We start from the raw sequence: 56563 nt of genomic DNA, 5'->3' as shown, positions 1-56563 counted from the left end.
CCTTCGAGCGCCTCATCGCTCATGAGCTTTCCCACCAGTGGTTTGGCAATTCCGTAGGACTGGGCGAGTGGAAGGATATCTGGCTCAACGAGGGTTTTGCCTGCTACAGCGAGTGGCTATGGGCTGAGCATAAGGGCGAGACCACCGCGCACGAGGCGGCGCGTTCCCATTACCACGTCTTGGGACGCAAGGCGCAGAATCTCACCGTTTCCGATCCGGGTGCGCGCGATATGTTCGATGACCGCGTATATAAGCGCGGGGCCTTGACCGTGCACGCCATCCACCGCTTGCTTGGCGACGCCTTCTTTACCGCCCTCCGCAGCTACCTCACCGAGCACCAACACTCGGTGGTAGAGCCCTCCATGCTGCTGGATGCCTTCCGCGCCGCCGCTCCTGACGCCGCGCTTTTCGACGCCACCGTAGACGTCTGGCTCAACCAGAAGGCCCTTCCTCCCTTCCCGAGTTAGTGGCTTTGGCCCCGTTTTGTGGGGTTTTGACTGCGTTTGTTTGGGGAATGTCTACTCTATTGACCAATCCCTTCTTTCCTGTTGACGGGGTGTTTTATCTGGGTAGGATAGAACATGTAAACGAAAAGGAAGGGAGGGATCATGCAGACCACCAAGCATGCGGAGATAGACTCCGCCATCGCACAGGTTGCCACTGGGCTCACCCAGCTCCGCAGCCTCATGCAGGATCCCTCCGATCTGTCTTTCGAGCTTCTTCATCCGCATTTCGAACACTTGGAGCGGGCGCTAGGCAATAAGTCCACCATCGACGCCGCCTTCGCTTTCATCGCGGAGCGGGATGACGCCGGCCGCCGCGTTGGTTCCTCCAAGGCCAAGGACTACCTGACCACGCGCCTAGGCCTTACCGATGCCGAGGCCGCCGCCCGCCTCCGCAATGGACGCAACCTCTTCGCACCCATCCCCGATCCGGAGCCGGCTCCCCCTGCGGACCCCGATGCCGACGAAGCCGCACGCGCCCAAGCCGAAGAGGAAGCTCGCCGCCGCGCCGACCGCGAGCGCCGCGAGGAAGAGAAGCGCCGCAAGAAGCTCTTTGAGGAAGAGCCTATCCCCGAGCGCATCCTTAACCTCATCGAGAATGAGCTACGTAGCCTCAGCAAGTACGCCATCCCCGGCCCAAGCGAACTGCGCAACCAGGCCCTCGAGCAGGCCAAGCGTCGTTCCTTCGATTCCCTGCGCGAGTGGCTACGCAAGGCCATCCGCAAAGCGAATAAGCACGCTCTCAACCCAGCCGGCGAGCCCGACCCACACGCCGCTACCCGCAAACGCCGCTTTAGCATCTCCCGCCAAGATGCTGACGGCGGAGTGCACATCTCCGGCTATCTCGATGCCTCCGCAGCTGCCATCCTCGCCAGCGCCTTCGCGCCCGCAAAGAATAAGGGCAGCGCGGACCTCAGTCCCGAGGACGATACCCGCACCTATGCCCAGCGCATGGCGGACCAACTAACCGCTGCCCTGTCGAGCTACCTTTCCGCCACCCAAAAGAACTCCGACGGACTCGGTTCCTTCTTCGTCGCCACCACCTTGGAGGAACTGGAGGCAATGGGCGGCGATACCCGCTTCGCCACCAGCACCGGCATCGAGCTCACCCCGCTCGACATTCTCCGCCTCGGCGGCGCGCGGCACGATTTCTTCTGTGCCGTGGACGACAAGGGCTTCCCCCTCGAGCTTGGCCGCACCAAGCGCACCGCGTCCCTCTGGCAAAAGCTCGCCCTAGCGGCCTCCGAACTCGTCTGCACGCACCCAGAGTGTCACCGTCCGTGGCAGGACTGCGATGTCCACCATCTCCAAGCCTGGTCTCACGGTGGCGCCACCGACCTCAAGAACCTCACTCTGTTGTGCCGCCGGCACCACGTGGACAATAACGATTACCGCGATGGCCGCAACGGAATGGGACACGCCGAACGAGACCCCGACACGGGCCGGGTAGGATACCGAGCCGCCCACGCCAACGGCTTATCGCCCACCGTGGAGGTCAACGACCACCCCGCCGCGGAACAAGCCCCGGCCCGCAGGCTCACGGATCCGCCCTCGCCACCTCCTTCACCACCGGGTGCGGCCTGACCGGGGCCCGCGGCCTGCCACAGCCGCGCGCCCGACTGCCCTACACTGGATAACCATGCAAACGATGCTCGTCACTGGCGGCGCCGGTTTTATCGGCGCCAATTTCGTGCGCCTAATATGCCAGGCGCGCCCCGATACCCGCGTTACGGTGCTCGATAAAATCACCTACGCCGGAAACCGCGCCAACCTCGCCGGCCTCGATATTGACCTCGTGGAAGGGGATATCGCCGATCCCGCCACCGTAGAACCGCTTGTCGCAGCTGCCGATGCAGTGGTTCATTTTGCCGCCGAGTCCCATAACGATAATTCTTTGCGCGACCCCTCGCCCTTCATCCACACGAACCTCGTAGGCACCTTCACCCTTCTGGAGGCCTGCCGGAAGCACGATACCCGCCTCCACCATGTCTCCACTGACGAGGTTTTCGGCGACCTGGAAATTGGGGCAGGCACCAATTTTACCGAGGATACTGCCTACGCTCCCTCCAGCCCTTACTCGGCCACCAAGGCGGGGTCTGACCACCTCGTGCGGGCATGGGTGCGTTCCTTCGGACTGCGCGCGACCATCTCGAACTGCTCCAATAATTACGGGCCTTACCAGCACATTGAGAAGTTCATCCCCCGCCAGATCACCAATATCCTCTCCGGACACACCCCCAAGCTCTACGGCACCGGCGAGCAGGTACGCGATTGGATCCACGTCGATGACCACAACGAAGCGGTGCTCGCCATCCTCGAGCGGGGCCGCATCGGCGAGACCTACAATATCGGCGCGGACCAGGAAGATATTAATAATAAGCAGGTCATTGAGCTGATCTGCGAAATCATGGGCCACACCCGGAATGGACGCGCACTCTATGAGCACGTGGCGGACCGCCCCGGCCACGACCAGCGTTATGCCATGGACGCCGCCAAGCTGCGTCGCGAGCTGGGATGGACCCCGCGGTTCACGGATATCCGCGCCGGTCTCGAAGACACCATCGCGTGGTATCGCGAGAACGAAGGCTGGTGGAAGCCCGAGAAAGAAAACGTGGAAGCCCGCTACAAGCAGCAAGGACAGTAGATATGCGTATTACCGAAACCGCCATCCCGGGGCTGCTCATCATCGACCTCGACGTGCACGGCGATAACCGCGGCTGGTTCAAGGAGAATTGGCAACGCGAAAAATTCACCGGTCTCGCGCCCGAGCTCGCGAGCTTCCAGCCGGTGCAGAACAATATCTCTTTCAACCACGCCGGTGCTACGCGCGGCCTGCACGCTGAGCCGTGGGACAAGCTCGTCTCGGTGGCGCAGGGCAGGATTTTCGGCGCATGGTGCGACTTGCGCGAGGGGTCGGAAAGCTTTGGCGAGGTCGTCACCCACGAGGTGGGGCCGGAGACTGCGGTGTTTGTCCCGCGGGGCGTCGCCAATGGCTTTCAGGCGCTGGAGGAAACCTCCTATTGCTACTTGGTGAATGAGCACTGGTCGGCCGAGGCTCGTTACGCCGCGGTGAACCTCAACATCGTCGACTGGCCGCTGGAGCCCACCGAGATTTCGGAGAAGGACACGCAGCACCCCGCTCTTGAAGACGTGAGCCCGATGCCCGCCCGGCGCATCCTCGTCACGGGCGCGAACGGGCAGCTGGGGCGGGCGCTGAAGCGCCTGCTTACCGACGCCGAATTCTGCTCCCACGCCGACTTCGACATCACCGACCCACCAGAACGGAATTGGAAGCAGTACTCCGCCATCATCAATTGCGCGGCGTATAACGACGTCAACGGCGCCGAAAACGACCGCGCCGCCGCCTGGGCCGTCAATGCGGAAGCGCCCGCACGGCTGGCGCGCATCGCCGCAGAAAACCAGATCACGCTGGTGCATGTGTCGAGCGACTATATCTTCGATGGGGCGAACGAGGTCCACACCGAGGAGGAGCTACCGTCGCCGCTCAGTGCATACGGGGCGTCGAAAGCCGCGGGCGATACCGCCGCGCAGACCGCGCCGCAGCACTACGTCATCCGCACTTCCTGGGTCTTTGGCGATGGCGAGAATTTCATGTCCACCATGCGCCGGCTGGCCACTCAGGGCGTGGAGCCGAAGGTCATCCATGACCAGCGCGGGCGACCCACGTTTGCCGAGGATCTTGCCAAGGGCATCGTCCACCTGCTCAATTCCGACGCGGACTACGGCGTGTATAACCTCTCTAACTCGGGCGATACCGTGGGCCGCGATGAGATTGCCATGGCCGTGTTCATCGGGCTCGGCCACGACCCGGCCGAGGTCACTCCGGTAAGCACCGAGCAGTACCGCGAGATCGCGGGCCCCGAGGCGCCGCGCCCTAAGGAGTCGACGCTTGCGCTAGATAAAATCGAGGCTACGGGCTTCAAGCCGCAGAATTGGCGCGCGGCCCTTGCCCTGTACCTGGCGCTGTACCCGGAGGATTAAATGAAAGGCATCATCCTGGCCGGCGGGTCCGGCACGCGGCTCTACCCGATTACCAAGGGCATCTCGAAGCAGCTCATGCCCATTTATGACAAGCCGATGATTTATTACCCGCTAACCACGCTCATTCAAGCGGGTATTCGGGAGATCCTCATCATTACCACCCCAGAGGATGCGGGGGCCTTCCAGCGGCTCTTTGGCGATGGATCGCAGCTTGGGCTGATGATCGATTACGCGGTCCAACCGCGGCCGGAGGGGCTCGCGCAGGCCTTCTTGATTGGCGAGGAGTTTATTGGAGACGACAGCGTCGCGCTGGTGCTCGGCGATAATATCTTCCACGGCTTCGGCGGCGAGCTCGCCCACTGCCAAGATCCGGAAGGCGGCATCATCTTCGCCTACGAGGTCTCGGATCCGCAGCGCTACGGTGTCGTGGAATTCGACACCGCAGGCCGTGCGCTCAGCATCGAGGAAAAGCCGGAAGTGCCGCGGTCGAACCACGCGGTGGTGGGCTTGTACTTTTATGACAACTCCGTCGTGGAGATAGCCAAGGGCATCGAACCCAGCGGCCGCGGTGAACTGGAGATCACGGCGGTAAACGAGGAGTACCTGCGCCGCGGCGAGCTCAATGTCCAGCGCCTGCACCGCGGCAGCGTGTGGCTCGATACGGGAACGGTGGACTCGATGAGCGAGGCCTCCGCCTACGTCGAGGTGATGCAAAAACGCACCGGCATCGTTATCGGCTCACCAGAAGTGGCCGCCTTCGACGCCGGCTTCATCGACCGCGCCCAGCTAGAAAAACTCGCCGAGCCGTTACTCAAGTCCGGCTACGGCGAGTACCTGAGGGCGTACTAGAGGCTAGTAGCCGCGCTCGATGTATTCGTCGATGCGCGCAGCCTCCACGCCCACCGTGGTGGCATCGCCATGCCCTGGCAGGACCTTGGTGTCCTCCGGCAGGGTGAAGACGACGTTCTTCAGCGACTCGATGATCACATCGAAGTCGGAGTACTTGCGGCCGGTGGCGCCGGGGCCGCCGTTGAAGAGCGTATCGCCCGACAGCAGCGTCTCGCCCACGTGCAGCACCACGCAGCCCGGCGAGTGGCCCGGGGTGTGGTAGACCGTGATCTTCTCGCCGCCAATATCGAACTGACCGCGGTCCGCCAATGGCGTGTATGGAGCATCGCCATTGGACTCCTGCCACAGCATGTCATCGTCCGGGTGCAGGTAGACCTCGGTATCGAAGCGCTTGGCGGCCTCGGGGGCGAGCTCGCAGTGGTCATTGTGCGCGTGGGTGAGCAAGATGCCTTCCACGCGACGATCGCCAACGAGCTCTGCTACCGCATCCAGATCGTGGGAGGGGTCCACCACGTACACGCTGGAGTCATCGCCCACGACGTAGACGTTATTGTCCACGTCCCACTCGCCGCCATCGAGGCGGAACTTGCCAGAAGTAACCGTGCTATCGATACGCATTAGAACTCCACCACCGAACGCAGAACCTTGCCGGACTTCATGGTGGTAAAGGCCTGCTCGACGTCGTCAAGCGCAATGCGCTCGGTGACAAACTTGTCCAGCGGGAAGTTGCCGGCCTTGGACAGCGCTACGTAAGCGGGGAAATCGCGCTCTGGGAGGCAATCGCCGTACCACGCGGGCTTGATGGAGCCGCCGCGGCCGTAGAGGTCGATGGCCGGAATGTCCACGTGGTCGGTGAGGTTCGGCACGCCCACCATGACCATGCGGCCGGCATGGTCGCGGGAGTAGAAGGCCTGGCGCCAGGTGGGCTGGATGCCCACAGCGTCGATAGAGACGTCGGTGCCGAAGCCGCCGGTGAGCTCGCGGACGGCGTCAATGACTTCTTGTTCCGAGAGATCCTTGGAGCAGATGGTGTCGGTCGCGCCGAACTCGCGGGCGGTCTCCAGCTTGGACTCGTCGATATCCACGGCAATGATCTTCGCCGCGCTCGCCAGCTTGGCGCCCGCAATGGCCGCCATGCCGACGCCGCCGCAGCCAAAGACAGCGACGGACTCGCCGAGCTGGATATCGCCGGTATTCACGGCCGCGCCGAGGCCCGCCATGATGCCGCAGCCCAGCAGGCCAGCGGCAGCCGGGTCGGTGTCTTCCACCTTGGTGCACTGGCCCTCGTGGACCAGGGTCTTCTCCGCGAAGGAACCGATGCCCAACGCAGGGGTGAGCTCGGTGCCATCCTCGAGGGTCATCTTCTTGGAGGCGTTGTGGGTATTAAAGCAGTACTTTGGCTCGCCCTTCTTGCAGGCGCGGCACTCGCCGCACACGGCGCGCCAGTTCAAAATGACGAAGTCGCCTTCCTCCACGTGGGTGACCGCAGAACCTACGGTTTCTACCACGCCTGCGGCCTCGTGGCCGAGCAGGAAGGGGAAGGCGTCTTCAATATCGCCATCGCGGTAGGCAAGGTCGGTGTGGCACACACCGCAGGCCTGGACGCGCACGATGACGTCATTAGGGCCGGGGTCGGGGACAACGATATTGACGGTTTCGACTTCCGCGCCCTTGGAGCGGGCAATAACAGCTTTTACAGTCATGCGCCCGAGCGTACCTATATTTTCAAAACCGGCGCATTATTGAAAACTCTTTTTAAGAGCGGGCAATGACGTTGGCCGCATGCTCGTGGCCGCGCTGGTTCATGTGGATGGGCAAGTTGCCGTCACCGCCAGTAAAGTCCACCAGACCAGCCCACATGCGCTGGTTCGCATCGGCACACATGCCGTTATTGCGGGTGGAAGGTTTCATATCCAAGAACTGCACGCCGGTGCGTGCCGCTAGGTCCACCTGCATCCACTGCGCCTTATTCTCAAAGTCCTGGATGCCCGGCAGGAAGGTGGAATCGGCCGGGCGCGGGCCGAAGTGGAATAGACAGTAATAAGGGCCGGTGCCGATGGTGGGGTATCCCACGATCTGGACGCGGGCGTTCGGGGCCGCGCGCTTAATGCGCTCGATCTGCGGGGCGGTGCGGTCCGCGAACTGCTTGCGAATCTGCGGCAGGTTCATATCGCGGTGGTTGTAAGTGTCATTAAAGCCAGTGGTGATAACCACGCGGTTGGTAGCCGGAGTCAGCGCGCCGCTGCGGATGGCCGCATCCACCTGCTGGGAAACCTGCGGACCGCGAGACATGGACACGGCACCGGAGCAAGAGAAGTCCCTCACCGGAAGGCGCAGCTTGGCGCCTGCACGCTTGGCGTAATTATTGGAGGTAGGGCAATCCATGCCCACACCCTTAGAGGGATCGAAACGGTGAGCAAAGTAGGAGCCGGCATCTGGATCCGCAAGGACGGAATCGCCGAAGGCTACTAGGTTGCGCTCCGCGGCGGTGGCCTGCGGCGCGACAGCCACGCCTACGACGGCCAGCGCGGAAGCAACCACGGAGAGGACTTTGAGCTGCAGAGATTTCATGAGATCCTTTTCTAGAAACACCAGTAACTTCAGGTAACTGTAGTCACTTCTGTAACATATTTCGAGTTGGCGGCAACACCGCCCGCCTCTCTCACGATATCGTCCATGGTTATCTTTTCGTTATCTTCGCTAATTTGGAGCTTTCCCGATCGTGAATTTTTCTGATTTCACATTCCACGCTGCAGCCCTCGGCCGGTTCGTGCCGGCGCTTCTTAACGCCGGACTCATCAGCCACCAAGGCGGCGCGAAGGCCCAGCTCAACCTGCTGCCGAACCTGGCCCGCTACCGCTTCACCACCGCGCGCGAGATCGAACAGGGCTACCTCGCCTGCCCGGAGCGCTTGGCGCTTATCGACGACGACGGCACCCTCACCTACCGCCAGCTGCGCACCCACACGCAGGGCTTCGCCCGCTACCTCCGCTCGCTGGACCTGCCCGAGATTCGCCTCGGCGTCATGGCGCGCAACGGCCGCGGCATCATCATTCCGCTCGGCGCCAAGGGCTATGTGGGCGCTTCTATTTACCTGCTCAACGTGGGCTCCTCCCCGGAGCAGCTGGCAGGCTGCATCGAGGAGAATGGCATCAATGTGCTCGTCGTGGATGATGAGTTCATCGACCGCGTGGACACCGATATCCCGGTCATCATCGCGCACGATACGGGCGCAAGCGATCTGCCGAAGCTGGACAAGATTGTAAAGAACCCACCGGCCGTGGAGCTGCCGCGCTTCCCCAAGCACGGCTCAATCGTGCTCATGTCCTCCGGCACCACCGGCATTCCGAAGGGCATTGTGCGGCCGGAGCCCACCCTGCCCGTGGTGCTGGCCTCTATCGTGGATACGATTCCGTGGCGCGCCGACCAGCGCCTGCAGCTCACCGCCTCCATTTTTCACACCTGGGGTTGGGCCTGCATCAATATCGCGCTGGGCCTGCGCAATACCATCGTCACCCGCCGCGTATTCGACGCGGAGCAGGTGCTTGACGACGTCCAGCGCTACCGCCTCGATGGCATGATTTCCTCCCCCATCTTCTTTAAGCGCTTGGTGGAGCGGGACCCAGCCGGTGAGTTCGATACCTCGAGCCTGAAATTCATCGCCTCGGCCGGCAATGCACTGACCCCGGAGGTGGTCAAGGAGACCAATGAGCGCTTCGGCGCCATCCTATGCAACGTGTACGGATCCACCGAGCTCGCGCTCGCGACGACCGCCACCATGGACCAGGTGGCCGCCAACCCCACCATCGCCGGACGCGTGGCCTCCGGCACGAAGCTGCGCATCCTCGATAAGGAAGGCCACCCGGTGCCGCGCGGCGAGGTGGGAGAGATCTACCTGAACAACTCCACCGCCATGACCGGATATACCAATCCCAACCTGCGCCTCAATAAGGTGGACGGGCTCATCTCCATCGGTGACTTGGGCTATATCGATGAGCATGACTTCCTACACGTGGTCGGCCGCGCCGATGACATGATCATCGTCGGCGGCGAAAACGTCCACCCGCAGTCCGTCACCGAGGTCCTCGAGGCCATGCCCGGCATCCACGAGGTTCATGCTGGCGGCGTAGAGGATAGCGAGACCTTCCAACGCATCGCCGTGTGGGCGGTGCCTACTGCCGACGCCGCCGGAAAGGCCCTCACCGCCGACGCCATCCGCGACTGGGTCCGCACCAAGCTCGCCGATCACTCCGTGCCGCGCGACGTGCACTTCCTGGCCAAGCTCCCGCGCAACGCCACTGGCAAGGTGGTCCCACGCCTGCTCAATAACCACGGCGAGGCTTAGCGCGCTACACCCACAACCCGCTGTCCCCGAAACCGCGAAAGGCCGCAGGCTATACACCTGCGGCCACTGTGGAGCCGCCTGCGAGAATCGAACTCGCGACCTTTTCATTACGAGTGAAATGCTCTACCGACTGAGCTAAGGCGGCGCGCTGCTCGGCATACGCCAGTGCAGCAAGAGAAAGTCTAACCTAGGGGTGCCACGGAATAGAAATCGGGCCCCACCTACAGGCACGCACGGCGCAGGCGGCCCACCAGCCCGTCAAAGGCAATCTGCGTGCCGACGTTTTGGGTCAGCTGCTCGCGGCACAACGTGATAGCCGCCTGGCAGTCCAGCAAGCCTTCCTCGCTCACGCGCTGCGCGATCTCACCAGAAAGACCGGCGAAGTCCGGGTGGGTCAAATCCACCTGCGCGCCCACCTTCTGCATGAGCGCATCGCGGTAGACGCCGGAGAGATCAACAAGCACGAGGTCCAGGTTATCGATCACGCGGCGCTTCGCCCGCTTTTTGTGCTGGTCCTGCAGATCCTTGATGGCGGAGCGGGCGTCGCGCTGCGCCTTAGCCGCGCCTTTGCCCTTCGCACCCACGCCGAGGGTCTGTTCCAGTTTCGCCAGCTCGGCCTCTTCCTGGTCTTTATGCGACTCCTTCGCCTCCGAGTCCACCATCTTCAGCAGCGAGGTCACCGCCTGGAAGCCCTGGGAGCCGTGGAAGACCTCCTCTGCCAGGTTGATGGCCACCGCGCGGCGTTTTTGCACCGCGGGATCGTTGACTAGGCGCCGCGCCCGGCCGACGTGACGGAGGGAGGTAAGGGCGGCCAAGTGGGCGTCGTGATCCGAGGCGCCCTCGCTGACCAACTGGGCGGTAATGCTCTCCACCGACGGGGAGGGAATGTACAGGTGCCGGCAGCGCGAGCGAAGGGTCTGAGAGAAGTCCTCGGGGGCGTCGGAAGGCGCGCACATGATAATTACGGTGCGCGCCGGCGGCTCCTCTACCGTCTTGAGTAGGGCATTCGCGCCGTTATTGTTGAGGCGGTCGGCGTTGTTGAAGATCACCACGCGCCAAGGGGCCACCGTGGGCAGGCTCGCGGCACGGCCGATGACCTCGCGCACCGTATCCACGGGAATGATGACCTCCTGCGGATCCACGAGGACCAGATCGGTGTGTTGTTTGGTCTCCAGCACCGCACGACAGGCCTCGCACCGGCCGCAGCCCGGTTCCTCTGCGTCCGTGCACATGAGCGCGGCCGCAAAATCGATGGCGGCCAAGGAACGGCCGGAGCCCGGCGGGCCGGTAAATAGCCAGGAATGGCTCATCGCCCGCGGGTCTGCCCCCGGCATCCCCCGAGCTGCCCGGGCGGCGCCCAGGATAGTGCGGGCCACACCTGGGGTATCTGCCAATCTTTGCGCAACGCTTCCGGTATTCACTCGCCCTAGCCTACTGGTCTTACTAAAGTATGAAGGCATGAACAGACTACTGCGCGGCGCACGATGGCTCATGGGTACCCAATGGCCGGTCTACGCCGCCTTAGTCCTTGGCGCGAACCTCATCGGCGCCATCGCCATCATGACCTTTGTCCTTTATTTCCTGCCGATGCCGGAGATTAAGGACTTTGCCGCCGAGCTGCCCAGCCTGATGGGCGTCGCCGCGGTGTACCTCATCTTTGCCGTGGTCATCGGCATCGCCGTCACCCTGCTGCTTTTCCGCCCAGTGCTGGACTGGCAGCGCAACCCGGACGAGCACGATCCGAATATGGTGCGCAACCTGGTGCTGCGCATTCCCGTCTACCAATCCGCGGTGGCGGCCGCGGTGTGGCTCATCGGCATCATCCTGGCCGTGGTAATTTCCGGCCGGGAATCCGGCAGCCTCGGGCTCGTCGTGGGCGTGTCCGCCACCCTGGCCGGCCTCGTGGTGGTCATCTTGACTTACCTGCAGGCCGAGCGCCTCGTGCGCCCTGTGGCCGCCCAGGCGGTGGCGCGCCGCTTCGAGGACGCCACCCTGGAGCCGCCCATCAAGTACCGCCTCATTTCGACCTGGCTGATGACCTCCGGCGTGCCGTTGGTCGGCATCTTGCTCGTGCTCATCGCCCAGCGCACCGGGCTCTTCTCCGGCACCGCAGGAGACCTGGTTCCCGCCATCACGGCCCTGGCACTTACCGCTCTGGCCACCGGGTTTATCGGTACTAGCTTCGCGGTGATGAGCGTGGTGGACCCGATCGTGGAGCTGCAGGACGCCATTAACCGGGTGCGCCGTGGCGAGAACGATGCCGAGGTCGATATCTATGACGGGTCCGAGCTGGGCGTACTGCAGGCCGGTTTCAACGAGATGATGCGCGGCTTGCGCGAGCGCCAGCGCGTGCGCGATATCTTCGGCCGCTACGTCGGCGTCGAGGTGGCGCAGCGCGCCCTAGAGGAGCGCCCCGAGTTGGGCGGCGAGGACCGCAAGGTCGCTGTGCTCTTCATTGACGTCATCGGTTCTACTACTTTCGCCGTCAACCACTCCCCCGAGGAGGTAGTGGAGGAGCTCAATAAGTTCTTCGAGCACGTCGTCGAGGTGGTGCACCGCAATAAAGGCATCATTAACAAGTTCCAGGGCGATGCCGCGCTGGCTGTCTTTGGCGCGCCGCTCAATGTTTATGATTCCGCCTCCATGGCGCTGCAGGCCGCCCGCGAGCTGCGCGGCGAGTTGCGCGGGCTGGAGCTGCAGGCGGGCATTGGCGTGGCGGCGGGGCACGTTGTGGCCGGGCATATCGGCGGCGCGGATCGCTTCGAATACACCGTCATTGGTGACGCCGTGAACGAGGCTGCGCGCCTGACCGAGCTGGCCAAGGACACCCCGGGCCAGGTTCTTACCAACGCCGCCACGCTCAAGACCGCTAACGAGGCCGAGCAGGCCCGCTGGACTATGATGAAATCCATTGAGCTGCGCGGCCGTCACCGCATGACCCAGCTGGCTCGCCCTATCCGCGCTACCCTGGCAGAACGTTCCGAGGTATAACGAGGTTTTTAAGTGAGCTCAGCTCCCCGGCCCCGCATGATCGTGCCCGATGTGGCGCGCGGCATGGCCCTTCTAGGCATCGCCATGGCCAATATGACCACGGCATGGATCATCACCACCGACCGGCCGGGCAGCTATTTCGGCGGCATCATTGATGGCAGCGCGTGGGATAAGGCGGCCGTGGTCTTCGGCGCCTTCTTTGTCCACAACCGCGGCCTGCCCATGTTTTCTACCCTGCTCGGCTTTGGCGTGGGGCTCATTGCGATGAGTCTGTGGCGGCGCGGGTTTCCGGTGCGGGCGGCGCGCTGGGTCATCGCCAAGCGCTATGCCTTCTTGGCGCTCATGGGCGCAGTGCACCTGGTGCTGCTGTTTTGGGGCGACATTATGTTCTTCTATGGCGTGGCGGGAATTATCATCGCCTTCCTGCTGCGCAAACGGGATTCTACCCTCCTGCGCGTTGCCTATATCCTATTCGCGCTGTGCGCGCTGGGCGGGGTGGTGGCCTTCATTTCCGGCGCTGTGGATCCCAGCGGCGTGGTGGCCACGGAGGGCATTGGCACCATCGAGTCCTACCCCGATCTGCTGCTCAGCCAGCTTATTACCCTTGGCAGCCAGGCTGTTGCCACGCCGATCATTGTGCTGATGTACCTGCCCGTCATGCTCGTGGGCTTTGTGTGGGCGCGCCAGAGCGTGCTTGCCGACGTCCCCTCTCACCGCCCCACCCTCCTCCGCTGGGTGGCCGTCGCGGTGATCATTACCGTGGTTATCGGCGCCTTGTGGTCTTTGAGCACGCTGGGGGTCATCGAGCAGCGCTGGGCCAATGCGGCCAATAATGCCAACGCTTTCATCGGTGTCTTTACCGGACCTGGCATCCTGGCCGGGCTCGCGCTGCTGCTGCAGCCGGTGCAGGAGCGGCTCTCGGCCGGCGCGCCGCTGCCCACAGTGCTGTGGCCTTTTGCGGCGCTGGGCAAGCGCTCCATGAGCGGCTACGTAGGGCAGTCCATTCTCTTTTTCTTCCTCGTGCACCCGTTCACGCTGAACTTCGGCCACGATCTGGGCGCCTTCGGCCAGGCCGCGCTGGCATTCGCGGTGTGGCTGGTCACGCTTATCGGGGCCTGCGTGCTGGAAGTCTTCGACCTCCGCGGGCCGTTCGAGGCGGTGCACCGCCGGCTGTCCTACGGTCCGACGATGCAGCCGCAGCTACCGCGTGCGGCACAGGCCATCGAGAAGCAGCAGATGGCCGACCGCTAGGGCGCCCGCCTCGGCCGCGCCCACTAGGCGCGCCCCCTGCTTCCGCTTACCGCTATGTTGCTGCGCGAGCGCCGCGCGCAGGGCCGTCAGCCCCTCGGCCGCAACGAGCAGGTTGGTGCCGTGGCTCATGCCCTTGCCGGCATCGGTGCGCAGCGCTGGATCTCCCGCCAATGCCGAGGTCGTGAGCACCGCCGCGCCGCCCACCGCGACCGCAGCGGCCGTCGGCTCCTTGCGAGTTGCGGCAACGCCCGCGCCCCATACGGCCGCGCGCAGGCTCCAACCCAGGGCGTCGTTGCGCGCGCCGCGGCGATATAGGCTCCACGCATAGGCGGCATGGCTCGCCGTTACGGCCGCCACGCCGAGCACCGAAGGACGGGTCAGGGTGCGGGCCTTTTCCACCTGGCCAATAGCTCCGGCTACAACTCCGGCGCCAACGGCGGGCTCTTCGCGTACCGAGGCCAAAAGCTGCGGCCGCGTTTTGATGGTGACGGCGCGCCGCAGGGCCGCGGCGCCTTCTTGGGTGCGGGCAAGAAAATCGTTCATGCCCGCCACCTTACGCGGTTACTTCTTGCGCGAGCCGGCCTTTACCACGTTCTTCGTGCCGGGCGAGGGCTTCTTAGTTGCCTTCTTGCCAGCCTTCTTCGTGGACTTTTTGGTGGCCTTCTTGGTTGCCTTCTTCTTCGTCGTCTTCTTAGAGGACTTCTTGGTGGACTTCTTCTTGGTCTCGCCGGAAGCTTCCTTGGCGCGGCGCTCGGAAAGGAGTTCGTTCGCGCGGGCGTCGGTAAGCTGCTCCGGGTCATCGCCGCGGCGCAGGGAGGCATTGGTGGTGCCATCGGTGACATAGGGGCCGAAGCGGCCGTCCTTGACGGTCATGGGCTTGCCGGAGACGTCGTTATCGCCCAGCTGCTTAATCGGCGGCTGGGCCGCGGCGCGGCCGCGACGCTTCGGCTCGGCGTAGATGCGGCGGGCCTCGTCCAAGGTGATGGTGAAGATCTGCTCTTCCTTAGCCAGCGAGCGCGAATCGGTACCCTTCTTCAGGTACGGGCCATAGCGCCCGTTCTGCGCGGTGATCATCACGCCGTCGTCCTCGCCCACCTCGCGCGGCAGAGAAAGCAGCTTGAGGGCCTCCTCCAAAGTCACAGTGGAGGGTTCCATGGAGCTAAACAGCGAAGCCGTACCCGGCTTGAGCTTGTTCTCGATGTACTCCTTGACGCGCTTTTCCTTCTGCTTCGCGGCCGTCTTGGTTTCCCAGTTCTTGGCACGCTTGCCTTCCTCGGCGCGTTGCTTGTCTTCCTCGGCGCGCTCCTTAGCGACGACCTCCTCGGCCTCACCCTCGGCCTTCTCCCGCTCATCCTCGCGGACGACCTCGGTGACATACGGGCCAAAGCGGCCCTCCTTGGCCACGATCATGCGGCCGTTTTCTGGGTTCTCGCCTAGCTCACGGCCGCCCTGCGGGGTGGCGAAGAGCTTTTCCGCCAGCTCCTCGTTCAGTCCATCCGGGGTGACGGTTTCGGACAGGTTAGCGCGCTGATACTCGATGCTGCCGTCGTCGTTAGTGCCAACGGCGCGCTCGATATACGGGCCATAGCGACCCACGCGGACGAAGACGTCGCGGCCCTCGGTATCGGTATAAAGACGCAGGGAGTTGACCTTGCGGGCATCGATGGCTTCTAGGTTGACGTCGATAAGCGACTTCAAGCCGCCGTGCCGGGCAATGGAAGCCGCCTTCTGCTCGTTGGCCTCGGCGTTGCCAAAGTAGAAGCCGTTAAGCCAGGCGGTACCGTCCTCGATACCGGTGGCAATCTGGTCTAGCTCGTCTTCCATGGAAGAGGTGAAGTCATAGTCCACCAGCTCGGTGAAGTTTTCCTCCAATAGGCCTACGACGGCGAAGGCAACCCAGGATGGCACCAGCGCATTGCCGCGCGAGACCACATAGCCGCGGTCCTGGATGGTCTTGATGATGGACGCGTAGGTGGACGGGCGACCGATGCCTAGGTCCTCCATCTTCTTGACCAGGCTGGCTTCGGTATAGCGCGCCGGCGGGTTGGTGGAGTGTCCCTCGGCGGAGACCTCCTTGGCGGTCAGGCCGCGGCCCTCCTCCAAGTGCGGCAGGCGGGTCTCGCCCTTCTTGTCCCCCTTGGCGTCGTCCGCGCCGTAGGCCTTCAGGAAGCCGGGGAAGGTAATGGTGCGGCCGGTGGCGGAGAATTCCACGTCGTAGCTGCCCTTATCGGTGGCGGCGGTGCCGGCCACGGTGACCTTCATGGAGGTTCCCTTGGCATCGGCCATCTGAGAGGCGACGGTGCGCTTCCAAATCAGGTCATAGAGCTTAAACTCCTCCGCATCCAACTGGCCAGAGAGCTGGCCCGGGGTGGCGAAGGACTCGCCGGCCGGTCGGATGGCCTCGTGGGCCTCCTGGGAGTTTTTCACCTTGCGGTCATATACGCGCGGGGAATCAGAGACGTATTCTGCACCATAGATGCTGGTAGCGGAATTGCGCGCAGCCGACAGGCCCTGCTGAGAGAGCGAGGTAGAGTCCGTACGCATATAAGTAATGTGGCCGTTTTCGTACAGTCGCTGCGCAATGCGCATGGTGCGCTCAGAGGTAAAGTGCAGGCGGCGGCCGGCCTCCTGCTGCAGCGTAGAGGTCATAAACGGCGCATAGGGCTTGCGCGTATAGGGCTTGTGTTCGACCCCAGCGACCTGCATATCCGCACCGCGCAGCGCGGTTTCTAGCGCCTTGGCCTGTGGCTCGGTGATGACGATGACGTCTTTGCTCTTGACGTTTCCGCGGTCATCAAAGTCGCGGCCCAAGGCCACGCGCTTGCTATTGACGGCGGTAAGGCGGGCGTCGAAAGTAGCGGGGTTATCCGCGTCCGCAGCGCCGGTATCTAGCGTGGCGGCCAGATCCCAGTAGTCCGCGGGGATGAACGCCATGCGCTCGCGCTCGCGCTCGACGATGACGCGGGTGGCCACCGACTGCACGCGGCCGGCAGAAAGCCGTGGCATAACCTTCTTCCACAGCACCGGGGAGACCTCATAGCCGTAGAGACGGTCGAGGATACGGCGGGTTTCCTGGGCGTCGATAAGGTTGTAATCCAAATCGCGGGTATTGTCCGCGGCCTCCAGGATCGCGGACTTGGTGATCTCGTTAAAGACCATGCGGCGCACCGGAACCTTGGGCTTGAGGACCTCAAGCAGGTGCCAGGCGATGGCCTCGCCCTCGCGGTCGGGGTCTGTTGCGAGGTAGAGCTGATCGCACTGCTTCAGCTTGGACTTGAGGTCTGCGACCTTCTTCTTTTTATCGGGGCTCACCACGTACAGCGGGGCGAAGTCATCCTCCGGGTTCACGCCGAGGCGCGCCCAGGATTCCTTCTTATACTTAGCCGGCACGTCCGCAGCGCCACGGGGAAGATCGCGGATATGGCCCACGGAGGCCTCCACGATGTAGTTATCTCCGAGGTAAGGCTGAATCTTCTTCGCCTTCGTCGCCGACTCGACGATCACCAAGGTCTTTCCCGGCCCGGCTGCTTCTGCCACTTCGACTTCATCCCTTTCGATGATGCGAACAATAAGGTTTGCACGCTTTCAGCAATCGCCCCTAGCGTACACAGTTGATCTGCGTTTCCTTTCTCGCACCATATACGCGGTTCTGCCAAAAGGCCGTTTTCAGGGGCACTATGTACCCCCACGGAACGGGTCTATACTGGCCTACTTAGAACGCCCAGTAGCTGTGAAAGCATTGTGGGGCACGATAGCACACCCAAGACGACGCCCGCGGAGGATTCATGGTTGACACCATCACTATGTGGATCGAAACCGTCATGTCCACAGAGTGGATCTACCCGCTGGTCGGCGTGCTGATCTTCGGTGACTGCTTCTTCCCCGTGCTGCCTTCTGAAATCCCGCTCAATATGGCCGGCGCCTGGTCCGGCTCCCAGGGCTTTCCGCACCTGCCCACCATGTTTTTCGTAGCGCTCATTGCCGCCATGATGGGCGATAATCTCTGCTTCCTGCTGGGCACGCGCTTCATGCCCCTGCTCCAGCGCGTACCTAAGGGATCGAAGGCCTACGAGGGGCTCAAGTGGGTCAAGCGCAATATGCGTCGCGGCGGCGGTGCGGCCATTATTATTGCCCGCTTCATTCCTTCAGCGCGCCTATTTATGACCATCCTGCTGGGGTCGATGCGCTTCCCGTGGCTCGTCTTTGTCTTCTTCGACACCATCGGCGTCGCGCTCTGGGCGGCCGAAGCGCTCGCCATTGGCTACCTGGGCGGCATGGCCTTTTCCAATTCGCCCGTGCTGGCCGTGGTGGTCAGCATCATCGCCGCCGTCATCATCGGCGTGGGCCTGCAGAAACTGCAGAATAAGTTCACCGAGTGGTGGGATACCCGCCGCGGCTACGCCGAAACGCCATAGCGGGAAGGCCTGAGCAGAAAGGCCTGAGCGAGGGAGCCGGCCGCCTAGATGACGGACACGGACTGGGCCTGCTCGCCCTTCGGGCCGGAGCCTACTTCGAAGGTGACCTGCTGGTTTTCTTCTAGGGTGCGAAAACCGCTGCCCTGGATCTCGGAGTAGTGGACGAAGATATCGCCTTCGCCGTCCGCGCGCTCGATGAAGCCGTAGCCCTTTTCAGAGTTAAACCACTTAACGGTTCCTTGTGCCATGGTGTGCAGTCCTTTTCTTGATTGGCGGTGCGGCGATTCCGCGCCGAGGGGTTCGGTAAATGCGTCCTTTAGCAGTACCTTAAAGTGTAAACACCGCACCAAGACATCATTGGCCTCATATCAGTGTGACACGTTCCACGCCAAAGCGATAGGCCTAACTCATGAGGGGGTAGAAATTGGCTCACCCGGAAACGGATAATCCCCTAGGAGAAGAGCTGCTCGAGTTCATCCAGCGCCGCCTCGATGAGTCCACTCTCACATTTCACACCACCCTGCCGCCGCAGCGTGCGCAGTATGCCGAGTGGCCCGAATGGGTGCTGCCGGAATTGAAGGAGAAGCTGGTCGAAGGGGGCGTCGGCAAGCTGTATAGGCACCAGGCCGAGCTCGCGCAGGCCGCCTGGGCAGGTGAGGATGCGGTGATTTCTACCGGTACGTCTTCGGGAAAGTCCCTGGGCTACCAGCTGCCCATTTTGAGCCGGCTGGCGCAGGATCCGAGCGCCTGCGCGCTGTATCTCACCCCCACCAAGGCGCTGGGGTCGGACCAGCTGCAGGCGGTGCTCGAGCTGTGCCGGGGCATTCCGGCGCTCAAGGGCGTGGTGCCCTCGCCTTATGACGGCGATACGCCGCAGGAATCCCGCGCGGGCGTGCGCGATCATTCGCGGTTCATTTTTTCCAATCCGGATATGGTGCACATGTCCTTGCTGGCGGCGCACGCGCGGTGGGCGCGGTTGCTGCGGCACCTGGAGTTCATTGTCATCGATGAATGCCATTCCTACCGGGGCGTTTTTGGCGCGAACGTGGCGCTGGTGCTGCGGCGCCTGCTGCGTCTGTGCGCGCACTATGGCTCGCGGCCGACGGTAATTTATGCCTCGGCCACCATGAAGGACCCGGCCCGGCATGCGCAACGCCTTACCGGCCGGCCCGCCCGCGCGATTACGGAGGACACCGCGCCCACCGGCGCGCGCACCGTGGCGCTATGGGAGCCGGGCTTTATCGAGGGCGCCGAGGGCGAGCACGGGGCGCCGGTGCGCCGCGCCGCCACCACCGAGGCGGCCGAGATGATGGCCTCCTTCATCGCCGAGGGCGCACGCACCATGACCTTTGTGCGTTCGCGCCGCTCGGCCGAGGTAGTAGCCATGCGCGCGGCCGAGGTGCTCTCCGGTAGCCTCGGCCGGCCCGATTTTGCCCAGCGCATCGCCGCCTACCGCGCCGGTTACCTGGCCGAGGACCGCCGCAAGTTGGAGCGCGCGCTTGACGACGCCTCCTTGCTCGGCGTCGCCACCACCTCCGCCCTCGAGCTGGGTATCGACGTCGGTGGGCTCGATGCTGTGGTCACGGCCGGCTTCCCGGGGACCGTCGCGAGCTTTTGGCAGCAGGCCGGGCGCGCCGGCCGCCGCGGGCAGGGCTCGCTCGTGGTGCTCATCGCCCGCGATGAGCCGATGGATACCTACCTGGTCCACCACCCCGAGGCCCTGCTGGGTCGGCCGGTGGAGGCCAGCGTTTTCAACCCGGCCAATCCCTATATCCTCTTCGGCCACGTCTATTGCGCCGCGGTGGAAAAGCCGCTGGATGATGCCACGATTGCCGCCTGGGGCGCCCAAGACGTGGTCCACCAGCTGGCCGAGTCTGGCCTGCTGCGCCGCCGCGAGCGCGGCTGGTTCGCCGTGCCCGTCCCTGCCCATTCACCGGAGGAACTCTCGCCCGAAACGGCACATACCGCGGTGTCGCTGCGCGGCGGGGCGGGCGAGGAAGTCATGATCGTAGATTCCTCCGACGGCCGCCTGCTCGGCACCATCGACGCCGCCCGCGCCACCAGCCAGGTCCACCCCGGCGCGGTGTACCTGCACCAAGGTGAGAGTTTTGTCATTGAGGAGCTCATCCTCAGCGATTACCTAGCCCTGGCCCGCCCCGAGGCCCCGGATTATTCCACGACTCCGCGCTCCACCACGGATATCCGCATCCTGCGCGAGGCCGATAACCTGGTCAATTACTCCCCGGGGCTGTGGGTGGCGGACGTGGAGGTAGAGGTCACCGACCGCGTCACCGGCTACCAGGTGCGGCTTGCCGACGGCACCATTGGCGACGACATCCCCCTCGATCTCCCCGAACAGCGCCTGGTCACCCGGGCAGTGGCCTACACCATCGATCCGATGGCGCTTTCCGCCATGGGTGTGACGGCCTCCGATACGCCCGGCACCCTACACGCGGCCGAGCACGCCGCCATTGGCCTATTACCGCTTATCGCCACCTGCGACCGCTGGGACATCGGCGGCGTGTCCACCGCGTTGCACCCCGATACGCAGCTGCCCACCGTCTTTGTCTACGACGGCCACCCCGGCGGCGCCGGTTTTGCCGAGGAAGGCTTCCGCCGCTTCCCCGAATGGATCGCGGCCACCTTCGAGGCGGTGCGCTCTTGTCCGTGCGAAGCCGGTTGCCCGTCGTGCGTGCAGTCGCCCAAGTGCGGAAACGGGAATAACCCGCTGAGCAAGGACGGCGCCATCAAGCTACTGGGTGCGCTGGTCACCATGACGCAGGGCTAGCCGCAACTTAAGCGGTTTTGCCTTCTTCTTCATTTACTCGCTGCGCCCGCGCGTATTCATAGTCGGCGCTGCGCTGCAATAGCTCCTCACGCCGATGAGGAAACCGCTCCAATATGATGCGCTGAATTTCCGCCGCTGCACGTGCGCGAGTGCGCCGCACTTCCGGATTCGGCTCGTAAAAAGGCGAGCCTTGCGGATGCCTCATGGAGCATCGCCTCTTTCTTCTTTCGGGGCAGATTTGTCGAGCTCACCCTCTTTAAACTCTTGGGCAAAATCCCACAGCGTGTTGATAAAAGGGGAATCTCCTTCAACGTCCGATAATAATCCCAGAATTGTGGGGAGAAAATACCATCCAGTAATTCTTTCGGCGCTTTCCGCCGAGTCAGTCTTATCGATACACCACTGCACAATTCCCCACCATCTATCTTGTTCCCGCCTATGATCCGATTTGATTTCTTCGCGTACCTTTCGGCGGTATTCCCGCCAAGCGATAAAGCCTGCTACGGCTGCCACTGCGGTGGGGATAAGGCGCACTACTGCTTCTTGCCAGGTCATACCGGCCCGGCCTTCGCTTGAGTGGACCGGCCACGGACTGTGGCGGTGACGATGACGTCGCGGCCGGATTCGGTGCAGGTTTCTAAGGTGGCGTCGTTAAGCGCGGCGGTATCGCGCGCGGCGGTGCAAGCATCTTCACCCGTAGCGAGGGCCCAGGCACCGGCAACCGCCGCGAGGTCGGCCGCCACCTGAGCCTCGTGTCGCGCGGCCACGCGCGAGCCCACTGCCGCCACGATAAGCAGCAGGCTCACGATGGCGACGATGATACCGGCCGCGGCAATGGTGGCATAGCCTTCCTCGCCGCAGCGCCTCGGCCTACTCATTTCCGCCCACCTCGGCCGGAAATACCGCCTCAGAGCGCATGGTGCCGACGGGGGCATCGACGCTTACCGACGCCCTCACCAACCCACCGCTTTCTTCCACGCTGACCTGGGCATCCTCGCGCGGGGGATGGTATTCGACGCCGATGGCGTGCGAACGCGCGGCCGCGCCCGCCATGTCCACCGCGGCGATATAGGATGCCAGCGTGGCAATGGCACCCACGATTCCCGCCGCGACCAAGACCAGGGAGCTTAAAGCCAAGGCGGCCTCGATGGTCACGGAGCCATCGTCATCAAATACCCTGTGCATCTTTCCTCCTTTCTGCCGGCAGGCTGGGCCCGCCGGCCGCGGTTAAAGAGCGTCGCTAGCTCGGGGTATTCGAGAGGGCGTCGGTAATGATGCCCTCGATGGCATCGACCACCCCGCCGCCGTTGATGACCATGTAGAGCACCCCGGCAAGCGCGGCGGCCGCCAAAGATCCCATGGCATATTCGATGGTGCTCATCCCCTCGTCATTGCGGATGAGCTGGGAATACTTATTAAGTGCGTGCATGATTAGTGTCCTTTCATGTGAGGTTTAGAGAAGTTGTGCGCCCAAACTGATAACTACGGGCGCAAGTCCTAGAACGATGAATGCTGGCAGGAAGCACACCGCCAGCGGGAGGGCGATAAATACTCCTGCGCGCTCCGCCTGCGCCGTGGCGTGGGCGGATGCTTCCGCGCGCAAAGAAGTACAGATTCGTTGACATCCGGCCGCGATGGTGGCGCCGGATTGGCCCGACATGATGACAAGCTGCGCTAAGTCCTCCAGCCCCGCATGGCTCTTCATGTGGCCCCACGCGGACTGCGCGGGAACGCCCACGCCGAGCAGCGCGGCGACGGTCTCCCACAGTTCCTTGGTCTGGGCATCCGCGGTGCGGGCCACCGCGGTGGTGGCGCCGTGCACGGATAGTCCCGCGGCCAGGCATGCTGCGAAGAGCTCGACGTCGCCAGCTACTGCCAGTGGGTCCAGCGGCGCGACGGGCTTGAGCTTGCTTATCAGTCCCCCGCGCGCGGTCGGGCCATCGCGCGGGGTCTTGGCGGTGGTCTCGGTTGCGCTGGCAGGCGCCAGGCGGGCGGTGTGCGGCGGCAGGCCAACGAGGGCGGCGAGGGCGATAAAGATGAGCGGGGTCATGCGGCCGCCTTCCGGATAATGACGCGCGACCAGGCGAATCCGCCGCAGGCCAGCGCCACACCCACCACGAGGAGAATACCGCCTAATCCGCCGCCTAAAAGGAAGCCGAGGGAGTTGGCACCCATGGCCCCGCCCATGGCGATGCCGGCTATGGGCAGGCACGCGAGCACCGTGGCGGTGGCTTGGGGGCCTTGCAGGCTAGCGGCGGTGGATTGCTGGTGGCGTCGGGAAGCGTCGAGGCGGCTTTGGGCTTGGTCGAGCAAGCTGGCCACCGCTATGCCGTGGTAGGTGGAAAGCTCTAATAAGTGACCTAAGCGGTGAAGTTCTGGCAGGGCCTTGCCGCCCTGCGCTTCTGTCAGCGCCATGTGCGGCGGCGCACCGCGCGCGGCAAGGGCGGCCGTGGACTCTAGTGCTGTGGATACCTCGCGCGGGGTGGTGGCTGGCAGGGACTCCACGCCGCGGGCGAGCGCCCCAGCCAAGGTCGCTCCTGCGCGCAGGTCTGCGGTGACCACGCCCAGGTAAGCGGCCAGCCCCTCGCGGCCACGCCGCTCCGCCCGCGCGGCCACAATATCCTTCGCGTACCAGGACACGCACCACGCGATAATGGCGGCGGCGATGGCGATGCTGATGCGGCCCACCGAGTAGAAGACCAGGCTGCCGCAAAAGACTGCACCTAGGATAACCACGGAGCTGGTCTGTGCCCGGCGCGTGGCCAAGACCAGGCGGCCGGCACTCGAGGGCGCGGGTATAAGCAGCGCAGCGGCAAGGATGAGGTAACTAAGCACGGCTGGCCTCCCCGGCCTGTTCTCCCAGCAGCTGCGCGGAGAATTCCGCGAAGCCGTCCGCCGGGCCATCTTCGGCGCTCCAGATGATGCGCGGGGTCACTGGGTTTCCCTCGAGCACACCGATATGGGCGAGGCGGCGGCCCTGTGGGGTGCGCTCCATGGTCAGCACCATGTGCACAGCCGCCGCCAATTGCGAGTGCAGCGCCGCGCGGTCCAAGCCGCCGAGGGCGGCGAGCGCCTCCATGCGGGCTGGTACTTCAAAGAGGGAATTGGCGTGCAGCGTGCCGGCGCCGCCATCGTGGCCGGTGTTGAGAGCGGCGAGGAGATCCACCACCTCGCGGCCGCGGATTTCGCCCACCACGATGCGGTCCGGCCGCATGCGCAGCGCTTGGCGCAGCAGTTGTGACATCGTGACCTCGCCGCTTCCCTCCGCGTTGGCCCGGCGCGAGACCACGCTGACGCAGTGCGGGTGGTGTGGGGAAAGCTCGGCGGTGTCCTCGATAACGAGGATGCGTTCGCGCTCGGAGACGGTTCCCAAAAGCGCGGAGAGCAGGGTGGTTTTGCCGGAACCGGTGCCGCCGATGACGAGGAAGGAAATCCGCTTGTCCACCACGGCGCGCAGCAGCGCCGCGATGTCTTCTGGCAGCGTGCCATTGTCTACCAGCTGGGGCAAGGTGGTCTGCGCTTGGCGCAATACACGCAGGCTCAGGCAAGTCCCGGCAACCGCGGGCGGGCTTAGCAAGGCGTGGACGCGCAGCACGACACCATCGGGGCGAGTAACGCGGCCATCGGCAAAGGGCTGCGCATCATCGAGGCGCGTGCCTGAAGCTGCCGCAAGCCGGCTGGCCAGCTGGCGGACCTCGGCATCATCGCGGAAGGTGATATCGGTGCGCTCGAGGCCTTCGCCGCGGTCCATGAATACCGCGTGTGGCCCGTTGACTACGACGTCTGTAACGCCCTCGCGCCCCAGCACCGCATCGAGCGGGCCCATCCCGGTGGCGTCTTGGCGCAGGCGGCGCAGCAAGTCAAGCACTGCAACGTCACTAATCACGCCGGCCTCTGCGCGAATGCGCCGGGCCAGGGCTGCAGCATCCTGTACCAAGTTAGGCTCAGCGGCAATGATGCGCTGCATCTTTTCCAGCGTTTCTTGTGCTGCTTTATGCTCGCTCATGCGCCGACCTCCTCGAGGACCGCGCGGGCGGCCTTACGCAAGGGTGCGGGGAGGCGCTGCGGTAGGCCGCCGATTTCTACCGTGCGGGTGAGGCCCCGGAGCGTTGGCAATTCTGCCAGCACCGTGCTGTGGACGATGCGTTCTACTTCCGCCGCGCTTAACGACGCCCACTGGCGTTGCCGCAGCACCACCACGCACCTGCGCCGCGCGGCATCGAGACGCACCAGAAGTTGCGCGGCCGACGCGGCCGAGCGCACCTCCGCGGCCACCACGATGACCACGTGGGTACAGGCATCCGGGATGGTCTCCGGGGTGCAATCCACCACGCATACTCCCTCGCCCGCATGGGCCGCGCCTACCACCCGCGCGAGCAGATCCTTTTCTAGGCGGAAGGGATCCGCGACGGTGCTGCGCGCGGCGGAGAGCACCGCTACCCCATCAGGCGTGGATGGCAGCGCGCGGTAGAGATCAGCGGCATCGATGCTGCCATCGCCCACGGTAAGCTCCGGCCAGCGCGCCCCCGGTTCCGCTTCTACGCCGAGCAGGAGGTCGAGGCCACCGGAGTATGGGCGGGCGTCGACAAGCAGGGCGCGACCGTCGGCTGCGCACTGGGTGCGGGCCAGCGCGGCAGCGAAGGTCGAAGTACCCACCCCACCGCTCGCGCCCACCACGGCGATGGTCGCGCTGCCCGGCCGCGCTTCCTGCGGCGCGCCCGCCGCGGCAATGCTCGCCAGCAACTCCTTCACCTGGGCGGGGATGATAAAGGCGCTCTCCGCGTGGCAGGCGAGCGCCGCCTCGTAGTCAATCGGCCCGGGGTCCGCGGCCAGGAAAAGCACGGGCGCAGGCGCGGTGTGGGTGCGCCGCGCTGCTGCCACCACGCGGGCCATAAGGGAATCAACCAGCACTGCATAGGCGCCGGGCAAGCTGCGCGGGACATCGCGGGGATCGGTTACGGTCAGCACATCGTGGCTGGTCGCAGCCGCGGCGTGAACGGCCTCGGCGCGCAGCGCTTCGTCACCAATGGCGACGATGATGACGGCGGAATCAGGGTGTAATGCGTTCATGCCTCATAGCCTGAAGCAGTCGCGCAACCGCAGCGAGGCTCCGGCGGCAATGCTGTGGATAACCCGCCAGAAGTCACCATGTAGGCGCGATTTGGTTGTCGTTTCAACCAAAAATCTGTGGATAACCCGCTCCGCACGGCGGTAGATATAGGTGACGGCCCGCGCATCGGGGGGGGTGTGCGCGCGGGCCGTCAGTAACCCGGCCTCGGGGGGGTGAGCCGGGGCAGGCCGCACAGTATATCGGGGCCTTGCACGCATTATTATGACATGTTCGCCACCCAATCACAACAGCTAACAGCAGATTTCCGCGGCCACGGCGCTGACCTGCACCGAATGCATGTTCACTCAGCGCCACCCCCACGCGGGTTCCCAATCCCACATTAGTGGCATACAAATCACCGTTAACATCAGTCACTTCTACACCAGCAAGCGCTTAGGGCAGCTACACTCGGCAGCACATCATGACTACTTCCCGCGAGCCCCGTCATCCCCGCCGCGCCGACACCACCCGCGCTGGCGGCGACCCCGCACGCACCGCGGCGTTTTTCGATCTGGACAAGACCATCATCGCCACCTCCTCGGCCTATGCGTTTGGTCGCGAATTCCTCCACAACGGGCTCATCTCGCCGGCCGAAGCACTGCAGCTATCACTTGCTAAGGCCACCTATATGTTTTCTGGTCTAACCAGCGAAGGCATGGATTCCACCCGCGACCAGCTCACCGCACTGGTCACGGGCTGGTCCGTGGACGAGGTGCGCGCCATCGCCCGCGAGACCATGCATCACGTGGTCACGCCCTCCATTTATGCCGAGGCCCGCGAACTCATCCGCGCCCACCGCGCCGCTGGCCACCACGTGGTCATCGTCTCTGCCTCCGCGGCCGTGCTGGTGGACATCATCGCAGAGGAACTCGGCGTCGAGCACGTCATCGCCACCGAATTGGCAGAGGAAAACGGCCGTTTTACCGGCGAGGTGCTCTTCTACTGCAAGGGCCCCACTAAAGCGGAGGCCCTGGAGCGGACCGCAGCGGCAGAAAACCTCGACCTTGCTGCCAGCTACGCCTACTCGGATTCCGCGACGGATATCCCGATGCTGGAAAAGGTAGGCCACCCCGTCGCCGTCAACCCGGACAAGCAGCTAAAGCGCCACGCCCTCGCCCACCACTGGGAGATCCGCTCCTTTAAGGACCCGGTGCCGCTCCTGCCTGCGCCAACCGCCAAGGAAATTGGAATCGGAGCCTCCGTTCTGGCGGGTACCGCGGCAGTTATCGGCGCTGGCCTGTGGCTCGCCCAGCACCCGGGCCGCCCCGGCCCGCCCAAGCGGGGCCCACGGCGCGCCTCCTAGGCCGCGCGGGCAATCGCGTCGGCTTCTTTGCCGCCGGCGGTCCAGGCGGCGAGGTGGGTTAAGAGGGCGTCGGCAAGCGCGGTGCGATAATTGCCCACCGCGGCGGCATACTCGGCGCGGTGGCGGGTGTAGTAGACCTCGGGCACGGCGAAACCGCGCGGGTCAAAGCCCGTATGCACCGCGGCGAGGCGGGAGGCAACGCGGGCGACGAGGCCACTGCGAGGGCCAAAGAACTCGCCGGCGGCAATCTCGGCATGGACCACGCTCGGCAGCAAGAGATCGAAGGCAGGGCCGTCACCCTGCGCGATGAGCCGTCCCAATCCTTGCAAGCGCGCACTCTCGCCGGCCGGAATGCCGGTACCGCCGGCCGCGACGTCAATGCGCGCCAGCACCTGCAGCGGTGCCCGGGCAAAGGAGCGCACCGTAGCATCTAAGAGTTCCGGGGCGGCCACGGAATAGGCGCTGACAGCGCTGGCCAGCGGCCCTTCTTCCATATCTTCCGGTCCCGGATGTGGGGGGATAGCGTGGCCGTCCAGCGCCACGCTGGCGCGGGCGCCGCGCATGAGGGACTCCGCAGAGATAACCTCAAACTTGCGCAATCCTGCAGGTCGGCGGTGTGCACGGGCGATGGCAGCGGCGGCCTTTTCTGCACTTTCTTTCACCCCCGGCAGGCGAAACAGCGGGGATAACGCGTCATTTTCTGACATATCCATTAGGATAGCCGTGGAAGTCCCTAAGTATGCGTGGCACCATGGGATAATAGTGATTCCATTATTATTGGGGACATTACAAGGTTTAGATAAACGCGAGGAGAATTAATCGTGAGCAACGATGGACTTTTTACCGACGGTACTGATCAATTTGCACCGAAGGTGAACTCGATCCCTTTGAGTGACGTGGATACGTCCTCGTCCGAGACCTCGGTAGGCCAGCTGGTCTCCAACGCCACCGAGCAGATGTCCCAGCTCGTGCGCTCCGAGGTGGAGCTAGCCAAGACCGAGCTGGCAGAGTCCGCTAAGAAGGGCGGCATCGGTGCAGGCCTCTTCGGTGGCGCAGGCACCATCGCGCTGTATAGCTCCTTCTTCTTTTTCTTCTTCCTGGCCGAGCTTCTCGCCGTCTGGCTGGACCGCTGGGCAGCGTTCCTGATCGTGTTCTTGATCATGATCGTCCTCGCCGGCATCCTGGCCTTCGTTGGCCTGAAGAATGTCAAGCAGGTCAAGGCCCCGCAGAAGACCATTGACTCCACCAAGGAGCTCAAGAACCTGGTTCCGGGCAAGGCACAGAAGTCTCTGGACCGTAAGAACACCCACGGCCTCTACACCTAAACCGGCAGGCGCCACGCGTACGTGCACCCCTCTATCCGCCCTAGCTAGCCTGGGGCGGATTTTGTGTACTTCCTCCCCTTTTCTCTACCGTTTCTGCCCCAACTATAGAAAGGCGGCACCATGGCCTTCGCACCCCTGCCTCCCTCAACGGTGGAGCTGGATGGACCTTATGCGCATGAGTTCGTCCACACCCGCGGCATCCGCCTGCACGTCGCCACGGCGGGCGATAGCACGCAGCCACTCGTGGTGCTCATCCACGGCGCTTTTGGCGGGTGGTTCGATTATCAGGACGTCATAGCGCCGCTTGCACAACGCGGCTTCCACGTCGCGGCCGTGGATATGCGAGGCTTTGGTATGTCCGATAAGCCGCCCATTGAGGCGGGGCAGGATATCCGCACTTTGGTGGGCGATATTAGCGGGCTCATTCAGGCCTTGGGCCATGACGATGCCTTTGTGGTGGGCGCCGATACGGGCGGCGCGGTGGCGTGGTGTTTGGCCGCAGAGCGCCCTGAGCGGGTGCGCGGCCTGGCCTCCATTTCCGCCGCCCACCCGGTGGATCTGCGCCGCGCGATTGCCGCCCGGCCGTGGGACTTTGGGTGGATTAATCTGCGCTCGCTGCTGTGCCGCCTGCCGCGCGTTACCCGCGCCCAAAACCTGCTGCTTAGCCCCCGCGCCTACCGCAAGGAGCTGGAGCTGGATACGGGGCCTTTGCTTGCCGACGCCACCCTAGACCGCATCCTCGATCTCCGCCTGCGCGCCTCCCGCATCGGCAGCGTCAGCCGTGGAATCTTGTGGAACCACCGCATGCGCACCGCCGTGGTTCCCTTGACCTGGGTGGAACTGGCAGTAGAGCGTCCCGTTCTCTTCATCCACGCCCAACAGCGACTGTGGAACCCTGTGGTCCGCCGCGCCGCCTCGCGCGCCCGCCGCGGATTCACCGCCACGACCATCCCCGGCGCGAAGAACCTTCCGCACTTGGAAGCACCGGCGGATTTCGTTTCCACGCTGGCGGCCTGGCTACAAGAACATAGCTAGTGCGCCACGCACTCGCCGGTATCTACAGGGTGGGTAAGCTGCGTGATGTCTCCGATTTGGGCATTGACCTCATCGGCGGTTAGGGCATAGCCGGTCTCGGAATCATCCACCGAGGCGCCGAAGACCACGCCGAGGACCTCGCCGGCCGTGTTGACCAGCGGTCCGCCGGAATTTCCTTGTTGGATCTTGCCGCGCACGGTGTAGGAATCGCGTTCCACGCGACCATGCGAGTAGATATCCGGGCCGGAAATGGTGATGCGATCGCGCACGCGCGCCATCTCGGCGTCGAAAGGCCCGGAGTGCGGGAAGCCCATGACCATGGCATCATCGCCCGTCTGGGCCGGGGCCTGGGCCCATGGCAGTGGATCGATGCCCAGGTCGCGCGAGTGCAGCACCGCCACATCCACATCCGGGTTGTAGTAGACCACGGTCGCGTCCTTGAGGCCCACCTTGGTATCCAAGCGCACGGTCTGCGTGCCGGCCACTACGTGAGCATTGGTGATCACGTAGTCATCGGCCGCCACGAAGCCGGAACCCATGAGGCGGCGGGAGCACTCTTCGGCGTCGCCAAGCACGTGAATGATAGACGGCCGCATGCGCCGCACCATCTCCGGATCCTGCACGTCTGGGTCCGGCTCTTCTACTTCCTCGGTGCTAATCGAGTTTTGCCACGGCGAGACTAGCGGCGGCAGGCCGGACTCGTTGAGCATCGCCGCCACCCCATTGGGCAGCGACGCTACCTGCGCCGGTGCGGCCGAGTTGAGCTTGCCCAAGATGCGGGAATCGCGCAGGCCCTGGCCGGCCACCCCACCTAAGTTGGTGGCCACGGGGATAGAAATGAGCCAAATAACCACCAAGGCGGCAAAGGCTTGAAAAACCGCACCCACGGCGGAATCAAGGCGCTGCGTCTTGCGCGCCTTCATGCGATCGCGCACGCTGCCACCCAACGAGGATCCGATAAGCTGCCCGACGCCCACAAAAAGCACCAGGATTCCCACTAACAGCAGCAAGCGCAGCGAGGGCTGATCCACCAAGCGCAGGGCGGCCGGGGCCACGGCAATGCCTAGCACTACCCCAGCGCCCACACCAATGGAGGCCAATACCGCCGCGAGGGCGCCATTGCGCCACCCACTCAGGAGCGCAATGAGGACGGCGACCACAATCAGGCCGTCAACGATGAGCGCAGGAGTCATGGCTATGGGTTCTTTCTATCTGGGGTTTAAGACGTATGCGTACCGCGGCACCAGCGGTTAGGACATCTTCTCATTATTGCGGGAGTTTTTGAGGGAGTCACGCAGGTCCATGACTGAATTGTTATCCCATGGAACGCTCCACCCGGCGTGCTGCAATAGTGCCGAGAGCACGCCGGCGGTAAAGCCCCAAATGACGTAACCATTGGCGTGAAATGCTGGTCCTTGCCATTTTCTAAAGCCCACCATGAAGCGGTTGCGCGGATCGACCAGCTCCCGGATAGGCACGAGAAACACGTCATCGGTTTCATCGGGGCTGGCGGGATAGACCTCCCCCGGCTGGGTCCAATGCGCCAAAATGGGGCTCACCGGATTGCCGGTGGCGCGGATATGCAGCTGCTCCCACTGCTCCAGCGGGGTCACGGAGTTGCGCTGCAGGTCCGTTTCCTCCCAGGCTTCCCGCAGCGCGGTATCCACCAGGGAAGTATCCGCGGGATCCCGGCGGCCGCCGGGAAAGGCAATCTGGCCCGAGTGCGAGCGCATGGACGGCGAGCGATGCGTGAGCAAAATACTGGCCTCCTCCGCGCTCTCGCCGCTCAGCAGCATGAGCACGGCTGCTTCCCGCTTGACCGGCACCTGCACATTAGTGCCATTGAGGGACGAAGCCTGGCGGTTGCCAATGAGCTCTTGCACCTGGCTGGGGTCTACCCCCAGCGCCGGCTTGAGCCATTCTGGCGTGCGCTCGGGAAGGAGTTGACTCATGCCGCAATCGCCTCCTCCACGGCCTTTTCAATCTCCGCTGCGGAGCTAAACGGCTGCGCAAATTGCTTGCGCACCTCGCCGTCCTTGAGCACCACCGTCACCGGCACCACGCCCGGCAGGCCCAGCTCACCGGCAAACTTATTATCCGAATCCTGGAAGCTCGGCAGCTCGACGCCCAAGTCATTCAAGAAAGCTGCACCATTTCCCGCGTTCTTATCCGCGTGCACGCCCACGACCTGCCAGTCCGGATGCGCTTCCGCCACGTCCTGCAGGTAGGGAAGTTCCGCGCGGCACGGCTCGCACCACCACGCCCACACGTTAACCACGCTGACGCCCTCATCGGCGGGCTTTCCGGCTGCCTCACCGCCCAAGCACTCCAGCTCCACCCCGGCCACGGCGCCGGCCGGGCAGTCCGGGCGCTGTGGGACTTCTTGCGAAGGGGCTTCGCTTAGCGACGCCTCCTCAGATCCGTCCCCGCCCCGCAACTGCGAGACCCCAGCTACCGCAATGACGGCGATGAGGATCGCGGCAATCACCGTGCCAAGGACGTAGTTCTTCATACCGTTAGCCTAGCGCCCACGAGCGGCTGGACACATATCCCGCAGAACGCATGCATCGCACTCCGGCGTGCGCGCATGACATACCTGGCGCCCGTGGAAGATGACACGGTGTGAAAACATCGTCCACTCTTCTTCCGGCACGAGCTTAGCGATGTCCCGTTCAATCTTGACCGGCGTCTTCTCCCCCGACAGCCCAAGCCGCTGCATGAGGCGGCTAAAGTGCGTATCCACGGTCAGCCCGGGGATCCCGAAGGCATTTCCGAGCACCACCAGTGCGGTCTTGCGACCAACACCGGGCAAGCTGGTCAGTTCCTTGACCGTGCGCGGGACTTCGCCTTGAAAATCTGCCACCAGCTTCTCCCCGATGCCCAAAAGGTGCCCCGCCTTGGCACGCTGAAAGCCCAACGGCCGCAGGATTCTCTCCAAATCCGAGCGCTGTGCGGAAGCATAGTCCGCCGCCTCGGGGTAGCGGGAAAAGAGCTCAGGGGTCACCGAATTCACGCGTTCATCCGTGCATTGTGCGGAAAGAACGGTGGCAATGAGCAGCTGCAGCGGGGAGTCATAATCCAAGGCACACCGTGCATTCGGATACTCCTGCGCCAAACGCCGATTTACCTCCGGTGCGCGCAGCTCCGGCGCGCTTGCCGCTGACAGTGCTGAATTCATGGGGTTTAGCTTAGTAGACTAGGAAAACATGATTTCACTCGTGATTCTGGTACCACTTGCCATCGCCCTTTTCGCCCTCCTGATGGAAAAGCTCGAGGCAGTCGTTTTTGCTGACTAGGCCGCAAAACTGCTGGCCTGAACCGTGCACTAGCACGAGTAGAGTTTCTATAGTGTGACAAAATTTCTGTGAAGTACCAAAAGTGACCAATTACACTGTAAGATGAAACGCGGTACACAGTGACCCCGCTTGTTCCGCATTGTCGAGTGCATGAAAGACCGCACCCAGATGTGGCACAGGCTCATCTATGGACTTTCGCAGTCGACATCCAAGGAGTAAAACGTGGAAGGCGTACAGGACATCCTCTCCCGCGCCGGAATCTTCCAAGGCGTTGATCCCGTTGCAGTGCAGCACCTAATCGAGCAGATGGAGACCGTGCGCTACCCGCGCGGAACCACCATCTTCGACGAAGGCGAGCCCGGTGACCGCTTGTACATCATCACCTCGGGCAAGATTAAGCTCGCCCGCCACGCCCCGGATGGTCGCGAAAACCTGCTGACGGTCATGGGCCCATCCGATATGTTTGGCGAGCTGTCCATCTTCGATCCGGGCCCGCGCACCTCCTCCGCCGTGTGCGTGACCGAGGTTCAGGCCGCCACCATGAACTCCGAGCTGCTCAAGAAGTGGGTTGGTGACCACCCCGAAATCGCCCAGCAGCTGCTGCGCGTGCTGGCTCGCCGCCTGCGCCGCACCAACGCCAACCTGGCTGACCTCATCTTCACCGACGTTCCGGGCCGCGTGGCAAAGACCTTGCTGCAGCTGGCTAACCGCTTCGGTGTTCAGGAAGGCAGCGCCCTGCGCGTGAACCATGACCTCACCCAGGAAGAGATTGCCCAGCTGGTGGGCGCTTCCCGTGAGACCGTCAACAAGGCGCTGGCCACCTTCGCGCACCGCGGTTGGATCCGCCTCGAGGGCAAGTCCGTGCTCATCGTCGATACCGAGCACCTCGCCCGCCGCGCTCGCTAAGACCGCGCCAGACCGCTACCCCGCTTCGGCGGGGTTTCGCTGGTTTTACCCCCTTTTAACCAGTTCCCCACCGCACTTGTGGCCACGGTACGCTCCCCTCCGCACCGCCTGTGGGCCCCACCGCGGCCATACGTCGGCCCTGCGCGCCTCCTGCCTCAGCCCACAGCACAATTAAGCCCCTCTTCCCACCAAAGAGGAAGAGGGGCGAATGGAGATAGGCTTATTTAACCTCGCCGTCCAAGTACTTCAACGCGGTGCGCGTGGACTGCTCCGCAGCGTGGCGCAGCACCGGGTCCACATCGTCATACATCTCGTTGACCAGGGTATTCAAATCCACATCATCGCCTAGGCGGGAGCGGATCTCTTTAATCTGGTCAAGACGGTAGTGGCGGCGGTCAATATACTTGCGGGCCACCTGAGAGGTGTCATCCAAGTCCGGACCGTGTCCTGGGAACAGCGCAATATCCTTACCACGCTCTTCCAAGGTGTCGAGGGTGTGCAGGTAATCGGCCAAGTTACCGTCCGTCTCCGAAAGGAGAACGGTGTGGCGGCCGGCGATGGTGTCACCAGAGATAATGCCTTCGAGGCGGGAATTTCCTACCTCCTCGCTCCACACAAAGAAGCAGGTGGAATCCGCAGTATGGCCTGGGGTGTGCACGACCTCGAGACTTGGGGTGATGCCATCGAGGGAGATGTGCTCGCCGTCCTGAAGGGCCTCGGCACCATTGCAGTAGCTCGGATCGAAGGCGCGGATGGGGGCGCCGGTCATCTGCCGCAAGCGTTGTGCGCCCGAAGCGTGGTCATCATGGCGGTGGGTAATCAAAATCAAAGCCACCTCACCTGCGTTGCGGTGCACAACGTTGAGATGGCCTTCATCCTCGGGACCCGGATCCACGACGATCGCCCGAGAGTCTTCAGCGGCGCGAATAATCCACGTATTCGTACCCTCAAGGGCGGTGTAGCTGGGGTTATCACAAAGGACTACGCCAACGGATTGGCTGACGGGACGCAATTGACTATATGCGGGGTGCTCCATAGTTACTAGCCTATCCGATCAAGCAGTAATTTCTACGATTAGTTCGATCTCTACCGGGGCGTTTTTAGGCAACGCAGCTACGCCCACAGCGGAGCGAGCATGCTTTCCAGCATCCCCAAAGACCTCACCGATGAAATCGGAGGCACCATTGATTACTGCCGGTTGCTCCTCATAGGACGGATCGGAGGCCACAAACCCTACGATCTTTACCACGCGGGAGATATTGTCCAGGCCAACTTCGGCATCGATAGCGGCAAGCGCATTCAGCGCCGCGATGCGTGCCTGTTCCTGGGCTTGTTCCGTGGTGACTTCGGCGCCAACCTTGCCGGTGAGCGGCAGGGCGCCTTCTACGAGGGGAAGCTGGCCAGAGGTCCAGACCTGATCACCCACGCGCACGGCCGGCACATAGGAAGCTAACGGCTTGGCGACGCCCGGTAGCTCATACCCCAGCTCCCGCAAGCGAGCATGAAAGCCCATTTACTATGCCACCTCGCGCTTGAAGTAGGCCACAACGTTTTCCGGGTTAGGCCCCGGGGTGACGGTGACCAGTTCCCAGCCATCTTCACCCCAAGAATCGAGGATCTGCTTGGTGGCGTGGGTAAGAACAGGTGCGGTTGCGTATTCCCATTTAGTCATGGGCCCATTCTAACTATTAAATACGCCCCACGCCGTCTAAATTCTTAAATCCCGACGAGCTCGCCACCTTGGGCCAAGTAGTGAGCCCAATCCGTGATGTGGGGGTTCTTGCGCAGCAGGGCTCGGCGCTGGCGCTCGGTCAGCCCGCCCCATACACCGAACTCGACGCGATTATCCAAGGCATCAGCGCGGCATTCGGTCAGTACCGGGCAGTGGCGGCAAATGACGGCCGCCTTGCGCTGTTCCGCACCGCGAACGAAGAGGGCATCCGGGTCACCCTTGCGGCATTTGGCCTGGGTGACCCACTCACCACGCTCGGGATTTCGGGCTGTATTAGACATTCCAGCAGTCTTCACACGAACGGTCATGGGTGAGTGTGCTCCTTCCCAGACGGAATACTATGTAACGCATCTAAGTCTATTCATCCGGGTCGAAGATTGTCTAACACGTCACACTTTAGGGGGTGCGAGTGATCTTCCACCTACCAAGGGCGACCACGTAGGGTATGGGGCGTGACTGTCATCAAATCTTTGGCCAAGATAGCCCTGTCTACGGTCTTGGTAGGCGCGCTCATCGCCCTGGCTCTTGCCCCCTTCGCGGGCATTTCCGGCGTGGCGATTGCCCGCACTAACGAAACCATGCAATCTGACCTGCAAGATCTGACTGCCGGCAATATCCCAGGCGTCACCACGATCAAAGACGCCAAGGGCAAGGACATGGCCTATGTCTTCAGCCAACGCCGCCACCCGGTGGAGAGCAAGAAGATTTCTAAGGCCATGAAAAATGCCATCGTCTCCATTGAGGACGAGCGTTTTTATGATCACGAAGGCGTGGACTTCCAAGGCAATTTCCGCGCGCTGTGGACAAACCTGACGTCGGGCGGCGTCTCCCAGGGCGCTTCCACCATCGATCAGCAGTACGTCAAGAACTACCTCTTGCTAGTCTCTGCCACCACCGATGAAGAGCGCGCCGCGGCCACCGAACAATCCGCAGCCCGCAAGCTGCGCGAGATGCGCATGGCCACCAAGATGGACGAGGAATTGGAAAAGGATGACATCCTCACCAACTACCTCAACCTGGTCTCTTTTGGTAACCATGCCTATGGCGTCGAGGCGGCGGCCCGCACCTACTTTGGCACGCATGCTTCCGAGCTCACGGTGCCGCAGGCAGCGATGCTGGCCGGCATGGTCCAATCCTCTGAGCGCCTCAATCCCTATACCAATGCCGAGGAAGTGACCGAGCGGCGCAACCTCGTCCTGCAATCCATGGCGGATAACGGCTATATCAAGCAACAGGAAGCGGATAAGTATAAGGGGGAGAAACTGGGCGTCGGCAAGAAGCCCAATACGCTAGCCAATGGCTGCATCGGCGCCGGCGACCGCGGTTTCTTCTGTGATTATGTGCTGAAATACCTGGATAAGAAGGGCATTAGCGAGGAGCAGCTGGCGCGCGGTGGCTACACCATCAAAACCACGCTGGACCCAGCGGTGCAGGATAAGGCCCTCGAGTCCGTACAAAGCCATACCAATCCGGACGCACAAGGCGTGGCTGAAGTCATGAACGTCATCAAGCCCGGCAGGTCGGACCGCAAGGTGCTGGCCATGGTCTCCTCGCGCGATTACGGCCTGGACCTGGATAAAAATGAGACCATCCTGCCACAGCCCTACTCCTTGGTGGGCAACGGTGCAGGTTCCGTCTTCAAGGTCTTTACCGCCGCGGCCGCGCTCGAAGCGGGCTATGGCATCAAAAACACCGTGGATGTGCCCACCCGCTACGAGGCGGAGGGCCTGGGCCACGGCGGCGCTGCCGGCTGCCCGGCGAACCGCTACTGCGTGGAAAACGCTGGTGCCTATAAGGCCACAATGACGCTGCAGGAAGCGCTGGCGCACTCCCCCAATACGCCGTTTATCAAGCTCACGGAGCAGGTAGGCGTGGCACCCATCGTCGATATGGCCGTGCGTTTGGGCCTGCGCTCCTACGAGGACAAGGGCAGCTTTGATAAAGACACCTCGATTGCCCAGCACACCAAGGACGCCAACTCCGGCTCCTTCACCTTGGGCCCAGACCAGGTCAACCCGCTGGAGCTTTCCAATGTGGGCGCCACGCTGGCCGCGGATGGCAGGTGGTGTGAGCCCAACCCCATCTCCCAGGTCACGGATAAGGAAGGCAACGAGGTCTATCTCAAGGAAACCCCGTGTGAGCAGGCCGTTGATAAGGACGTAGCCCGCGCGATGAGCAACGCCCTGTCCGAGGACGCCAAGCAAGGCACCGCCAAGGATGCCGCCCAAGCGGCCGGTTATTCCAGCCCAATCGCGGCCAAGACCGGTACCACCGAGTCCAACCAGTCCTCCGCATTCTTGGGATTCAACGAGGGTATTTCCGCCGCGCCGTATATCTATAACGATGGCACCTCCACCGTCCCGCTGTGTACCGGGCCGGTGCGCCAGTGCGCGGGTTGGGGCAATCTCTACGGCGGCTTGGAGCCGGCGCAGACCTTCTTCAGCATGGCCTCGCAGCTGCCGATAGCTACCAAGGCCGGGCTGCCGAATTACAACAAGAAGTACGACAACGGCACCACGGCCGATAAGACCCTTGATAGCCTGCGCGGCAAGTCCGAGGCCGAGGCCCGCCAGACCTTGGAGTCCAAGGGCTACGTGGTCAAGACCTCCCGGGTCATTGGCGGCAATGTTCCTTATGGCCGTGTAGTTCGCGCGATTACCGGCAAGGACGGCAAGAAGAAGGGCGCGGAGATTACGCTGCAGCTTTCCGACGGCGCCGGGGCCTCCCAATCCCCCTCCTCCGGCGTGGCCGACGCCAACTCCACCGGCGCACAAAATAGCACCGGCGGCGGTAATGCCGACGGTGCTACGAGCCCGGGCCGCTCGACTGGCGGCACAGGCGACGAAACGGGCAACGGCGGTGGCGGTACCGATACCGGCGGCGGGTTCTCGCCGGAAGACTTTGGCATCCGCCAAGAGGACATCGATAGCTTTGCCAACGACGTCCGCAGCCTCCTTGGCCGCTAGGCCTCGCCCATTGCGGTCTGGCCCGCTTTAACTCAGCTGGGACTTGACCTCGGCGGACAGGCGCTTGCCATCTGCCTGGCCGGCGGCCTTGGCATTGGCCACCTTCATTACTGCACCCATCTGCTTCATGGTGGGTGCTTCGCCGTTTTCGGCCTCAACCTCCGCGATAGATTCCTTCACTAGGGCCTTAAGCTCAGACTCGTCCAGCTGGCGGGGTTGGTAGGCCTCGAAGAAGGGGACGTCGGCAAGCTCGGCTTCCGCCAGCTCCGGACGGCTGTTTTCCTCATAGACCTCGGCGGACTCGCGGCGCTTTTTGATTTCGCGCGCAATCACCTTGAGGATATCGGCGTCCTCCAGCTCATGCCGGGAGCCATTAGTCTCCTCGGCCTGGATGGCAGCCAGCAAGGCGCGGATGGCGCTGGTGCGCTGCTTCTCCTTGGCCTTCATTGCGGTTTTCAGATCTGCACGGATGGTTTGCTTTAGCTCGCTCATGCCTATCAATGTACGCCAGGTAGTGTGGTAGCCGTGAAACTTTTACGTATTCTTGGCGGCCTCACCGCTGCCGGCCTGGGCGCCGCGGCATGGGGCTATAGCGAACTGACCAAATTCGAGCTCAAGGAATATACGCTCCCCCTCCTGCCCAAGGGCACGCTGCGCGGTAAGCCGGAATTTCGGCTGCTGCATCTGTCTGATCTGCATATGATCCCCGGCCAGGAGACCAAGATTGCCTGGGTTTCTGCCCTCGACGCCCTGGAGCCGGACCTCGTGGTCAACACTGGCGATAATCTCTCCGATCAGCAGGCCGTTCCCGATACGTTGCGTGCCCTCGGCCCGTTGCTGGCCCGCCCCGGACTCTTCGTCTTCGGCACCAATGATTACTGGGCACCGCAGCCGGTCAATCCCTTCAAGTACCTGCTGGGCAAAAAGCGCGAGCCCTCCTATGTGGACTTGCCATGGCGCGGTATGCGCGCCGCCTTCTTGGAGCACGGCTGGCGCGATGCCAACCAGGCCCGCCATGAATTCAAGGTAGGCAACGTCCGCCTTGCCGCCGCCGGCGTGGACGATCCGCACCACGATCTGGATGACTACTCCGAAATCGCCGGCCCGCCCAACGAGGACGCCGACTTGTCCCTGGCGCTCCTCCACGCCCCCGAGCCCCGCGTGCTGGAAAAGTTTGCGGACGATGGCTACCAACTTTCCCTGTCCGGCCACACCCACGGCGGCCAGATCTGCCTGCCCGGTTCCCGCGCACTGGTAACCAATTGCGGCATCGACCGCGACCGCGTGCAGGGCCTCCACGACTTCGGCCCGATGAAGATGCATGTCTCCAATGGCCTGGGCACCTCCAAATTCGCCCCGGTGCGCCTTTTCTGCCGCCCTTCCGCCACTCTGCTGAAAATCACCGAGGTGGACTAAACCCAGCCACCTGCCGTTTTGTTGATTGCGCTCAGCTTGCGTTAAAGTATCCAGGTACCGCTTTTCAAGGCGGAACGCCGGGATATGGCGCAGGTTGGTAGCGCGCTTCGTTCGGGACGAAGAGGTCGCAGGTTCAAATCCTGTTATCCCGACCAACAGCCCGCAGCTTTGCTGCGGGCCTTTTTCGTTGTTACGCCAGCATTCCTACTTTTCCCCGGGGGCTTTTGAGCGCTGAACTTAAACCTCGCTGAAAAGTCAGATGTTTTTTCACCTAGACCAAATCCCCGTATCAAGGCACCAACGACGGGTACCAGCCCCAAAGAAACAATGGGATTTACTCGGCCGCGGATCACAATTCCCGCCGCCGCAGAAGTGCGGGTGGGACCCATGTCCGCGAGCCCGAGCAGCGCCTCCTTAGTGTCCCTTCACACGCTGACGACCTGCCATGCCCTACGCTACGCGGGCAAGCGAGTGTGCTCCAGGTTAAACCCTAACTATCAGAGGCACTACGGCTCCCCCAAAGCCCACACCGATTTAAATTGAATTTCCTATAGACAATCGTCTCCACGAAGCACTTCGCACTGCTTGAAAAAGTCCCCACCCCAGCAAAAGCATTCAAGGAATTACACGGATTTTTCCGCAAAAATTGCAGCTAGACACCCCACATATGGGAAACGACGCGGTGCCCCTACAGCGCCGCGTCGTCCCTATTCCCTATCACTCACAACGGATTGGAGAAACCGTTCGCCTACCCCCTAAGTAGGCTTTGTGAGCAAGACCAACTGTAGCACTCGCACAATGCAAACGGTAGCGCGAATCAAAATTCCCAGTTTCCACCAATATTTCTTTTTCTTAGGTGTGCTTTTTCAGACCTAATGAACCGTAGGTTTGGTTTTTCCTGTGGATGGAACCCACCACTTTGCACTCAGCCCAATGAGAGTGATGGCGAGCAATACCGCAACGCCGGTCCACAAGACGGCCTGTTCGCCTTCGTTGCCCGCCACCGTGACGGCCGCGGTAGTCCAATTCAGCGGCAAAAGATTAGAAACGATCTGCCATACCTTAGAAACACCGGCAATTGCCGCGGATTTCCACAGCCATCCCACCAGCGCGGTCTGGCCGATGACAAAGAGCGCCCCGAGGATGCTGCCGGCGGTAATACCGCATAGCCCGAGTAGGGCGCGGGTGATGGCCGCCATGGACAGCGCCCCCAGAAGGAGCGCCGCGCCGGCCCACACCGCCGCCACAGGGGTAAATCCGGTGGCAAGCACAAAGAGGAGGATTTCCCCGATGGCGACCGCGGCCAGCGTGCCGCCGAAGACCGTCAGCCATGGGCGGAACCCCACCTGCCAGGCCACACCGGACGCGGCGCCTGCGAGCAGGACCAAAGCGGAGACCAACATCGCCACGATGGGGCTGAGCAGATGTGCCGGGCCGTCGGTCGCGGTATGCGCCGGCGGCAGGGCGCGCTGAATGTCACCCACATTGGTCTGGTTTTGGGCCGCCATGGTGGAAAGCTTGCCGGCGCCGTCGTCAAGCTTGTCCACGCCCTCCTGCGCCTCACCGACGCGCTTGTTCAACTCCGCAATTCCTTCATTGAGCTCCTGCGCACCGGATACGGCCTGGTTCACGCCATCGTGATAGGCATAGCCGTTGACCGCCAACTGATTGGATAGATCGCGCGAGCCGTCCTTAAGCTTCTTAAGCTGGTCGGTCACCGAATTATCCAGGCGGAAATTATTCACCTGCGCACGGAGATCGCCCAGCTGCGAGCGAATTTCCTTCGCTTCCTTGGACTTATTTCCTTCCAGATCGCGCATCGTGCCGTCGATGGCCTGCAGAATCTGCCCTTGCACGGCGCCCAGGCCCACTACCTGGTCCACGGCACCGCCGACACCATTGGCCAGCTCCGTTGCACCGCCACCGAGCGTATTAGTTCCGGACTGCAGCTGATTGAGGCCGGCTACCAGTTCTTGGGAGCCCGTCGCCAGCTTGTCGACGCCCCCTCCGAGCTCATCCGCCCCCTTATTCAGCTCCCCTGTGCCGTCGTCAAGCTGCGTGGCGCCCGATTTAAGCATGCTCGCCTGGGCCTGCGCGCGGCTGGCCGCCTCGGCGGCTTCCTTTACTTCTGGGGAGGCGGAATTTTCCCGCGGCGCTCCAAACGGCTGCGCGGCGCTAGACCAGGTGTGGGCGGGTTCCCACTGTGCAAGGCCCGCCACCGCAGCGCCAATAATGAGCGGCAGGGCGAGCAAGAGAATCAAGAGGACGCTGCGCCACCGGGAAGGGGACGCAGCGTCTGGGGAGGCAAGGCGTGAGGTCATGGTACTGAAACTATCCTCGCAGGTCACTCCCCTGTTGCAGGCGCGCCGAACACCCCCGCAATGGCAGTTCCTCTACGATATATGGCATGTCCCACAATTATTCCCTGGCCCCTTCCCGCTACCTCGCCGCTGCGGTCATCGCGCCGCTGTTTTTCAGCCTTGTTGCTTGCTCCAACGACGCCGATACGTCCGCAGAACCGGAGTTCTCCGACGCGACCGCCGCAAGCTCCTCGGCTACGGAGACCTCGTCCGAAGAAACCACGAGCGAGCCCGCTACCTCGGCAGCCGCAAACACCGCCACCGAGACCGCGGAGGCCGAGCCCACCTCTGCAGCCGCAGCTCCCGCCGAGGACACCGCGGAATCCGCCAACGAAGAAAGTGAAGCCCCAGCCGCCGTACCCGCCGATACCGGCCGCGGCGACTGCTCCCCAGAAGCGCTACAGCCCGCAGCTCCCACCATGACCAATATCCGGGTCAATAACTGCGATGGCCAGTGGGCCCACTTTGGCAAAGACAGCACGGACTGGACTGCCTGGGCACGCTATGAGGGCGGCCAGTGGGTAGCCATTGAATCCATTGGCACGACAACCTCCGGCCTAGCCGTCTCGTGCTACGACGTGGATAAGTGGGCCGCCGAGGGCGCTCCTGCCTTCGTCACGGAAAACATGCGCCGCTGCGACTAGCCGCATAGCAAGAAACCGCCCCCGTACCGCGCAGTAGTTATGCAACTCGGTACGGGGGCGGCGTCGTTAGTACACAGGCGCTGCCGGGGAAGGGTTACTTCTTCTCGGCGTAGACCTCGCGCACGCGCTGACCCAAGGCTGGGTGCACCTTGGTCCAGTATTCGTAGACGCGCTCCTCGGTCTCCTCGGATACACCGGCCATCGCGTTGGTGATATTGGTGACTAGGCGCTCCTTGGCGGCATCGTCATAGACGTTCTCGTACAGGTCGCGCGCCTGCACGAAGTCATCGTCCTCGGAGTGGCGAACGTACGGTGCACGCACCAAGTCGCTGCCGTAGGACTCCGGATTGATGTAGAGCTCCGCCGCGGTGGTGGTCTCGAGCTGGGAGCGGTCGTTCACAGCGGCGTCATCAAGCACGCCCGTACCCTTCTCATAGCGGTTGGGCGAGTAGACCGGATCCTCTGGAGCATTGAAGTGGTACTGCATACTGCCCTCGTGCTGGTAGGTATTGACCTCGTCCACGTTCTGCGGCTGGTTGACCGGCAGCTGCTGGTAGTTCGGGCCAATGCGGTAACGCTGCTGGTCAGCGTAAGCAAAGACGCGAGCCTGCAGCATCTTATCCGGAGACAGGCCAACGCCGGGCACGATATTGGACGGGTCGAGCGCCACCTGCTCAATCTGCGCGAAGAAGTTGCGCGGGTTGCGGTTGAGCACAAAGTAGCCCACATCGTGCAGCGGGTAGTCCTTCTTGGACCACACCTTGGTCAGGTCGAAGGGGTTGAAGCGGTAATTCTCCGCCTCATCCAGCGGCATGATCTGCACCTTAACGTCCCAGATCGGGTAGTTGCCCTCCTCGATGGCGTTATAAAGATCCTCGCGGTGGCAATCCGGGTTCTGGCCGGCGGTGGTGGTGGCCTCTTCATCGGTGAAGTTCTCCACGCCCTGGCGGGTCTTGAAGTGGTACTTCACCCAGAAGGCCTCGCCTTCCTCATTGACCCACTGGAAGGTGTGGGAGCCGTAGCCATTCTGGTGGCGGGTGGACTTCGGAGTGCCGCGGTCACCCATCAGATACGTGACCTGGTGTGCGGATTCTGGGTTACGAGTCCAGAAGTCCCACTGCATATCGGCATCGCGCAGGCCATTGGTACCCAAGCGCTTCTGGGAGTGGATGAAGTCTGGGAACTTTTGACCATCGCGAACGAAGAAGACCGGGGTGTTATTACCCACGATGTCGAGATTGCCCTCCTCGGTGTAGAAACGCAGGGCAAAGCCGTGCACATCGCGCCAGGTATCCGGAGAGCCCTGCTCGCCGGCCACAGTGGAAAAACGGCCCATCATCGGGGTGACGGTGCCTTTCTGGAAGACCTTGGCCTTGGTGTAGGCAGACACATCTTCCGTGATGTGCAGCTCGCCAAAGGCGCCGTGGCCCTTAGCGTGCGGCGTGCGCTCTGGCACGCGCTCGCGGTTGAAGTGCGCGAGCTTTTCAATGAGGTGGATATCATTGAGCGCCACCGGGCCCTGCTGGCCGGCGGTCACCGAGGTGTTCTCGGACGGCACCGGCTGGCCCGAGGGGCGGGTGGTATTTCCCTTGCCAGCGGGGCGCTGGCCCTTATTCAGGATGTCATCAGCGGTGAAATCAGTCATTTATGCCTCCTGGCAATTTGGGGTCAGTTGACTCCAGTGTGGCAAAACTTTGCACGGTTGTCAGGGCTCGCCAAAGGGAGTAAGGGGTGCTGGTAGATTCATTCAGGTGACTCACCACTCCGCAGCAGACGACGCCCGCGTCACCGACCTCGCCCTTCGGGCCGGTTGCGGCGACCGCGCGGCGCTGACGGAGTTTATCAAGGCCACCCAGGATGATGTGTGGCGCTTGCTGGCGCACCTGGGCGGGCCCGAGGGAGCTGACGATCTCACCCAAGAGACCTATCTGCGTGTCATCAGCGCCCTGCCGCGTTTCGCCGCCCGTTCCTCCGCGCGCACGTGGCTGCTCTCTCTGGCCCGGCGCGTGTGGGTGGATAATATTCGCCACGATATGGCCCGGCCGCGAAAGTCTGCCACGGAGTACGAAGACGCGATGGGCGCGGCGCCGGAAGAATCCGCGGCGTGGAGCGAGTGGATCGACGCCCGTACGCTTATCGACGCCCTCCCAGCCGACCGCCGCGAAGCCCTCATTCTTACCCAGGTACTGGGCTATACCTATGAGGAGGCGGCCAAGATTGCCGGCGTGCGCGTGGGCACCATCCGCTCCCGTGTGGCGCGCGCCCGCAAGGATCTCATCGCGGGGACAGGATAATACCCCCAATTAGCCCCCTGCGATTGCGGAGTTAATTTCACTCCCAAATTGTTACGCTCTGGTTACCTTTCGCCCCACGGGTCCCAAAATTTGGCACTTAGCTGCACTTTGCGTGCTACGGCCGGGGTGAACGAGACCACAGTTGTGGCGATTCTTGCCCGAAATACCTGTCCGATGTGTGGTTTATTAGATGTGAACACACGTGATAAATCGACCGTCGATCCGGGCCCGCGCGATACCAATGGCGGGCCCGGCGCGTGTGAGTAAGAGAGTTTCTCCCTTTCATGTTAAAACGCGCAATCGGAATTTCCATGGCGTTTATCGGCGTCGTCGTGGGCGCAGGCTTCGCCTCCGGCCAGGAGGCCATGCAGTACTTTGTGGCCTTTGGTAACTGGGGCCTGTGGGGTATCGCCCTAGCCGCTGGTTTGATGATGATCACCGGCATCTCCATCCTGCAGCTCGGTTCGTATTTCCAAGCCGAGGAGCACACCGCTGTCTACGACAAGGTCGCATCGCCATTTACCGCCAAGATTTTGGACTGGTCCACCCTGGTGACCTTGTTCGCCATCGGCTTCGTCATGTTTGCCGGCGGTGGTGCGAATATCAATCAGCAGTTCCCGTCCATCCCCGTGTGGGTGGGCGCCACCGCCATGCTGATTTTGGTGCTGCTCGTCGGCCTGATGGATGTCGACCGCGTAACCGCGGTCATCGGTACCATCACCCCATTCATCATCATCTTTGTGGTGATTGCCACCGGCTATACCATCTTGAACGCAGACGTTGATTTCTCTGCCATGAATGACTGGGCGGTCAACAATGTTGATACCTCGCTGCCTAACTGGTGGCTAGCCGCACTGAACTACACCGGCCTGAACGTGATGACGGCAGTATCCATGTCCATCGTTATTGGCGGTAACTTCCTGGATAACCGTGCAGTCGGCATCGGTGGCCTCATTGGCGGCCTGCTCTACCTAATCCTGTTGGCACTGCTGGTCTTTGCGCTCTTCTTCGAGGCCGAGACCGTCAACGGCCAGGATATGCCGGTGCTAAGCCTGATTACCAGCATCCACCCGGTCCTAGGTGTGCTGATGACCTTTGTCATTTACGGCATGGTCTTCAATACCGCGATCGGCATGTTCTACGCGCTGGGCAAGCGCTTGACCCGCAATAACCCCAAGCGCTTCTACCCGGTTTATGCCGGCGCCTGCATCATCGGCTTCATCTTGTCCTTCGTGGGCTTCCAGGCCTTGGTCAGCAACGTCTACCCGATCCTGGGCTACCTCGGACTGCTGATGATCGTGGTGATGGTCTTCAACCGCATCAAGAACGGCAGCAAGCTCTCAGATGAGTCCGACCGCCGCATGCGCGCACACGAGCTGGTGTCCCGCCGCTTGGACCCGCGCAAGCGCTTTACCAAGAAGAACGAGCGCGAGCTGCGCAAGCTGGCTGCAGCATCCAATATGGAAACCACCGAGTTTGTCACCAATATCGCAGAAGAGATCCACGAGGAGCTCGAAAATGATGATGATATTGAGTACGACCGCGAAGATCCGGAGCCGTCCGTGACCTACGTGCAGCACACCAAGCCGGAGGTTCCGTCGTCCACTAGCGACCTCGACTTTGGCAAGAAGAGCACTGGTGCCGACTCCGGCACTGGCACCGCCAAGCCGGTTTCTGAGGACTAGCCCCCTCGTCCACGGCTGATAGGCCAAAAGCTCGGCGCCCTCCTTCCCTTGCTATTAGGAAAGGAGGGCGCCGAGCTTTGTAATGCGACAGGCGGCGAAGTAGCGCTGTGCTAGACGAGCAGCTCTGCAATCTGGATGGTGTTGAGAGCAGCGCCCTTGCGCAGGTTATCGCCGGCGACAACGAGCACGAGGCCCTTGTTATCGTCCACCGTCTGGTCCTGGCGGATGCGGCCGACCAAGGACTCGTCGATGCCGGTGGCGGCGAGCGGAGTGGGGACGTCGGCAAGCGTAACGCCCGGAGCGCCGCCCAAAAGCTCGGTGGCCTGCTCTGGGGTGATGGGCTTATCGAACTCGGCGTGAATGGTCAGAGTGTGGCCGGTGAAGACCGGGATGCGCACGCAGGTGCCCGCTACCTTCAGCTCCGGAATATCCAGGATCTTGCGGGATTCGTTGCGCAGCTTTTGTTCCTCATCGGTTTCCAGGGAGCCGTCATCGACGAGGTTGCCGGCCATCGGCAGGGCGTTATAGGCGATAGGTGCCACGTACGGGCCAAAGTCTTCGTCATTAAGCGCGGAACCATCGTGAACCAAGCCCACATTGTGCTCGCCAACGGAATAGACCTGTGCGGCCAGCGCCTGCACGCCAGCCAAACCGGAGCCGGACACCGCCTGGTAGGAGGACACGTGGAGCTTATTCAGGCCAGCGGCATCGTGGAGGACCTTCAGCACCGGCATGGCCGCCATGGTGGTGCAGTTCGGGTTCGCGATGATGCCCTTCGGGGTGTTCTTGGCTGCCTCGGGGTTGACCTCGGAAACGATGAGGGGAACCTCTGGGTCCTTGCGATAAGCCGAGGAATTATCCACCACGGTCGCGCCGGCCGCGGCGAATACCGGGGCCCACTGCTTAGAGGTGGAGCCGCCGGCGGAGAACAAGGCAATATCGACGTCGGCAACGGATTGCTCGGTGACCTCAGCGAGGTCTTCTACGGTAATCTGCTCGCCGCGAAAATCCAGCTCGGTGCCGGCGGAGCGAGACGAGGCGAAAAAGCGCACCTTATCCGCCGGGAAATTGCGTTCTTCCAAGATGGAGCGCATAACGCGGCCGACCTGGCCGGTAGCGCCTACGACTGCAACAGTGGTCATGACTTTAAAATCCTCTGTAGTTGCTTTTTGGGTATTTAACGTCCGGTTCCAGCATAAACCGTGGCTTCTTCTTCGCCACCGAGCTGGAACTTATCGTGCAGCGCACGAGCGGCCTTGTCTAGGTCAGCCTCGCGGGTGAGCACGGAGATGCGGATTTCGGAGGTGGAGATGAGCTCCATATTGACGTCGACGTCGCGCAGGGCCTCGGTGAACTCGGCGGTCACGCCTGGGTGGGACTTCATGCCGGCGCCAACGAGGGAGACCTTGCCCACCTGGTCGTCGTAAAGCACATTGGCCCAGCCGCCCTCGGACTTCAGCTTGGTCAACAGCTCCATGGCGCGTGGGCCGTCGGCACGCGGGCAGGTGAAGGTGATATCGGTGGTGCCATCCTCCAGGGAGGAGACGTTTTGCAAGACCATGTCGATATTGATTTCTGCATCGGCAATGACGCGGAAGACCTTCGCGGCCTCCCCTGGGCGGTCCGGGATGCCCAGGACGGTAACCTTTGCCTCGGACTTATCGGTTGCTACACCAGTGAGTACTGCTTCTTCCACAGGAATATCCTCCATCGATCCGGTCACTAGGGTGCCGGGGTCATTTGAATAAGACGAGCGAACTCGCAAGGGTACATTGAACGCGCGGGCGTACTCCACGCTGCGCAGAACCAAAATCTTGGAACCTACCGCGGCCATCTCCAGCATCTCCTCGAAGGAGAGCTTGTCTAGCTTCTGCGCGTCGGGGACGATGCGCGGGTCTGCGGTATACACGCCATCGACATCCGAATAAATCTCGCACACGTCCGCATTCAACGCGGCTGCTAGCGCCACCGCGGTGGTATCGGAACCGCCGCGGCCCAGCGTGGTGACATCGCGCGATTCCTTATTAACTCCCTGGAATCCGGCGACGATGCAGATCTTGCCCTCATCCAGCGCTTCAGTCAGGCGGCCCGGAGTGACGTCCACGATGCGGGCATTGCCGTGGCGCTCGGTGGTAAGCACGCCGGCCTGGGAGCCGGTAAAGGACTGGGCATGGGCACCCAAGGATTCCACGGCCATGGCCACCAGCGCATTGGAGATGCGCTCGCCCGCGGTCAGCAGCATGTCCATTTCGCGCCGTGGTGGCACGGGGTTGACCTGGGCGGCAAGGTCGAGCAGCTCATCGGTGGTATCGCCCATGGCGGAGCACACCACGACGACGTCGTTGCCCTGCTTCTTGGTGGCCACGATGCGCTCCGCAACGGCGCGAATGCGGTCTGCGGATTCGAGGGATGAACCGCCATATTTTTGCACGATCAGGGCCACGGTAAGGATGCCGCCTTTCGTCTTTCAAGGCACCCCTGGCGCGCGTCTGCACACCGCCAGAAATACCTGTCGGTCACTAGTCAAATACCCATGCTACCCCGCAGGGGTCTAGTCCTCATCATAATTCCTAGACAATGCTTGCTTTTTATTCACACGCCTCAAGGGTAAAGCGCGCCATGCGCCGGCCGCCTCCAAGGAGAAAAACGCGCGCCATACAGCGCAGAATATGCATATAACAGGAATCTTTACTACCGTTGAGCGGGTGTTAAGCAACCTCCTCGCCATCTTTTTCGCGCTCGCATCCGCGCTGACGGTTGCTTGGGGCACGGTCATCCGCCACCGCATCGCCCTCGACGCCGATGATTCGGTCATGCGCGCCGCCATGTCTAACCCCTTGTGGTGGGTGGGCACCGCGGCCGCAATTGGCGCCTATGGCCTGCAGGTTATCGCGCTCGGCTTCGGCACCTTGCTGGTGGTTCAGCCCATCTTGGTGCTGTCCTTGATGTTTACCCTGCCGCTATCGGCGTGGTACTCCGGCCGCAAGATGCCCTTCCACGAAGTTTTCTGGTCCATTGCGCTGACCATCGCGGTGGGCATCATGGTCATCTACGGCCGGCCGGTTGCCGGCAATCCCCGCCCCGAATGGAGCGACTGGTGGCCGGCGCTCCTCGTGGGGTTGGCCACCCTCGCAATCCTCGGCGCAGCAGCCGCAAAGCTACCAGATCAGCGCCCCTTGGCATTGGGCACGGCCTGCGGCGTTATCTATGGCTTCGTCGCCCTGCTCTCGAAGGCCGTGGTGGATATTTTCACCCACGAAGGCCTCACCACCCTGTTGGCCAGCTGGCAGTTCTACGGCCTCATCGGCCTCGCGCTCACCGGCACGGTGGTACAGCAATATTCCTTCAACGCCGGCCCCCTGGCCCATTCCCTGCCGGCCATGACCATCTTTGAGCCCATCGTGGCTTTCGGCTTGGGATACATGGTTCTGGGAGAGAAATTCCTCATCGATACGGCCGTCGGTTGGGCAATTATGCTCATCGCCCTGACCGTCATGGTGCTGTCCACCATCGTGCTCTCCCGCAGCCCGGTGAGCCAGCGCAGCTAGATGGCCCACTCAAATACGCCGAGCATATAGGCCGAAAACCACGCGCCAAACAGGACCCAGGCAATAACCGCCACGCTTGCCGACGCCCCCTTTTTCACCCACGGCAACAACACGATCACCGCCGGCAGGAGCAGCCGGGGCCGCGAGTGCATGATGCCATCAGAAAGCAGCACATTGGCCATGAGGACGGCGGAGAATAACCAGGCCGGCAGCGGCAGGCGGCGCCACGCCAGCACCAGGCATAGCGGGGCAGCGATCATTACGCCGGCGCTAAGCAGGTAGCCGCCATTGGTGGCCCCGGTGAGCGTCTCCCACAGCCAAATGGCCGTGGCTTTGCCGCCATCAAAGCCGGAATTCCAATGTTCCTTCTGGATACCAAAGTAGCCGCCGACGTCTTTCAAGTGGCTGCTCGACCACCACAAATAGCCCACCAGCGGCACGACGGAAAACGCCACCGCGGCCCAGGCTCGCCAGTCCTTTCGGGCCCGCAGCAGCACCATAAGGCCAAAGACCGCAACGAGGTCCACCGCGGTAAGGCGCACGAGCCCGGCCACAAAGATATACGCCGCGGCGGCCCACCAGCGCTCGCCCACCAGCGCCACCACCGCCCAGATGGCCAGCGCCCCGAAAAGCGCCTCGGTATACGGCATAGAAAACACGATGGACATCGGCGCGCTGGTTACCACTACGGCGCTGAGTACCTGGGCCCACTTCCCCATGCCCATCTGCGCGGCCAGGGCCATAACACCGGCGGCCAACGCGATGCTAAAGAGCACGTTGAGCGCGATGGCGGTGCCGGCCTCACCGGTTCCCAGGATGCCGCTTACCGCACGCACCAGGAAGGGAAAGCCTGGAAAGAAGGCCATAGTTGTCTCATGGACCGGCCCATCCGTAGAGATATCCGCACCGAAGTACCCGCCGCGGGCGATTTCTACGTAGTGCTTGGCGTCCCACTTATTAAGCAGGCCCCAGAGCTTATCGTCCTGCACGGCGGCCACGGCCGCGAGCACGCCCACGCGCAGTGCGGCGCCGATGAGCGCAACGAGTGCGGCAGGCGCCCACAAGGAGCGCAGTAAGGACGGTGAGGTGGGTGCGGCATGGCGGGCTGTAGACACGAAAGGCATAGTACCGTACCGCCGCCGTGTCTCATTGAATGAAATCTCTTGCCACATAGTGAGAGAACCTGTAGTGTGACCGATATGACACAGCGGATTGACCTACTCCTTATCTGCCGCGGCGGGATTTCGGCCTAAGTACTGGCCAGCGCCCCGTCGCGGAGTCCGGCTACCCAAGCCCAGCTGGCCGTCTCCCCATAGACACCACAGAAGAGGAAACCGCAGCATGTCCCCCACTGACTCTTTTATCAGCGCCCCTCGCGATATCACCACCCCGAACGGCCCACGCCGCGAAGGCCAGCCCGCGTGGAATAAGCAGCGCGGCTCCGCCATGCCCCACGAGCGCTACCAGCCCTTCGCCGTCGAGGTGGAAGACATCGACCTGCCGGACCGCACGTGGCCCAGCAAGAAAATCACGCACGCCCCACAGTGGTGCGCGGTGGATCTGCGCGATGGCAACCAGGCGCTGATTGATCCCATGAGCCCAGAGCGCAAGCACCGCATGTTCGACCTGCTGGTCAAGATGGGCTACAAGGAAATCGAGGTCGGCTTCCCGTCCGCCTCCCAAACGGATTTCAGCTTCGTCCGCGAAATCATCGAGGGCAATAAGATTCCCGATGACGTCACCATCCAGGTACTAGTCCAGGCCCGCGAGCACCTGATCCGCCGCACCTTTGAGGCCTGCGAGGGCGCCAAGAACGTCATCGTGCACTTCTATAACTCCACCTCGAAGCTGCAGCGCCGCGTGGTCTTCCGCAAGGACAAGCCCGCCATTAAGAAGCTGGCTACCAACGCCGCCGCACTCATCAAGTCCATCGCCGCGGACTACCCGGATACCACGTGGCGCTGGGAGTACTCCCCCGAATCTTTTACCGGCACCGAGCTGGACTTCGCCCGCGAGGTTTGCGATGAGGTAGTAGAGATCATGGACCCCTCCCCGGATAATCCGATGATCATCAACCTGCCCTCCACCGTGGAGATGATTTCACCCAATGTCTACGCCGATTCCATCGAGTGGATGCACCGCAACCTGGCCCGCCGCGAGGACATCTTGCTCTCACTGCACCCGCACAATGACCGCGGCGAGGGAATCGCCGCCGCCGAGCTGGGCTTCATGGCCGGCGCGGACCGCATCGAGGGCTGCCTGTTTGGCAACGGCGAGCGCACCGGCAACGTCGATCTCATCACCCTGGGCCTGAACATGCTCACCCAGGGCGTGGACCCACAGATTGACTTCTCCGATCTGCCGCAGATCCGCGAGACCGTCGAATACTGCAACCAGCTGCGCGTTCCGGAGCGCCACCCCTACGGCGGCGAGTTGGTCTTTACCGCCTTTTCCGGTTCCCACCAGGACGCCATCAACAAGGGCTTGGATGCGCTGGCGGCCACCATCCGCCCCGGCGCGAACAATACCGAGGTCTCGTGGGAAGAACTGCGCGAGGCCATCTGGGAGGTTCCCTACCTGCCCATCGATCCGATGGACGTGGGCCGCGACTACCAGGCGGTCATCCGCGTCAACTCCCAGTCCGGCAAGGGCGGCGTTGCCTACATCATGAAGACCGACCACGGCATCAATATGCCGCGCGCCATGCAAGCGGAGTTTTCAACCGTGGTACAAGAAATCACCGACTCCGAAGGCGGCGAGGTCAATTCCAAGAATATGTGGGACATCTTCGCCACCGAATTCCTGGACCGCGAGACCCCGCTGGTCGTGGAGGCCTTCCACATAGACAATTCCCCGGCCGCTGACGGTGACGTCGCCGTGACCGCCACCGTGGCCTTCCGCGGGGAAAAGTCCACCGTCTCCGGCACCGGCAACGGCCCCATTGCGGCGTATGCCAACGCGCTGGAATCCCTGGGTATCGACTTCGAGGTCATGGAATACTCCCAGCAGTCCCGCTCCGCTGGCGACGACGCCGAGGCCGCCTGCTATATCGCTGCCGACGTCAACCAGAGCAAGGTGTGGGGCGCCGGAATCGCCGGATCCACCACGCGGGCTTCCATTAACGCGATTAACTCCGCCGTCAACCGCGCCTTGGCCTAAGCCCGCTCGCCGGCACTGCACACCAGTGCCGCGCCCCGGCGTGGTAGAAGGGTGGGTATGCCTTCTTCTACCTACCTCATTCCGCACCGCGGCCTGGGCGCCGTGCAGGCCCTGCCCGTCTATGGTGCGCAGACGAAGGAAAACCAGGAGTTCACCGTCACCTTGGCACCCCGCGAGGACGGCGGCCTGGAGGTGCGCACCGACTCCCCCATCGGGCACATCACCAGCGCCGACCGCGCCGAATACCCCGAGATAGATCTGCTCTTTCGCGCCGGGCTCACTCCTGCAGCCACGGCCGCGCCGCAGCCCGATGGCTCCCTGTCCTTGCTATTGCCCCGGCCGGGCCTCTGCCTGCCGGCCAATAACCCGCCGGCCGGACCGTGGACGATGCTGGGCTATGCCCCGCCCATCAATATCACCGACCTGCCCGCGGATTTGGATATTCCCGCCCACGCGCGCATGCACGTATTGGTGACGCTTTCGCCCAGCACCACCGGCTCCGGCGCCGATGCTTATTTGGGCCCGCAGTGGGTGGGGCGGCTGGATGGGGTGGACGTCGCCAAGCAGGGCACAACCCTGGCCCATGCCTACCATGCGCCGCGCAGCACCGGCCGCGTGCTCAGCATCTATGCGGGTGCGCCGCTGCCGGATTCAAAGGAAGCCTCGCTTGCCGACGCCACCCCTACCTCCCCCGCCGCCACCGAAACCTTCGAAACCACCAGCTTCCGCGCCGTGAACGTCAATGACGCCGCACCGCGCCGCCGGCAGTGGTGGCCCACCCTCATTGCCCTACTGGTAATTGCAGCGCTTATCGCCGTACTTATTTTTATTCTGTAGAAAATTTTGGGCAGGATAACACCCCGTTCTCGCCGGGTTGGGAACTTGGAAATCGCCCCTAGCGATGCTTAAAATGCGAAGTAACTATTGTTTCGTATGGAAAGGCCCCAATGACTTCGCTGGATTCCGCCACCTACGTGGTCCCTGACCACGGTTTTGGCGTGATCCATAAGCTGCCTATTGCGGATGTTTCGCCGGAGATTTTCAGCGACTTGCTCGAGTCCACCGCCGCGGAAAACGGTTACCTTTCCGCGGAGCTCGGCCCCCGCACCGCCGAGGAAGGCTTCGCGATTCGGATCGGTGACTCCCTTGTGGGCCACCTCAGCGCCGCCGATTCCCAGGCCTACGCCCTCTTTGATTGGATTCTCAGCGCCGGCCTGCACCCACGCGCCACCGCCCATGTGAGCATGACGGATGCCGCTGGGGAAGAATGGCCCACGCTCAACCTGCTGCTGCCGGCGCCGCACCTGTGCATTCCCGCCAATAACCCGCCAGCGCAGCGCTGGACCATGCTGCCCGGCGAGACCACCGCCACGCTGACGGAGTTTTCCAAGGACGTCACCGCCTTTCCGCAAACCGACGAGCACTACCTCGTTTCTTTGCGCACCCGCGGTTTCCTGCGCCGCAATACCGTCGACGTCTATATCAATAGCACCTTCTTAGGCTCCCTTCCCCGGGAAGCCGCCCGCGAGATCGCCCCTGCCGTGCTCGACTGCACCAAGTCCGGCCGCCTCGCCATTGCCCACGGTTACTTCCATTACAACGCCGATGACCGCCCCGCGCTCACCATCTACGCGCACAACGCCGCCAATAGGCACCACGCCGGCCTAATTTTGGGTGTCGTCGCCGGTGGCACCGCCGTCATGTCCGCCGCTACCGCAGCCCGCGCTCAGGCCGCATCCGCTGTGCCCGGCGGCCCCGCTGCCGGTGCCTCCACCGCCGGCACCTCCGCAACCGGCGGTTTCAGCGTCGCCTCTGCCGCCGGCGCATCCGGTGCCGTGACCTCGAACCTGCTGGCCGCAGCCGGCGTCGCCGTGCTCGTTGGCGGCGGCGCCACCGCAGCCACCAACCTGCTGAGCGACGACGAATCCCTTTCGGACACCAACGCGCATTCCACCGCTCCTGCTCCGGAAGGCAACCATTCTTCCCACTTCGACGGCAATGGCCCCAAGCGCCCCGCGCACCCCGCCACGCCGCGCATCCACGATGCCGGCCCCACCAGCGGTACCTCGGCTCAGCCCTCGCTTGCCGACGCCCCCTCTTTTCCAGCACCGCACCACCACACCTACCCTTCGCAGACCACGAAAAAGCCCAGCGCGACGCACTCTCCTCATGCTGACCGTGCCCAGGCCGCTGCCTCCGACAACCGACGTGGCCACCACAGCGAACCCCGCGGCGGCCACCACGGCGACAGTTCCGACGCGATTTCTCGCGCCGCCTCCACCGCCGCTGCTGCCGCCAGTGCCGCAGCCGACAACGTCGACTCAGCCCGAACCTCTGCCCCGGCACCCGCACCGTCTCGGACCACGCCTGCCTCGACGCCATCCTCCAGCTCGGAACCCGCACCCCAGGTAGCGGCCAAGGCGCCGACCGCAACCTCCTCGTCCTCCCAGTCTGCCGAGCCTTCCCAGACCACGAAGTCCACGAAGAGTACGCCATCTGCGGAGCCGTCCTCTGAGGCATCCTCGCCTGCCGAGCCGTCCGACCTGCCGACCTCAAGCACGTCTACCTCGGAAAAGCCAACTTCCAAGAAAACGACAGCTGAAACTACCACCGCAACCTCGACGGAAAAGCAGACCGCAG

General features: G+C 62.9%; 54 protein-coding genes and 2 tRNA genes (1 of these 56 cut by a window edge). 24 read left to right on the top strand and 32 right to left on the bottom strand.

Features of this window, described 5'->3' with window-relative positions; all coding sequences use genetic code 11:
* From CORTU0001_RS02620 to rfbA, 5 genes are all read left to right on the top strand, one after another.
* Positions 1–467, top strand: the end of a protein-coding gene (locus CORTU0001_RS02620; RefSeq protein WP_005323082.1) for a M1 family metallopeptidase. Its footprint begins 859 nt before the window's first position; only the last 467 of its 1326 coding nucleotides appear in the window; its start codon lies off the left edge, out of view; it ends in the stop codon at positions 465–467.
* 141 nt (positions 468–608) lie between these two features.
* Complete coding sequence (locus CORTU0001_RS02615) at positions 609–2087, top strand: HNH endonuclease signature motif containing protein (RefSeq protein WP_005327171.1); 1479 nt, start codon at positions 609–611, stop codon at positions 2085–2087.
* 55 nt (positions 2088–2142) lie between these two features.
* Positions 2143–3147, top strand: coding sequence for a dTDP-glucose 4,6-dehydratase (rfbB, locus tag CORTU0001_RS02610; RefSeq protein ID WP_005327169.1), 1005 nt, complete (start codon positions 2143–2145; stop codon positions 3145–3147).
* Positions 3148–3149: 2 nt separating this feature from the next.
* The gene (gene rfbD, locus CORTU0001_RS02605; protein WP_005327168.1) at positions 3150–4505 is read left to right on the top strand and encodes a dTDP-4-dehydrorhamnose reductase; all 1356 of its coding nucleotides are present in this window, start codon (positions 3150–3152) and stop codon (positions 4503–4505) included.
* Complete coding sequence (gene rfbA / locus CORTU0001_RS02600; protein WP_005327166.1) at positions 4506–5354, top strand: glucose-1-phosphate thymidylyltransferase RfbA; 849 nt, start codon at positions 4506–4508, stop codon at positions 5352–5354.
* Between the two features lie 3 nt (positions 5355–5357).
* On the opposite strand, the gene CORTU0001_RS02595 is transcribed toward rfbA, so the two are convergent.
* The 3 genes from CORTU0001_RS02595 to CORTU0001_RS02585 are packed head-to-tail and all read right to left on the bottom strand — an operon-like array spanning position 5358 to position 7925.
* Complete coding sequence (locus CORTU0001_RS02595) at positions 5358–5972, bottom strand: MBL fold metallo-hydrolase (protein WP_005327164.1); 615 nt, start codon at positions 5970–5972, stop codon at positions 5358–5360.
* Positions 5972–7057 (bottom strand): S-(hydroxymethyl)mycothiol dehydrogenase, encoded by a 1086-nt coding sequence (locus tag CORTU0001_RS02590; RefSeq protein WP_005327163.1) that lies wholly within the window; start codon positions 7055–7057, stop codon positions 5972–5974. The genes CORTU0001_RS02595 and CORTU0001_RS02590 overlap by 1 nt, the downstream gene beginning before the upstream one ends.
* Before the next feature lie 52 nt (positions 7058–7109).
* The gene (locus tag CORTU0001_RS02585; RefSeq protein ID WP_034668017.1) at positions 7110–7925 is read right to left on the bottom strand and encodes a GDSL-type esterase/lipase family protein; all 816 of its coding nucleotides are present in this window, start codon (positions 7923–7925) and stop codon (positions 7110–7112) included.
* Positions 7926–8076: 151 nt separating this feature from the next.
* Between CORTU0001_RS02585 and CORTU0001_RS02580 the strand changes: the two genes are divergently transcribed.
* Positions 8077–9699 (top strand): AMP-binding protein, encoded by a 1623-nt coding sequence (locus CORTU0001_RS02580; protein WP_005327159.1) that lies wholly within the window; start codon positions 8077–8079, stop codon positions 9697–9699.
* Positions 9700–9768: 69 nt separating this feature from the next.
* Here the strand turns inward: CORTU0001_RS02580 and CORTU0001_RS02575 are convergent.
* Positions 9769–9844, bottom strand: a tRNA-Thr gene (locus CORTU0001_RS02575).
* 76 nt (positions 9845–9920) lie between these two features.
* Entirely contained in the window at positions 9921–11120 is a 1200-nt protein-coding gene (locus CORTU0001_RS02570; RefSeq protein ID WP_244262078.1) for a DNA polymerase III subunit delta', read from the bottom strand.
* 37 nt (positions 11121–11157) lie between these two features.
* Between CORTU0001_RS02570 and CORTU0001_RS02565 the strand changes: the two genes are divergently transcribed.
* Positions 11158–12690: an adenylate/guanylate cyclase domain-containing protein gene (locus tag CORTU0001_RS02565; RefSeq protein WP_005327155.1), complete on the top strand. Its 1533-nt coding sequence runs from the start codon at positions 11158–11160 to the stop codon at positions 12688–12690.
* Between the two features lie 12 nt (positions 12691–12702).
* The gene (locus CORTU0001_RS02560) at positions 12703–13941 is read left to right on the top strand and encodes a DUF418 domain-containing protein (protein WP_244262077.1); all 1239 of its coding nucleotides are present in this window, start codon (positions 12703–12705) and stop codon (positions 13939–13941) included.
* Here CORTU0001_RS02560 and CORTU0001_RS02555 read toward each other — a convergent pair.
* Both CORTU0001_RS02555 and topA read right to left on the bottom strand, forming a co-directional pair.
* On the bottom strand, positions 13891–14484 hold the full coding sequence (locus CORTU0001_RS02555) for a hypothetical protein (protein WP_050776577.1): 594 nt from the start codon (positions 14482–14484) through the stop codon (positions 13891–13893). The genes CORTU0001_RS02560 and CORTU0001_RS02555 overlap by 51 nt on opposite strands.
* Positions 14485–14502: 18 nt before the next feature.
* Positions 14503–17478: a type I DNA topoisomerase gene (gene topA, locus CORTU0001_RS02550; RefSeq protein ID WP_005327151.1), complete on the bottom strand. Its 2976-nt coding sequence runs from the start codon at positions 17476–17478 to the stop codon at positions 14503–14505.
* 248 nt (positions 17479–17726) lie between these two features.
* Between topA and CORTU0001_RS02545 the strand changes: the two genes are divergently transcribed.
* The gene (locus CORTU0001_RS02545; protein ID WP_005327150.1) at positions 17727–18356 is read left to right on the top strand and encodes a DedA family protein; all 630 of its coding nucleotides are present in this window, start codon (positions 17727–17729) and stop codon (positions 18354–18356) included.
* Positions 18357–18400: 44 nt separating this feature from the next.
* Here CORTU0001_RS02545 and CORTU0001_RS02540 read toward each other — a convergent pair whose 3' ends face one another.
* Complete coding sequence (locus CORTU0001_RS02540) at positions 18401–18604, bottom strand: cold-shock protein (protein WP_005323097.1); 204 nt, start codon at positions 18602–18604, stop codon at positions 18401–18403.
* Between the two features lie 176 nt (positions 18605–18780).
* Between CORTU0001_RS02540 and CORTU0001_RS02535 the strand changes: the two genes are divergently transcribed.
* A complete protein-coding gene (locus CORTU0001_RS02535; RefSeq protein WP_005327149.1) occupies positions 18781–21144 on the top strand; it encodes a Zn-binding domain-containing protein in 2364 nt (787 codons plus the stop codon).
* A gap of 7 nt (positions 21145–21151) precedes the next feature.
* On the opposite strand, the gene CORTU0001_RS02530 is transcribed toward CORTU0001_RS02535, so the two are convergent.
* Genes CORTU0001_RS02530 through ssd form a run of 9 tightly spaced genes read right to left on the bottom strand, consistent with a single transcriptional unit; the run spans position 21152 to position 26214 of the window.
* On the bottom strand, positions 21152–21349 hold the full coding sequence (locus CORTU0001_RS02530) for a hypothetical protein (RefSeq protein WP_005327148.1): 198 nt from the start codon (positions 21347–21349) through the stop codon (positions 21152–21154).
* On the bottom strand, positions 21346–21699 hold the full coding sequence (locus tag CORTU0001_RS02525; RefSeq protein WP_005327147.1) for a hypothetical protein: 354 nt from the start codon (positions 21697–21699) through the stop codon (positions 21346–21348). The genes CORTU0001_RS02530 and CORTU0001_RS02525 overlap by 4 nt, the downstream gene beginning before the upstream one ends.
* Positions 21696–22022, bottom strand: a complete 327-nt coding sequence (locus tag CORTU0001_RS02520) for an Rv3654c family TadE-like protein (protein ID WP_005327146.1) — start codon at positions 22020–22022, stop codon at positions 21696–21698. Before CORTU0001_RS02520 ends, CORTU0001_RS02525 begins: the two co-directional genes overlap by 4 nt.
* The gene (locus CORTU0001_RS02515; RefSeq protein WP_005323101.1) at positions 22015–22329 is read right to left on the bottom strand and encodes a hypothetical protein; all 315 of its coding nucleotides are present in this window, start codon (positions 22327–22329) and stop codon (positions 22015–22017) included. The genes CORTU0001_RS02520 and CORTU0001_RS02515 overlap by 8 nt, the downstream gene beginning before the upstream one ends.
* Before the next feature lie 55 nt (positions 22330–22384).
* Positions 22385–22573 (bottom strand): DUF4244 domain-containing protein, encoded by a 189-nt coding sequence (locus tag CORTU0001_RS02510; protein WP_005327144.1) that lies wholly within the window; start codon positions 22571–22573, stop codon positions 22385–22387.
* Positions 22574–22597: 24 nt separating this feature from the next.
* The gene (locus CORTU0001_RS02505) at positions 22598–23194 is read right to left on the bottom strand and encodes a type II secretion system F family protein (protein WP_005327137.1); all 597 of its coding nucleotides are present in this window, start codon (positions 23192–23194) and stop codon (positions 22598–22600) included.
* Entirely contained in the window at positions 23191–23979 is a 789-nt protein-coding gene (locus CORTU0001_RS02500; RefSeq protein ID WP_005327135.1) for a type II secretion system F family protein, read from the bottom strand. The genes CORTU0001_RS02505 and CORTU0001_RS02500 overlap by 4 nt, the downstream gene beginning before the upstream one ends.
* A complete protein-coding gene (locus CORTU0001_RS02495) occupies positions 23972–25150 on the bottom strand; it encodes a TadA family conjugal transfer-associated ATPase (protein ID WP_005327134.1) in 1179 nt (392 codons plus the stop codon). Before CORTU0001_RS02495 ends, CORTU0001_RS02500 begins: the two co-directional genes overlap by 8 nt.
* Entirely contained in the window at positions 25147–26214 is a 1068-nt protein-coding gene (gene ssd / locus CORTU0001_RS02490) for a septum site-determining protein Ssd (protein ID WP_005327133.1), read from the bottom strand. The genes CORTU0001_RS02495 and ssd overlap by 4 nt, the downstream gene beginning before the upstream one ends.
* A 461-nt stretch (positions 26215–26675) precedes the next feature.
* Between ssd and CORTU0001_RS02485 the strand changes: the two genes are divergently transcribed.
* Entirely contained in the window at positions 26676–27557 is an 882-nt protein-coding gene (locus CORTU0001_RS02485) for an HAD family hydrolase (protein WP_005327132.1), read from the top strand.
* On the opposite strand, the gene CORTU0001_RS02480 is transcribed toward CORTU0001_RS02485, so the two are convergent.
* Positions 27554–28270 (bottom strand): hypothetical protein, encoded by a 717-nt coding sequence (locus tag CORTU0001_RS02480; protein ID WP_005327131.1) that lies wholly within the window; start codon positions 28268–28270, stop codon positions 27554–27556. The two genes, CORTU0001_RS02485 and CORTU0001_RS02480, sit on opposite strands and share 4 nt — an antisense overlap.
* Before the next feature lie 108 nt (positions 28271–28378).
* Here CORTU0001_RS02480 and CORTU0001_RS02475 point away from each other — a divergent pair, with 108 nt between their 5' ends.
* Complete coding sequence (locus tag CORTU0001_RS02475) at positions 28379–28882, top strand: phage holin family protein (RefSeq protein ID WP_005323120.1); 504 nt, start codon at positions 28379–28381, stop codon at positions 28880–28882.
* A 120-nt stretch (positions 28883–29002) separates the two neighbouring features.
* On the top strand, positions 29003–29917 hold the full coding sequence (locus tag CORTU0001_RS02470) for an alpha/beta fold hydrolase (protein WP_005327130.1): 915 nt from the start codon (positions 29003–29005) through the stop codon (positions 29915–29917).
* Here CORTU0001_RS02470 and CORTU0001_RS02465 read toward each other — a convergent pair.
* From CORTU0001_RS02465 to nth, 4 genes are read right to left on the bottom strand one after another with little or no spacing between them, the layout of a single operon-like run.
* A complete protein-coding gene (locus CORTU0001_RS02465) occupies positions 29914–31110 on the bottom strand; it encodes a MarP family serine protease (RefSeq protein WP_005327129.1) in 1197 nt (398 codons plus the stop codon). The genes CORTU0001_RS02470 and CORTU0001_RS02465 overlap by 4 nt on opposite strands.
* Positions 31111–31167: 57 nt before the next feature.
* The gene (locus tag CORTU0001_RS02460; RefSeq protein ID WP_005327127.1) at positions 31168–31869 is read right to left on the bottom strand and encodes an NUDIX hydrolase; all 702 of its coding nucleotides are present in this window, start codon (positions 31867–31869) and stop codon (positions 31168–31170) included.
* Complete coding sequence (locus CORTU0001_RS02455) at positions 31866–32429, bottom strand: TlpA family protein disulfide reductase (RefSeq protein WP_005327122.1); 564 nt, start codon at positions 32427–32429, stop codon at positions 31866–31868. The genes CORTU0001_RS02460 and CORTU0001_RS02455 overlap by 4 nt, the downstream gene beginning before the upstream one ends.
* 9 nt (positions 32430–32438) lie before the next feature.
* Entirely contained in the window at positions 32439–33095 is a 657-nt protein-coding gene (gene nth, locus CORTU0001_RS02450) for an endonuclease III (protein ID WP_005327121.1), read from the bottom strand.
* Between the two features lie 340 nt (positions 33096–33435).
* Between nth and glxR the strand changes: the two genes are divergently transcribed.
* Complete coding sequence (gene glxR, locus CORTU0001_RS02445; RefSeq protein WP_005323128.1) at positions 33436–34119, top strand: CRP-like cAMP-activated global transcriptional regulator GlxR; 684 nt, start codon at positions 33436–33438, stop codon at positions 34117–34119.
* Positions 34120–34339: 220 nt separating this feature from the next.
* Here glxR and CORTU0001_RS02440 read toward each other — a convergent pair whose 3' ends face one another.
* The 4 genes from CORTU0001_RS02440 to CORTU0001_RS02430 are packed head-to-tail and all read right to left on the bottom strand — an operon-like array spanning position 34340 to position 36159.
* Positions 34340–35155, bottom strand: coding sequence for an MBL fold metallo-hydrolase (locus CORTU0001_RS02440; RefSeq protein ID WP_005327120.1), 816 nt, complete (start codon positions 35153–35155; stop codon positions 34340–34342).
* 18 nt (positions 35156–35173) lie between these two features.
* A complete protein-coding gene (locus CORTU0001_RS02435) occupies positions 35174–35632 on the bottom strand; it encodes a RidA family protein (RefSeq protein WP_005327119.1) in 459 nt (152 codons plus the stop codon).
* 3 nt (positions 35633–35635) lie between these two features.
* Positions 35636–35791: a Sp36 family protein gene (gene sp36, locus CORTU0001_RS11615; protein ID WP_005327118.1), complete on the bottom strand. Its 156-nt coding sequence runs from the start codon at positions 35789–35791 to the stop codon at positions 35636–35638.
* A gap of 44 nt (positions 35792–35835) precedes the next feature.
* A complete protein-coding gene (locus CORTU0001_RS02430) occupies positions 35836–36159 on the bottom strand; it encodes a WhiB family transcriptional regulator (protein ID WP_005323132.1) in 324 nt (107 codons plus the stop codon).
* A gap of 144 nt (positions 36160–36303) precedes the next feature.
* Here CORTU0001_RS02430 and CORTU0001_RS02425 point away from each other — a divergent pair, with 144 nt between their 5' ends.
* The gene (locus CORTU0001_RS02425) at positions 36304–38817 is read left to right on the top strand and encodes a transglycosylase domain-containing protein (protein WP_005327116.1); all 2514 of its coding nucleotides are present in this window, start codon (positions 36304–36306) and stop codon (positions 38815–38817) included.
* Between the two features lie 27 nt (positions 38818–38844).
* On the opposite strand, the gene CORTU0001_RS02420 is transcribed toward CORTU0001_RS02425, so the two are convergent.
* The gene (locus tag CORTU0001_RS02420) at positions 38845–39309 is read right to left on the bottom strand and encodes a GatB/YqeY domain-containing protein (protein WP_005323134.1); all 465 of its coding nucleotides are present in this window, start codon (positions 39307–39309) and stop codon (positions 38845–38847) included.
* A 33-nt stretch (positions 39310–39342) separates the two neighbouring features.
* Here CORTU0001_RS02420 and CORTU0001_RS02415 point away from each other — a divergent pair, with 33 nt between their 5' ends.
* Together CORTU0001_RS02415 and CORTU0001_RS02410 are read left to right on the top strand one after the other, a co-directional pair.
* A complete protein-coding gene (locus CORTU0001_RS02415; protein ID WP_005327115.1) occupies positions 39343–40233 on the top strand; it encodes a metallophosphoesterase in 891 nt (296 codons plus the stop codon).
* A 78-nt stretch (positions 40234–40311) separates the two neighbouring features.
* Positions 40312–40388, top strand: a tRNA-Pro gene (locus CORTU0001_RS02410).
* A gap of 717 nt (positions 40389–41105) precedes the next feature.
* Here CORTU0001_RS02410 and CORTU0001_RS02405 read toward each other — a convergent pair.
* Positions 41106–42554: a membrane protein gene (locus CORTU0001_RS02405; protein ID WP_005327114.1), complete on the bottom strand. Its 1449-nt coding sequence runs from the start codon at positions 42552–42554 to the stop codon at positions 41106–41108.
* Positions 42555–42640: 86 nt separating this feature from the next.
* Here CORTU0001_RS02405 and CORTU0001_RS02400 point away from each other — a divergent pair, with 86 nt between their 5' ends.
* Positions 42641–43237 (top strand): hypothetical protein, encoded by a 597-nt coding sequence (locus CORTU0001_RS02400; protein WP_005327113.1) that lies wholly within the window; start codon positions 42641–42643, stop codon positions 43235–43237.
* A gap of 94 nt (positions 43238–43331) precedes the next feature.
* Here the strand turns inward: CORTU0001_RS02400 and CORTU0001_RS02395 are convergent, their stop codons facing one another.
* Positions 43332–44882 (bottom strand): catalase, encoded by a 1551-nt coding sequence (locus tag CORTU0001_RS02395; protein ID WP_005327112.1) that lies wholly within the window; start codon positions 44880–44882, stop codon positions 43332–43334.
* Between the two features lie 106 nt (positions 44883–44988).
* On the opposite strand from CORTU0001_RS02395, the gene CORTU0001_RS02390 reads away from it, so the two are divergent.
* The gene (locus CORTU0001_RS02390) at positions 44989–45531 is read left to right on the top strand and encodes an RNA polymerase sigma factor (RefSeq protein WP_005327111.1); all 543 of its coding nucleotides are present in this window, start codon (positions 44989–44991) and stop codon (positions 45529–45531) included.
* A gap of 284 nt (positions 45532–45815) precedes the next feature.
* Positions 45816–47216 carry a YkvI family membrane protein gene (locus CORTU0001_RS02385; RefSeq protein ID WP_005327110.1) on the top strand — a complete coding sequence of 467 codons (1401 nt, stop codon included), beginning with the start codon at positions 45816–45818 and terminating at the stop codon, positions 47214–47216.
* Positions 47217–47326: 110 nt separating this feature from the next.
* Here CORTU0001_RS02385 and CORTU0001_RS02380 read toward each other — a convergent pair whose 3' ends face one another.
* On the bottom strand, positions 47327–48358 hold the full coding sequence (locus tag CORTU0001_RS02380; RefSeq protein ID WP_005327109.1) for an aspartate-semialdehyde dehydrogenase: 1032 nt from the start codon (positions 48356–48358) through the stop codon (positions 47327–47329).
* 35 nt (positions 48359–48393) lie between these two features.
* The gene (locus tag CORTU0001_RS02375; RefSeq protein WP_005323151.1) at positions 48394–49659 is read right to left on the bottom strand and encodes an aspartate kinase; all 1266 of its coding nucleotides are present in this window, start codon (positions 49657–49659) and stop codon (positions 48394–48396) included.
* Positions 49660–49885: 226 nt separating this feature from the next.
* Between CORTU0001_RS02375 and CORTU0001_RS02370 the strand changes: the two genes are divergently transcribed.
* Positions 49886–50764, top strand: coding sequence for a DMT family transporter (locus CORTU0001_RS02370; protein ID WP_005327108.1), 879 nt, complete (start codon positions 49886–49888; stop codon positions 50762–50764).
* Here the strand turns inward: CORTU0001_RS02370 and CORTU0001_RS02365 are convergent.
* Entirely contained in the window at positions 50761–51888 is a 1128-nt protein-coding gene (locus CORTU0001_RS02365) for a mannosyltransferase family protein (RefSeq protein WP_005327107.1), read from the bottom strand. The two genes, CORTU0001_RS02370 and CORTU0001_RS02365, sit on opposite strands and share 4 nt — an antisense overlap.
* Positions 51889–52105: 217 nt before the next feature.
* Between CORTU0001_RS02365 and leuA the strand changes: the two genes are divergently transcribed.
* The 3 genes from leuA to CORTU0001_RS02350 all read left to right on the top strand — a co-directional run.
* Positions 52106–53923, top strand: coding sequence for a 2-isopropylmalate synthase (gene leuA / locus CORTU0001_RS02360; protein ID WP_005327106.1), 1818 nt, complete (start codon positions 52106–52108; stop codon positions 53921–53923).
* A 57-nt stretch (positions 53924–53980) separates the two neighbouring features.
* Positions 53981–54760, top strand: a complete 780-nt coding sequence (locus tag CORTU0001_RS02355; RefSeq protein ID WP_005327105.1) for a hypothetical protein — start codon at positions 53981–53983, stop codon at positions 54758–54760.
* 110 nt (positions 54761–54870) lie between these two features.
* A partial coding sequence (locus CORTU0001_RS02350; protein WP_005327103.1) for a hypothetical protein occupies positions 54871–56563 on the top strand: 1693 nt, incomplete at its 3' end.

It is taken from the genome of Corynebacterium tuberculostearicum SK141 (assembly GCF_000175635.1).
Classification (GTDB): domain Bacteria; phylum Actinomycetota; class Actinomycetes; order Mycobacteriales; family Mycobacteriaceae; genus Corynebacterium; species Corynebacterium tuberculostearicum_C.
Note: the sequence above shows the minus strand (reverse complement) of the source record. Positions and strands in the feature narration are given on the sequence as shown.

Bases quoted from the DNA above. Each gene is read 5' to 3' on its own strand.
- CORTU0001_RS02615 (WP_005327171.1), top strand. From the start codon at position 609: ATGCAGACCACCAAGCATGCGGAGATAGACTCCGCCATCGCACAGGTT.
- rfbB (WP_005327169.1), top strand. From the start codon at position 2,143: ATGCAAACGATGCTCGTCACTGGCGGCGCCGGTTTTATCGGCGCCAAT.
- rfbD (WP_005327168.1), top strand. From the start codon at position 3,150: ATGCGTATTACCGAAACCGCCATCCCGGGGCTGCTCATCATCGACCTC.
- rfbA (WP_005327166.1), top strand. From the start codon at position 4,506: ATGAAAGGCATCATCCTGGCCGGCGGGTCCGGCACGCGGCTCTACCCG.
- CORTU0001_RS02595 (WP_005327164.1), bottom strand. From the start codon at position 5,972: ATGCGTATCGATAGCACGGTTACTTCTGGCAAGTTCCGCCTCGATGGC.
- CORTU0001_RS02590 (WP_005327163.1), bottom strand. From the start codon at position 7,057: ATGACTGTAAAAGCTGTTATTGCCCGCTCCAAGGGCGCGGAAGTCGAA.
- CORTU0001_RS02585 (WP_034668017.1), bottom strand. From the start codon at position 7,925: ATGAAATCTCTGCAGCTCAAAGTCCTCTCCGTGGTTGCTTCCGCGCTG.
- CORTU0001_RS02565 (WP_005327155.1), top strand. From the start codon at position 11,158: ATGAACAGACTACTGCGCGGCGCACGATGGCTCATGGGTACCCAATGG.
- CORTU0001_RS02555 (WP_050776577.1), bottom strand. From the start codon at position 14,484: ATGAACGATTTTCTTGCCCGCACCCAAGAAGGCGCCGCGGCCCTGCGG.
- CORTU0001_RS02545 (WP_005327150.1), top strand. From the start codon at position 17,727: ATGGTTGACACCATCACTATGTGGATCGAAACCGTCATGTCCACAGAG.
- CORTU0001_RS02540 (WP_005323097.1), bottom strand. From the start codon at position 18,604: ATGGCACAAGGAACCGTTAAGTGGTTTAACTCTGAAAAGGGCTACGGC.
- CORTU0001_RS02530 (WP_005327148.1), bottom strand. From the start codon at position 21,349: ATGAGGCATCCGCAAGGCTCGCCTTTTTACGAGCCGAATCCGGAAGTG.
- CORTU0001_RS02525 (WP_005327147.1), bottom strand. From the start codon at position 21,699: ATGACCTGGCAAGAAGCAGTAGTGCGCCTTATCCCCACCGCAGTGGCA.
- CORTU0001_RS02520 (WP_005327146.1), bottom strand. From the start codon at position 22,022: ATGAGTAGGCCGAGGCGCTGCGGCGAGGAAGGCTATGCCACCATTGCC.
- CORTU0001_RS02515 (WP_005323101.1), bottom strand. From the start codon at position 22,329: ATGCACAGGGTATTTGATGACGATGGCTCCGTGACCATCGAGGCCGCC.
- CORTU0001_RS02510 (WP_005327144.1), bottom strand. From the start codon at position 22,573: ATGCACGCACTTAATAAGTATTCCCAGCTCATCCGCAATGACGAGGGG.
- CORTU0001_RS02505 (WP_005327137.1), bottom strand. From the start codon at position 23,194: ATGACCCCGCTCATCTTTATCGCCCTCGCCGCCCTCGTTGGCCTGCCG.
- CORTU0001_RS02495 (WP_005327134.1), bottom strand. From the start codon at position 25,150: ATGAGCGAGCATAAAGCAGCACAAGAAACGCTGGAAAAGATGCAGCGC.
- ssd (WP_005327133.1), bottom strand. From the start codon at position 26,214: ATGAACGCATTACACCCTGATTCCGCCGTCATCATCGTCGCCATTGGT.
- CORTU0001_RS02485 (WP_005327132.1), top strand. From the start codon at position 26,676: ATGACTACTTCCCGCGAGCCCCGTCATCCCCGCCGCGCCGACACCACC.
- CORTU0001_RS02480 (WP_005327131.1), bottom strand. From the start codon at position 28,270: ATGGATATGTCAGAAAATGACGCGTTATCCCCGCTGTTTCGCCTGCCG.
- CORTU0001_RS02470 (WP_005327130.1), top strand. From the start codon at position 29,003: ATGGCCTTCGCACCCCTGCCTCCCTCAACGGTGGAGCTGGATGGACCT.
- CORTU0001_RS02465 (WP_005327129.1), bottom strand. From the start codon at position 31,110: ATGACTCCTGCGCTCATCGTTGACGGCCTGATTGTGGTCGCCGTCCTC.
- CORTU0001_RS02460 (WP_005327127.1), bottom strand. From the start codon at position 31,869: ATGAGTCAACTCCTTCCCGAGCGCACGCCAGAATGGCTCAAGCCGGCG.
- CORTU0001_RS02455 (WP_005327122.1), bottom strand. From the start codon at position 32,429: ATGAAGAACTACGTCCTTGGCACGGTGATTGCCGCGATCCTCATCGCC.
- nth (WP_005327121.1), bottom strand. From the start codon at position 33,095: ATGAATTCAGCACTGTCAGCGGCAAGCGCGCCGGAGCTGCGCGCACCG.
- CORTU0001_RS02440 (WP_005327120.1), bottom strand. From the start codon at position 35,155: ATGGAGCACCCCGCATATAGTCAATTGCGTCCCGTCAGCCAATCCGTT.
- CORTU0001_RS02435 (WP_005327119.1), bottom strand. From the start codon at position 35,632: ATGGGCTTTCATGCTCGCTTGCGGGAGCTGGGGTATGAGCTACCGGGC.
- sp36 (WP_005327118.1), bottom strand. From the start codon at position 35,791: ATGACTAAATGGGAATACGCAACCGCACCTGTTCTTACCCACGCCACC.
- CORTU0001_RS02430 (WP_005323132.1), bottom strand. From the start codon at position 36,159: ATGACCGTTCGTGTGAAGACTGCTGGAATGTCTAATACAGCCCGAAAT.
- CORTU0001_RS02420 (WP_005323134.1), bottom strand. From the start codon at position 39,309: ATGAGCGAGCTAAAGCAAACCATCCGTGCAGATCTGAAAACCGCAATG.
- CORTU0001_RS02405 (WP_005327114.1), bottom strand. From the start codon at position 42,554: ATGACCTCACGCCTTGCCTCCCCAGACGCTGCGTCCCCTTCCCGGTGG.
- CORTU0001_RS02400 (WP_005327113.1), top strand. From the start codon at position 42,641: ATGTCCCACAATTATTCCCTGGCCCCTTCCCGCTACCTCGCCGCTGCG.
- CORTU0001_RS02395 (WP_005327112.1), bottom strand. From the start codon at position 44,882: ATGACTGATTTCACCGCTGATGACATCCTGAATAAGGGCCAGCGCCCC.
- CORTU0001_RS02385 (WP_005327110.1), top strand. From the start codon at position 45,816: ATGTTAAAACGCGCAATCGGAATTTCCATGGCGTTTATCGGCGTCGTC.
- CORTU0001_RS02380 (WP_005327109.1), bottom strand. From the start codon at position 48,358: ATGACCACTGTTGCAGTCGTAGGCGCTACCGGCCAGGTCGGCCGCGTT.
- CORTU0001_RS02370 (WP_005327108.1), top strand. From the start codon at position 49,886: ATGCATATAACAGGAATCTTTACTACCGTTGAGCGGGTGTTAAGCAAC.
- CORTU0001_RS02365 (WP_005327107.1), bottom strand. From the start codon at position 51,888: ATGCCTTTCGTGTCTACAGCCCGCCATGCCGCACCCACCTCACCGTCC.
- leuA (WP_005327106.1), top strand. From the start codon at position 52,106: ATGTCCCCCACTGACTCTTTTATCAGCGCCCCTCGCGATATCACCACC.
- CORTU0001_RS02355 (WP_005327105.1), top strand. From the start codon at position 53,981: ATGCCTTCTTCTACCTACCTCATTCCGCACCGCGGCCTGGGCGCCGTG.